This is a genomic window from Leucothrix arctica (genome assembly GCF_003172895.1).
GTDB classification, from domain to species: Bacteria; Pseudomonadota; Gammaproteobacteria; order Thiotrichales; family Thiotrichaceae; genus Leucothrix; species Leucothrix arctica.
In genome coordinates, this window is sequence record NZ_QGKL01000021.1 from 57672 (window position 1) to 115342 (window position 57671).

Consider the following 57671-nt stretch of genomic DNA (forward strand, 5'->3'; position numbering starts at 1 on the left):
AAATTTGATTATCTATTTTATTGTAAACTATACTCTTTATATCATCATACATATGATCATCTATATTACGTTTAAGCGCTATTTTTTCATCAACATCTCTCACCTCAGTAAGAGACAGTTCCAATCTTGACTCTACTAATGCCAATAAGCTAAACATCACTGTTTTTACTTCCAACAGCTTTTTAAAGCGTTCCCCCTGAGTATCTTCCGATAACTCAAGCGATTCTGCTTCCTCAATTATATAATCAAGGCTAGATTTAACCATATAATAAATATACGGTAAATTATTTGCCTCCGAGCCCTCTAATAATATTGAATTATTTTTAAGAATATCCGAAATCTTTTTAAGAAATAGCACTTCTTCTGAAGCGTACCACCAATTTAAAAGTAGCTCTAATCTTTTTATAAAACTTAAATTATCATAACTATAAGTGTTTTTTCTAATTGAGGGAAGGTTAGAAAAAACTGTATCCAAATCATGAGAAAATTCTAAAAAATTTAACGCCAGTTCACCTCTCTTTTCATTACCATAACCCATTACTTGATCTGTATATTTCCATAAATTATTAGCCCAACTCGGACACCATATATCTTTGGTAAGTATAGATAGTAGGTTTAGATCTCTTAAGTTTTCTTTCAGAAAATCTCTAATAGATGGATTTATAAAATCTATTTTTTTATTCTCAATTTTTATAAACCCAGACTCTAGAATCTGTATGGCCTCTTCAAAATCATTTAACCCCAAAGGCTGATTGTAATGGATACTAATTACTCTATGCACTTTATCATATGATTTTTTCAAACTATCAATTGAAGCTCCATATTGGTTACTAAAATATAATGTTATCAATAAATCTTGAGACTTAGGGCTCAAACCTCTATACGGCTTTTTCCACACTACATCAGGTTTTTTTAATATATTATGTATATGTTCTGGGTAGTCAACAGCTTCTATTTCTTCAGGCATATCACTTGAAACATAGGAAATAAGCCGAGGGTTATAGTTTGGATGGTCAATAATAGTTTTTAACCAATCTCCTTCAAGCAGAGCCGCAAAGTGTTTCTGGCTTAAATTCGACACATTTAAATGCTGATAAAAAATTGATGCTTTAATACGCCTAGTATAAATACCAACATCTAAAATATACTTAGCAAGCTGAAAACGACTATGGTCAATATAATCCGAAACCAATCTCGCCTCCTCAAATATATGAGACCTCGTAGTGAGAATAAACCTAGCATTCTTTGATTTTTTAATTCGATTTACAAAAGTAGCAAGCTCGGAGTCTTGTTCTGATAAAGATCTCTTACGTAACTCTATTCTCCCTAAAAAATCATCAAAGTAAAAGACTATAGGCTTATCTTTGCCTATTTTTGAAAATCCTTCTTCCAACGATCTGATCGCAAAAAAACTAAAATCGTTACCCAGGTATTTATATGAGACCATCTTTGCTAAGGTTGTTTTTCCTACTCCTGGTGGTCCCGAGATGATTAAGACTTTTTCACTTTCAAGCTTTGACAAAGCCTCATCAAAGCTCTTGTTTGTAACATACATCTTAACCTGATCTAAAATTTCCTCTTTAGTAGCTTTAGTAAACTCCTCTAAACCCGAGTGTAGTACTTTTTCTAGTATCGCTGTCCCTGACAACCAGAGTTTAAAGTGTGACTTCAATATATCTGGGTGGGTTCTCAAAGCTCCTTCAATATCCTTTTGAGTCCAAAGGTCTTCGTCATACAGCAAATAAGGATCAAGAATTTTTTTCAGTTTATCCCATTGAGTCTTCGACAGAAGCTGGGATGTAAAAAACAAGTACCTCTTGGGTTTTAGTCTCTTTAAGTTTTTAACTTCTTTCTTAACAGCAGATACTAAAGAATCAAAACTTGAGCCAACATAATGCTTACATTGAATAACAGTTAAGTCATCCCCTTTCGAATGACGACCATCTTCACCACCATCCGCACCTGGCCCAAAAGCGGAAAACCTCATACCTGTTTCATATTTCGCAATATCTAAACAAAGGTCTTCGAAATCTTCCCAAGAGAGGTTAGTTAAGTCGCTCATAAAAATCCTTAAGTACAAAAAAAGTTAGTTCTTTTGATCGCAAGTTATTGATAAGCATATTAACAGAGGTTAACTAAGGAGTGTAAAAACTAACCTTAATCCAAACCTTAAACACAAAAAAGCCCGACAATCGCCGGGCTTAAAATGCACTTCTAGGGGTTCGGATTAACGAATTAATCCCATTTCAGCGCGCCGCCCGTTTGGTATTCAGTAACACGCGTCTCAAAGAAGTTTTTCTCCTTCTTCATGTTCGCCTGCTCATCCAACCAAGGACTGCGATTTTGTGCGCCTGGGAACGGCTCTTCAAGACCTAACTGACGCGCACGACGGTTAGCAATGAATCGGAACTGTTCAATATGGTCATCAGCGTTATAACCTAAGATAGGCTCGCGTAATATGTAACGTGCGTAGCTAATTTCAGCTGCTTCCGCTTCATCCCACATTTTACGAATCTCTTTAGGATCAAGCTTCACATCATTCTCAATCAAGATCTGCTTAACAACACGGATACCAAATGATGCGTGCATCACTTCATCACGCATGATGTATTGAAGCTGCTCAGACGTACCCTTCATCAATCCACGACGCTGTAGCGAGAAGATTGGTGTAAAGCCGTTGTAGAACCAGCTGCCTTCAAAGATGCCTGAGAAGAACATGTATGACATAACAAAGCTGCTTAGGTCATCTTGGTTAGTCAGATCCATGTCAGAGCGCATAACGTCATTCAAACGACGGTTAGCTAGCTGAATCTTCTGGTTGATCTCTGGCACAACACGGTAACGGTTATAAATCTCAGCCTGATCGATACCAAGGGTCTCGATGCAATGCTGGTATGTCCATGTGTGTAGCGCTTCTTCGTATACCTGACGTGCCTGATAAATCTGTAGCTCAGGCGCTGTCATCTTCTCCATCACAGCTAGGCCGATGTTACGCATCGCCATGATGTCAGATGTTGTTAGGTAAGCCAGTACGTTTTCATAAACGTGTTTTTCAGCATCGGTCAGGGTGTGGTTGTAGTCATGTACATCCTGAGCCATGTTGATGTCTAGCGGTGTCCAATGGTTCTTGTTGGCGTTAAGGAAATAATCCCAAGCCCAAGGGTATTTGAACGGTGCTAGCTGGTTTATGTCACCTTGACCATTGATTACACGTTTGTCTTCTGAACTCACGGCAGTCATGATCTTGCCTGTAACACCAAGCTGCTCTGCTTCCTGTTCCATGCCTAGTACGGCACTTTCAGTCACAGGCTCACTAGCAGGCGTTACCGCCGGCTTTGGTGCTTCAGGAGCAGCAGCGGCTTTCGCCGCTACTGGTGTAGACGTTACGCTAGACTCCTCGGACAGCACGGAGCTGCTCGAGTAGTTACCAAATGCTGTCGCAAGCTTTTCGGCAGGAGTCGCGCTAGCGCCTGTATTATTCGCCGGTTTTTTTGGCGCTATCGGATTGTCCCAATTTAGCATGGTGCGTCGTTCTCCTTTTTTGACGGCTCGCATTTAAGCGAGCTGCCGTACTTGTTTTAGTTCGGTTGGTACGAGTCAATTTACGAGTTACTGGCATGCATCACACTCCGGGTCTAGGATAGAACAGGCACTTGGGGCCGCGTTTGGCGCCACAATATCCGTAACTCCACGCGTAGATGCAACAGGCTCGTTACCTGACTTTTCCATAGCCGTAGCACCTAACGAACGAAGGTAGTAAGTCGTCTTTAGACCACGGACCCAAGCAAGTTTATACAAGTTGTCCATCTTTACGCCAGAAGGCTCAGCCATATAAAGGTTTAATGACTGACCTTGGTCAATCCACTTTTGACGGCGGCTTCCTGCTTCAACCAACCAACGAGGGTCGATTTCAAACGCGCTCGCATACTTCTCACGTACGTTTGCAGGGATACGATCTATCTGCTGCAAGCTTCCATCGAAGTATTTCAAATCGTTGATCATGACGTCATCCCACAGGCCAAGGCTCTTTAGCTCTTCAACCATGTATGGGTTAACGACGGTAAATTCACCTGACAAGTTCGACTTAACGAACATGTTTTGGTAAGTCGGTTCGATTGACTGACTCACGCCACAGATGTTTGAAATTGTTGCTGTTGGTGCAATCGCCATTACGTTTGAGTTACGCATGCCGTGCTCTTGAACACTTGCACGCAACGTATCCCAATCCAATGTCTGCGACTTATCAACTTGTAGGTAGTCTTCACCACGCGCTTCTTGTAGTAACTCTAGTGAGTCGATTGGCAAGATGCCTTGATCCCACAAAGAACCTTTGAAGCTTGGGTATGCGCCACGCTCTTTAGCAAGGTTGTTAGATGCTGTGATTGCGAAGTATGAAATCGCTTCCATGCTGTTGTCAGCAAACGTGACCGCGTCTTGTGATGCGTATACTAAGTCTTGCTTGTAAAGTGCATCGTGGAAGCCCATCAAGCCCATTCCAACTGGACGATGCTGTAGGTTTGAACGACGCGCTTGTGGCACGCTGTAGTAGTTGTAGTCGATGACGTTGTCTAACATGCGCATTGCCGTGTTAACTGTCTTCTCCAACATCTTCATATCAATACCGTCAGCAGTTGTGTGCTTAGCGATGTTGATAGAACCTAGGTTACATACTGCAATCTCGTCTTCGTTTGTGTGAAGCATGATTTCAGTACATAGGTTTGAGCTGTGAACCACACCTACGTGTTGGTTGCTGTAACGAATGTTGCATGGGTCTTTGAATGTGATCCAAGGATGACCTGTTTCAAACAACATGCCTAACATTTTACGCCAAAGGTCTAGTGCCTTCAGTGTCTTTGTTAGTTTGATCTCACCGTTAGCGGCTTTCTCTTCGTATTCTTTGTACTTCGCTTCAAACGCTAAGCCTGAAAGGTCGTGAAGGTCAGGGCAGTCGTCTGGTGAGAACAGAGTCCAGTTACCTTCTTCTGCTACACGCTTCATGAATAAATCAGGAATCCAGTTTGCGCTGTTCATATCGTGCGTACGGCGACGATCATCACCTGTGTTCTTACGTAGCTCGATAAACTCTTCTACGTCGATGTGCCACGTCTCAAGGTATGCACAAACTGCACCCTTACGCTTACCACCTTGGTTTACGGCTACAGCAGTGTCATTCGCGACTTTAAGGAACGGTACAACACCTTGTGACTTACCGTTAGTACCCTTGATGTGTGAGCCAAGACCACGAACTGACGTCCAGTCATTACCCAAACCACCTGCGTACTTAGATAACAATGCGTTATCTTTAATAGCATCGTAGATGCCCGCTAGGTTGTCAGGCAGTGTCGTTAGGTAGCATGACGACAACTGTGGACGAAGTGTTCCAGAGTTGAATAGTGTCGGCGTACTGCTCATGAAGTTGAAGCTAGACAGTAGGTCGTAGAACTCAATCGCACGAGTTTCGCGATCAACTTCGTTGATTGCCAAGCCCATTGCTACACGCATAAAGAAGATCTGTGGTAGCTCAAAACGAACGTCGTCAACGTGTACGAAGTAACGGTCGTATAGTGTTTGTAAGCCAAGGTATGTGAACTGCTGGTCACGCTCTGGCTTCATTGCCGCACCTAACTTATTTAGGTCATAACGGCTTAGCTCGTCGTCGATTAGCTCTAACTCAACTGACTTACGAATGTATTTACCCAACATTTCAGGGTAAAGCTTCTTCATTTCAGCTTGCGTTGCGTCTGTAGGACGACCGTTTAGCAGCGTTAGCGCTTCAGTACGGATAGAGTCCATCAATAGGCGAGCAGCGACTTGTGAGTAGCTAGGATCTTTTTCGATCATCACACGAGTAGACATAACGAAAGCAGAGATAACGTCTGTCTCTTTGATGCCGTCGAATAGGTTACGCATACTTTCTGCAAGTACCGCGTCACCGTCAACACCACTCAAACCAGCAACGGCTTCTTTAACCACTTTCTTTAGACGCTTTTCGTCTAATGGCTTACGCTCGCCAGTCACTGTTGTTACGTGAATAACCGCTTTCTTTACTGCGCCTTTGCCTTTCTTAGGTGCTGCTTTACTTTCTTTCTCAGCACGTAAGCGTGAACGCTCTTCACGATACAGTACATAACTACGTGCAACCTTTTGCTCACCCGCACGCATAAGTGCTAGTTCAACTTGGTCTTGTACGTCTTCGATATGCACTACTCCACCATCCAACATACGACGGAACAGTGAGTCAAATACTTGAGCAGCAAGGTCTTTTACTTCGATGTGTACGCGAGATGAAGCAGCGACTACGCCACCTTCAACTTCTAGGAACGCTTTAGTAAGTGCCACTTCGATTTTGTTAACATCGAAAGGGGTCACACTTCCATTACGACGGATGACCTTATAGATAGAATCAGCAACTACAACGTTATTAGTAGCAGTGTTTGTGTTTTGTACAGGTGCGCCTGATGTTATCGACAAGTCGTCGCTAGCAGTACTCATGTAGTCTCTCCGATGTTCTCTAAAGCCCAGGAAGCAGTTGCTGCAACCTAAAAAATAATAAAATGTTTTTTTAAGCAGTGATGATTAAAAATCAGACCACTTGTTTATTCAGGCCAAGATTATAACATGGTATTTTATAATTTACATTATGATTAAATAACCATAGGATGTGTTTCTCACCCAACATAACCACTACATGATGTGTATTTCTTACTGAATAATCTGTGAGAAAGCTGTGGATAACTATTTATAACTTTGAATCTAGTGACTCACAATTCAATAACTACAAGCCACTAGATTTGCTTGAGATGCTTATTTAAAGCCTCTACGCAGGTTTGTACCGATGACTTTAAACCACGTCACATGCGGTGGACCTTCCCAACCTCTACGCACGCCAGCAACCAGTAATGCGACACGTTCTGAATCAGAACCTGCTAAATAACCGATGACATCGACATCCAACACGCTGATTGGGTTTTTATACGTTTCCTTATGAACAACCTTGCTACCACGCGTCGCAGACTTAACCGTGACTTGGTACTCAGTGACCATCGCTGTGTTACCGAAGTCTGGTTGTCCTTTTAGTTTCTTCTGTACTTGGTAGGTTAAACGATCATCGCCATAGCCAATCGGGCCACCCATCAAATTAGCTTGCTCGCTCTCGACTATTGAGTACTTCACAAACTGTTGCTTGATGATTTTATTACCTGCAGCCCAATAAGCAGCAAAGCTTTTAGCGTCTGTTGTCGAGCCTGGGTTACTTTTATATTCTTGTTTCCAAAGAATTTTATCGGTCACCAAGTCTTGGATATAGATGTTTAGCATGTAGATTCCAGCGGCTTCATCTGGCGGCTCAACCGCGTATGCAAATTTTCCATCAGCTGACCAACCTAGCGGATAAAAAACCGCTTCGATCATAGGGATACCACTTGGGCCCGACTGGAAACTGGCAAAACGCTGCTGAACAACATCACTTAGTAATAAGGGTAATGGTGCGTCAATCGTTGGAACTACCGTTCCTGCTTCCTCTGCTGGTATGTTGCGCTCTATCGTTTCCACATTATCCGCAGTGGTATTAGGGGCTGGCATCATCTCAGTTTTTACTGCTTCGCCACCCACGCCGGGGATCTGTAAACTCACAGGTGCTAAGCGTTCTGCTTCCTTAATGATAGGTGCGACCACTGTTCTTGGCTCTTTGTCATCACTGCATCCGGCCAGCAACAATAGCGACAAGCTGATTGCTGTGTATTTTATTACGCTCATCTAACACTCCTTGATATGATGTTTTGCAGATTTTAACTGATCTATTGTTTAAGATTGATCATATTCTAAATAATTCACTTATCAAGGTTATTAGTTATGTCGTATGAGGTCACCGTTCAACCTAGCGGACATATATTTGAACTCGCTGAAAACGAGACGGTGCTTGATGGCGCATTACGTCATGGCATATTGCTACCTTACAGTTGTCGCGGTGGTTCTTGTGGCACGTGTTTTGGCTCGGTACTGAGTGGTAAAATTAATTTCCCCGATGGTTTGCCAATGGGTTTGATGGAAAGTGACCGAGATGCAGGCAAGGCCTTGTTTTGTGTCGCTACCGCTGAGTCAGACATCACGATAGATATTCGTGAAGTGCGTCGCATTCAAGAGATTGAAGTTAAGACGCTACCTGCCAAAGTGATTTCCGTTAAAAAACTCGCGCCTGATGTCATGGAGGTGCGCTTAGCGTTACCGCCAACGCAACGCCTACAATTTCGCGCTGGCCAATACATCGACTTTCTTCTCAGAAATAAACGCCGTCGTGCATTTTCGATTGCTAACGCGCCAGTGAATGATGAATTCCTTGAGCTGCACATCCGTCATGTTGAAGGCGGTGAATTCACGAGCATGGTGTTTGAGAGGTTTCACGTGAAAACATTGGTGCGTATTGAAGCGCCACTGGGTAATTTCTATATTCGTGAAGAATCTAACCGCCCTTTGATACTTGTGGCTGGCGGGACGGGCTTTGCTCCGCTGAAAGGGATGATCGAACAATTACGGTCTGAGGAAGATACACGACCGATTCATTTGTATTGGGGTGGTCGAGCAAAGGTTGATTTGTACCATCTTGAACTGGCGGAGAGTTGGGCTAGGGAAGAGCGTTTTGAATTTATTCCGGTGTTGTCCGATAAAGCTGAAGGGGATAATTGGCAAGGTAGGGAAGGCTATGTCCATTCAGCGGTGGCTAGAGACTTTCCAGATTTATCGGGCCATGATGTTTATATGGCAGGGCCACCACCAATGATTGTGGCGGCGACGGCTGCATTTGTTGCGCAAGGGTTACCTAGAGAGCAGTTGTTTGCAGACTCGTTTGAGTTTAGTGATGATTAAACTTACATGGCATTAAAACGTTAGGCATTTAGCTAAGCGTTTCTACGACAGATTTTGATCCCGTACTGAGGAGTCCAACAGCTTGTTGGACTTTTAAGCAACTGACTTATTTAGTGATTAAGCAAAAGCACCGCTTTGAAAATCCTTAAATGCCTGTAAAACCTCTGCTTTAGTATTCATTACGAATGGCCCACCACGCTCAACTGGCTCATTTAAAGGAGCGGCTGAGATAAAGATAAACCGTGTGTCTGCAGCCGTTGATGTTAACTTAACCAACTCACCACGACTCAATACACCGAGTTGCTTCTCTGCTAACGCTGTTTCTTTATCGCCCACTAACAGCCCACCTTCCAATACATAGATAAGCGTATGGTCGTCCGTCGGTAATACTTGACTAAAACTAGCACCTTTCGGCAAGTCGACATCTAAATACATCGGGTAGATAAACTGATTAACCACTGGGCCTGTCGTACCTTTGTCGGTTGTCCCAGCAATCACGCGCACCGCACACCCATTTTCATGTTGCTCGGTAGGTACTTGTGACGAGGTATATTCTTGGTACAAAGGCTCGCACATTTTTTGTGATGCGGGAAGGTTGACCCAAAGCTGAAAGCCCATCATCAAGCCTTCTTCTTGTTCTGGCATTTCGGAGTGAAGGATTCCTCTTCCAGCAGTGATCCATTGAATATCACCCGGGCCGATCACACCGACATTGCCCATGCTGTCTTTGTGACGCATGCGACCTGCGATCATATAAGTGACTGTTTCAAAACCTCGATGTGGATGCTCAGGGAAACCACCAATATAGTCCATCGGCTTGTCAGTACCAAAAGCATCGAGCAATAAGAAAGGATCAATCATGTCCAACTCTTGATTACCGATCAGGCGTGTCATCTTAACGCCATCGCCATCACTCGTTTTCATACCTGCGCTGATATGCACTAAGTCTCTTACTTGTTGCTTACTCTCGGTCATGATTATCTCCTGTCATTGATCTATCAGTCACTCAAGCAAACATTAGCAGCTCGTTTATTAGTGAGCTAATTTACTCTTTCGCAGTAAGTCTTCAAGAATAGGCGTAAATATTGTTTCCATCGCCAGTGACATTTTATTACCCGGCACAACAATGGTATTTCGACGAGACATAAACGAATGCTCAATCATATTAAGCAGGAAAGGGAAGTCGATGCCGTATTTTCCTGGGCGCTTAAAACGAATAACGACCTTACTCTCATCTAATGAAGGAATGTCACGCGCCACAAAAGGATTTGAGGTATCGACCATTGGTACCCGCTGAAAATTAACATCAGTATTAGAAAACTGCGGCGCTATGTAATTGACGTAGTCAGGCATGCGACGCAGAATTGTTTCAACAACTTGTTCTTCGTCATAGCCACGCTCTTCATGATCACGGTGTACTTTTTGAATCCACTCTAAGTTAATCGTTGGCACGACACCGATGCCAAAATCGACATGTGGACGTAAATTTACACACTGCTCTTTGTCCGTGACCATACCGTGCAGACCTTCGTACATTAGTAACTCACTGTCTGGGATAATATCTTCCCAAGGTGTAAAGCCACCCAACTCAAGCTCCATGCCTAAACGGGCAGTCTGCTCTTTTACACGCTCTTTACTATGTAAGTAAAAGCGACTCCGAGCGTTCCCCGTTTCACCGTAATTTCTGAAACACTCTTGTAGTGCTAGAAAATCGTTAGCCTCAGGGCCGAAGTGACTAAAATTATTATTACCTTCTAATGCCGCTTTCTTTACCGCTTTTTGAAATTCATCTCGGGTGACATTGTGGAAGCAATCTCCAGCAATGATCGCTGCTTTCATACCTTCACGACGGAAAATATTCATGAAAGCATTTCTAACATAGGTCGTACCTGCACCAGATGAACCAGTAACAGCAACAATAGGATGCTTCGCAGACATAGGCAGTATTTCCAAGTAAGAGGGTTGCTTTATTTAGTGAGTTTAATGCAACGAGAAGCAGGGTGTAAAACTTAATTAGAAAAACAAGGATAGTGATCGGTCAGTCTGATTGAAAAACAAGCTATGACTTCCACTTATCGAGTCATTAATTAGACGCTTGACGGTCATTATCTAGATTAATGAACCTGAACGAGCTTGACTTATTTTCATTTCCACAGGCCTTCAAAAGCTGTGGATAAGTCTGTTGATAGAGACTGAGCATCCCCTATGAGCCTTATAAAACCTACCGTTTGTCGAGTTGATCGTTTTTAAGCCATTTTTATTTTTTATATATTTATCAATAACTTGAAGTATACAGTAAAGATCGAACAAACAGAATACACCGTTTGTTCATTTTATGTTCACGATGAGCGGTAATGTGAATAACTTACTTAACAATTAATTCAATCCCCTATATTAGCCGAATCGTTAAGCTAACATTCAGCAAAAGTTAAGGAGAATAGCCGCCACTTATCGGGGAGTAGACCGCTTAGTCTGTTACTTACTTAAAGTAGACAACTAATACTAAAGTACAGCCAATGGCTCATCTAACTCGTTGTTTAGCGACATCTTTGATATTGCAACCGTTTTATTCCTCAAAACCTGTGGATAACTTTGTTGACAACTTACAAATAAGCGCTTTAGAGCTAGTAATATCAAGGGGTTTTACTAAAAATATCTTTTTTAGGCGTTTTTATAACATTCCTTTACAATCAAACACTTAGCCTGTTAAACCTGATCTTTATTCTTGTTATTATTCTCTATGTTAACTTTTTGTTACACAGGATTTAATATTGTGAATAAGTCAATATGTGAATTCTTGAGATGTTGACACTACATCTTGTGTTTAAATATTTGTAACTTAGTAAAGAGCGCAATTTTAGGTATGAAAGCGCAGTCCTTATTGGTGTACAATATCCGATTTTCTTAGAGTCGACATTTCAATGAGTCAAGCAACAAACGGTACACCCAAAAACGGTCGCGTAGGCATGATTAGTCTGGGGTGTCCCAAGGCACTCGTCGATTCGGAGCGCATTCTCACACAACTACGCACAGAAGGCTATGAGATTTCACCTGATTATCAAGGTGCAGACGTCGTTGTTGTAAATACTTGCGGATTTATCGACTCAGCGGTTGAAGAATCACTCGATGCCATCGGTGAAGCGATGGAAGAAAACGGTAAAGTTATCGTGACAGGTTGTCTTGGCGCTGACTCTGAGAGAGTCCTTCAGGCACATCCTGGCGTTCTTGCGGTGAGTGGCCCACATGCTTATAAAGAAGTAATGACAGCGGTACATGCGGTCTCTCCTCCTAAGCACGATCCTTTCTTAGACCTTGTTCCACCACAAGGTATCAAACTGACGCCTGCACATTACGCTTACCTTAAAATTTCGGAAGGCTGTAATCACCGTTGTTCGTTCTGCATCATCCCCTCTATGCGTGGTGACTTAGTAACTCGCTCTATTGGCGAAGTTATGCAAGAAGCTGAGAACTTGGCAAAAGCCGGTGTTAAAGAATTATTAGTTGTTTCACAAGACACCAGTGCTTACGGTGTTGATGTGAAGTATCAAACGGGTTTCTGGAATGGACGCCCTATTAAGTCTCACATTCAGCAGTTGGCTGAAGCGTTAGGCGAGTTGGGTATTTGGGTACGCTTACATTATGTATACCCTTACCCGCACGTGGATAAGCTGATTCCATTAATGGCTGAAGGTAAGATCCTTCCATACTTAGATATTCCATTCCAGCATGCGAGTCACCGTATCTTGAAAGATATGCGTCGTCCGGCTCATGCTGAGAAAGTTTTGGATCGTTTAAAAGTATGGCGCGACATCTGCCCAGACATAACTGTACGTAGTACCTTTATTACAGGTTTTCCTGGTGAGACGGAAGAAGACTTCGAAACACTGTTAGGCTTTATTAAAGAAGCACGCTTAAACCGCGTGGGTTGTTTTACTTATTCTCCTGTAGAGGGAGCAACAGCCAATGCGCTACCGAATCATGTACCTGAAGACGTCAAGCAAGATCGCTTGGAACGCTTCATGGCCGTTCAGGCGGGCATTAGTGCTGAGATTCTTTCAACGAATGTTGGCAAGCGTATGACCGTGTTGACGGATAGTTATGAAGATAACTTAACCATTGCTCGTAGTAAAATGGATGCACCGGAGATTGATGGTGTGGTACATATTGAAGGCGAAATGTTAGAACCCGGTCAGTTTGTTGACGTTGAGATTACTCGCGCTGATGATCATGACTTGTGGGGCACAATCGTCGAATAACACCTGTATTAAATGAATTAAACTAAAATTTATAGGAACAGAACATGAAAAAGACACTTGTAGCAGCTTGTTTAGCAACATTACTGAGCACTGGCAGCGTAATGGCTGCTGACTCAGCAGAAAAGCTGACATCAGAAGATGACCGTTTAAGCTATAGCCTTGGCATGTTGATTGGTGAGCGTATTCTTAAGCAGTACTCTGAAGACATTAACTACTATGTGATGTTGGAAGGTATTCGTGCTGCGCATACTGGTAAAGAGACATTGCTGACAATGGATGAAGCTCAATCAGTGATGCAGGCAAGTGAAGACAATGCAGCACAAGCAGGTATTGCAGAAGCTAAGGCGTCTGGCGTAGCTTATATGGCTGAAAATGCTAAAAAAGAAGGCATTAAGACTACCGACAGTGGTATTCAGTATGAAGTGATCGCTGAAGGTACAGGTCCAAGTCCTAAAGCAACGGATAAAGTGAGTGTTCATTATGTTGGTCAGCTGACTGATGGAACAACATTTGACAGCTCTGTTGATCGTGGCGAGCCTGCTGAGTTCGGTTTGAATCAGGTTATTCCGGGTTGGACTGAAGGTGTTCAGTTGATGAATAAGGGTAGTAAGTTCCGTTTCGTGATTCCTTCTGAGCTAGCGTATGGCGATCAAGGTGCGGGTGCTAGTATTGGACCTGGCGAGACGCTAGTATTTGAAGTTGAGTTACTAGACATTCTGACACCTGCGACAGAAGAGAAATAGTAAGGAAGTAACAGCGATGCAACGTATTACCGCACAATCACCTAGCGCACAGAGCGCTATGGCATTAGTAACCAAGCTTCAACAGCAATTGGTTAGCCGTATGGAAGCGATCAGCCATGAGGTAGGTAACAAACAAGCGTTTGAGCCTATCGAGTGGTTTCGTAACGATGGGAAGTTTGGTGGTGGTATACGTTGCGTGGCTACGGATGAGTCGGTATTTAACCGAGGCTCGGTTAATGTTTCTCAGGTTCAGTATGAAGCGGATGACACTAAGTCATTAGCCTCTGCAACGGCCCTGTCGAGCATCATTCATCCTAAAAATCCTTTGGCACCGTCGGTTCACTTGCATGTGAGCTGGACGGAGCTTAAGAGTGGTCATGCTTATTGGCGTGTCATGGCGGATTTAAACCCTGCGATTGAAAATCCAGAAGCGACTGCAAAATTTCGTGAAACCTTGATGGCCGCTGCGCCTGAGCAATGTGATTCTGCATTTGAACAAGGTGATCGTTATTTCTTTATCCCTGCACTCGATCGACATCGTGGTGTGTGTCATTTTTATCTGGAAAATTACCAGACGGATGACAAAGCTGCTGATAGCGACATGGCAGTGCAGGTGATCAGTAACATCATTGATTGCTACGCAGAAATTTTAGCGGACGCTCTGACTAAAACTCCAGAAACGACCGAGTCTCACCTAGCACAACAACGTGCTTACCATACGCTGTATCTATTCCAAGTGTTGACGCTTGACCGTGGAACAACCTCAGGTCTGTTAGTTCATGACCAAAATGATGTTGGGATACTGGGTTCTCTACCATCACATATTGATGGTGATTTACTTGATTCTTGGCAGCATAAAGTACCCGAGCCACAACATGAGTTAGTGATGGGTTTGGTTGCGTGTACTGAGATGGTGTCTGGTACTTGTTACATTGATGACGAGACTAAGCAAGCATTGGCTATTACGGTGCGTGAACATTATAAAAAGCACCCTAAGGCACTCGACTTCCAAGCAAGTGGCAACACAATACCGACTACAGTGTCTAACCACCGCTAAAAGTCCGTAACTGCTCAGTTATCTAAGAAAAAATTACCGAGATAATGTGTCTGCTAGTTAGCGAAGCGTTTCTAGTTGTTTGAACAACTTATAAGTAATTCAAAACACGCGCCCTGCTCACTGGGTTTGTAGCTAATTGAGCCTTTCCACGTTTGTAATAACGCTTGAACAATTCCCAAGCCCAAACCTGTTCCACCATTATCGCGCTTAGTGGTGAAGAAGGGCGTGAAGATGTTTTCTTGATTGGCTTTAGAGATACCCCTGCCGTTATCTTGGACGTTTATAACCGTGTCAGTTTCAAGCTGTGATATAGATAACGTCACACGATTAGCGCCGTGTTGTAGGCTATTTTCAAACAAGTTACTAAGAACTGTTTCTAAGGCAACGGGGGCAATGTTTAGCCAGAGTGTGTCCGCCTTGTCTTCCTCATTAAACGTGTAGTGTACTAATAAGCCTCTCTCCTCGTAACGGCTTTTCAGCATACGCAAAATGGGGTACAGATCGGTTCGTTCGTTGGCTGGTTGCAAGGCATCGGCTCGGGCTTGCTCTAGTAGTCGATTAACCAAACGGCGTAGGCGCTGAGTATCCTCGTAGAGGTTCGTTAAGAACCGTTGACGCTGTTCGGCTGGCATATCGTCAGCATGTTCCTGAAGAAGCTCTAGCGCGCCTTGCATGGCCGTTAATGGGGTCTTAAACTCGTGTGAAACGTGGGAAGCAAAGCGATCGATATACGTCGAACGTTCATGCAGTGCTTCGGACATTTCTGCAAAGCTTCGTGACAGTTGCGCTAGCTCATAGGTACCAGGTTGGTGAAGTGGCTCCACCATTTGCTGCTCGCCTTTAGTGACTTTCTGAGTCTGTTTAATAAGGTCACGAATCGGTCGTGATAAACGTGCAGAAATAAACAGGACCAACGACCCTGCGACTAACACCAAAATCAAACCAAGAAAGATCAACCGTCCTCGTATTTGATACATGTGCTTGAGGATGTTTTGCGGTGTGCGAGATAGGTAAACGACACCGTAAACCTTCTTTTCATCAATAATGGGATAGGCAATAAACACGCGGATACTGGTACCACGACTAATCGACGCTAATGGCGGCAGTGGTTCGTCCGACACTCGCTCACGAATAACCGCTTTGTAGTGACCTTTTAGGGCTGTACTAACTTCTTGAACGTGTTTAAGCGACTGACCAACTTCTCCTCGACCTGCAATCACAACACCGTTTTCATCTAACAAACGCATACCTGCCAAGGTCACACGTTGCGCTTCGACCAAGATATTTTGCATTCTCTGGCCCGCTTGGCGTGCCTTTGGACTCGATGCTATCTGTGCTGCGCGGGCATCCTCTCGTCTTGGCAGTACATCAACATTGGCAAGATCCAACGTTGGGTCGATAGGTGTGTAATAGGGTGTGGAAACTGTTCTGCCATAGGACGTGGTTGTACGCGGCATGGGCGTTACGCTGCTTTGTCCAATCAGTGCTCGATACGTTGACGCCATAACCGCCGCTTGCGATATCAACTGTTCTTCTGTGCGATGGACCAACTCATTTTCGTAAAACCTAAACAAAAACACACTGGCAATCGGTAGCACTAATACCGATAACATTACGACTAATAAGATTGTGCGCAGTCGATAAAGACGTCGGTTACGAGGTATCGCGTTTATTGGCATGACGAGAGCTTGTAACCCACACTGTGTAACGTTTCGATCACTGTCTCACAGCCAACCGCGGCTAATTTACTGCGGATATGTCGAATGTGACTATCAATAGTGCGGTCGCTGACATGAATGTTAAATTCATACGCGCCACTCATAATGCTGTCGCGGCTAAACACGCGTGTTGGTTGGCGTAAAAACTGACTGAGAATAGCAAATTCAGTGGCAGTCAGATGCACACTTGTTTCATCCCACCAGATGGCATGTTGCTCTGTGTCCATTTTTAATAGGCCATGTTGTAATCGAGTATTGTCTTCTGACTCTGTCGTCACTTGGCCTTGTGTACGCTTCAAGATGGCATTGATACGAGCGACTAATTCGCGCGGACTAAACGGTTTTGTGACGTAGTCGTCACCGCCAATTTCTAATCCTAAAATACGGTCGATCTCATCGTCACGTGATGACAGAAAAAGAATAGGGACTTCGGTGACTTTACGTAGCTCACGACAGCAGGTCAGTCCGTCCATTTCTGGCATATTAATATCAAGCACGATTAGATCGGTTGGGTTTTGCTCAAATAATTCGAGCGCTTGCTGGCCATTTTCTGCAAGTTGAACATTCATATCCGCTTTTTCGAGGGCGAAGTTAATCACTTCACGAATATGCGGGTCATCATCCACAACCATTATGTATTTTTTACTCATTGCGGCGCTCCTCGCAAAAATTTCCCGGGGTCTAAATAAAACGTGCGTTGCCAAGCGGCATAGGTCCCATGGCGATAAGCCCATATACGAGGAAACACGCTTTTGATCGTATAATGCAGGTGAGGGGATTTACCTTGGGCATTTCCCGTTGTGCCCACTGTGCCTATTTGCTCTCCCGCTGACACGACACGATACCATGGAACCGACACATTATTTAGATGCGCAAAGTAATGAAAACGCCAGTTAGCACCTAGCATGTAAACCACCTTCCCGCCTCGTCCGTAGCTGCCGCTATACAACACAATACCGCCCGTTGCAGCGCGTACAGGTGTGCCTTTTTTTGCAAATATATCGATGCCTTTATGGACGCCTGATAGCCCCCATGGGTAGTACCAAAACGACTGTTGGTTCCAATCTTTTGTTGAAGCGCCATCAACCGGCATAACGTTATTTTCTTCCGGCAAGAAGCCCAATAAGAAAATTAAAAAAGCAAGTAACAGTAATGATTTCATAGTCCCAATTGTCCTTGATTACCTCAAGAATACAATTGCCAGGCTCTGTTTATTCAACGCATTTATTTTGCAGTTTTTGTGCAGATACGGTTATTAATAGTCTTATCTAACTAAAAGGCATAACACGTTAAAGCTTGAGAATGTTCAAGCCGTTCGTGTAAAGTCTAATCATTATCAAACTTTGGAAGGGTGCAATGGCAAACGATACGCCGATTTATAAAAAATCAGAAGCTGGCTACCGAGATAAAGCGCTTAAGATGTACCCATGGGTATGTGGCCGTTGCGCGCGTGAGTTTACGTATTCTGTATTGCGTGAATTAACGGTTCATCATGTAGATCATGATCATGACAACAACCCTGAAGATGGCAGTAATTGGGAGCTTTTATGCTTGTATTGCCATGACCATGAACACCAAAAGTATGGTGAGTTTGTTCAGTATGGGACAATGGCAGAAAAAGAAGTGAAAGTGGCCACTCACAATCCATTTGCAGACTTAAAAAATCTGATGAAAGACTAGTCGCTTGAGTAGTTAGCAATGCCTAGCTCTCGAGTGTGCTGCGTCCATCAAAAATATTGACGAGCTTCAACTTCAAAGGCGAGACTCTTTCTTGCCTTTTGACGCAATTACGACCTGCTTCTTTAGCCTTATAAAGCGCCTTATCAGCTCGCTCTATTAAAGAGCATTCGGTGCCATCATCAACACTGCAGCTGACACCTAAGCTAGCCGTCACCTTGCCTACCGTATCAAAGCACATAAACTCAATCAGGAGACGTAATTTTTCTGCTTGAACGACGGCATTTTCCAAGCTTGTATTGGGCAATATTATTAAAAATTCTTCACCTCCCCAGCGCCCAAGGACGTCGGTACTTTGTATGTTTTTTAATAAAGCCTGAGTCAAAGCCACCAACACCGAATCACCCACCTGGTGTCCATAAGTATCGTTAACATGTTTAAATTTATCAATATCTAATAGTATGATTGATAAAGGCTTTTTGTCACGCACGGAGCGTTCTAACTCCTTCGACAAGACCTCATCAAGCTTAAGTCGGTTATAAGCTTGAGTTAATGGATCCGTCACTGATAAACGCTTTAGCTCATCATTTTTATGACTCATTTCAACGTTAAGTTCTACGTATTTTTGCTTAGCTTCTTGAAGCTCTACATTTAAATCAATCAGGGTATCTAACTCTCTAATTTTCACATAAGAGGGTGGTGATTCCTCAGCCCTCTGCTGATTAATTTGGGAGATGAACTTGGTCATTGTCTCTATTGGCTGAGTAATGCGACGGGCAAATCTTTTCGATGCGACCATTAGATAAATAAAGAACGCGACGTAGAAGTTTATGATGAGCAATATGACGAGATAGCCCAAGTTTTTAGACTCCGTTTTCTGCTCATAAATTGGCGCATAGATACTTTTCATATCCGTCAAGATAACTAGCCGCCAGCCAGACTCATCAATAATGCTTTGAGTAATAAAGTACTGTTCGTTAAGAGACTGAAACTCTTTCGAGCGCAGTTGACCTGCTATGAAGTCTTGGATTACAAGATCCAGCGGCTCGGTGCCCCGTAAATAGTCATGCTTTGTATAAGGCTGTCTAACATCAATGTAGTCACTACCAATAACATTTTTATCAACTAATCCATCCAGCGCATTTGAAGAGACTAGTACTTCACCTGCTGAGTCAAGTATCAGCGCACCACTGCCCCACGGTAGATCAACAGGTAATGTCTCTTGAGCAAAAGTGTCATAAGTAAAACCCGTTTTCGCTTGATGTAATTTCTGAAATGTATTCATGCTGCGCGTGATATGTTTCAGCTTATTGTTTATATAACGTGTTTCATTTACTGACAGGTTGACCAAACTTTGATTGGCTGTTTGAGACATGACATCCATTGTTTTGTCTGTCATGTAGTTGACGCTAATAAAATAAAAGGCAATCAAAGCAACTTCTACGAAAAGAATGGGGATCATTGCTTTTCGTAGAAATTCTCGATAAATGACGGACTTTAATGATTTTTGACTACTATTATTCTGATTTTCAAATGATGTAATCATATGAGCTACTCAGTATTAAAAATAGTAACCAAACGCAGCTCTCCCGCACTTAAAGCACTATTTATTATTAAATTTTGATAAAATAATACACAAAAATTACGCCTTAGAAGTATTCAAAAGAACATATTTTAAAAATAATATCAATAAATACAAGAGCTTAAAAAATATTAGATACATTTGGTGTTACTTTATACACTATTATCAACCACTAAAGAGTGGTTTTATATTCCCCAAACTTATCATCGCCTTACGTGAAAAGTCTCAAGTGCATCGTCAACATTACCTCCGTAGTGAACAAAACACAATGGTGTATGACTTAATAATATCGTTATATTAGTCTTTTTTCTAAGAATCACCTGTGTTATTACGATTTTAACGCAGGTAATTTCTTAAGATAACCGTTGGCGAAAATCAGAGTAATTAAATTGCTTAATTATTTTTAGGTCATCACTCTGAGAGTTCCAAACAGCCAAAGCGGGTAGCTTTGTTCCGTTAAAAGTACTCGTTTTAACCATTGTATAGTGAGCCATATCTTCGAAGATAAGACGTTCGCCCACTGACAGAGGCTGTGCGAAACTATAGTCAGAAATAACATCACCTGCTAAACAGGTCAGTCCACCAAGACGATAACTATGGGCTAACGCCCCTGCTTCTGCTGCTCCCAAAATATCGGGACGGTATGGCATCTCTAATGTGTCGGGCATATGACAGGTCGCAGAAGTATCTAAAATAGCTTGGTTTACTTGATTCCACGTAATGTCCAACACCTCACTGACTAATACACCGGTGCCAATCGCAACCGCTTCTCCAGGCTCTAAATACACTTGAACCTGATACTTCTCTGAAAAGGCTTTAATTCGCTCAACCAAACCCGCTCGATCATAGTCATCTGCGGTAATGTAGTGTCGCCGCCAAAATTTACCCACTCCATTTGTACTAGAAGGTGACCAAACTTAGCTTCGACAGCATCTAGTGTCCGTGATAACGGCTCAAAGCCCTGCTCACATAAGGTATGAAAGTGAAGCCCGCTGATCTCTTCAAGCAACGACTCGTCCAACTGAGAGAGAGGTATACCTAAACGTGAACCAGGCGCACACGGGTCATAAATAGGGACGGCACCTTCTGAGTGTTCAGGGTTAATCCTTAGACCAAACGCTATGTGACGCTCTTTTAAAGCGGCTTTTATCAATGGTTGAAAACGCAGCCATTGCGACTGAGAGTTAAACACGATGTGATCCGCAAAGGTCAGCAGCTCTTTGAAGTCATCTTCACTATAAGCCGCTGAGAATACATGCACTTCTCCACCGTATTCTTCATAACCTAACCGCGCCTCGTGCAGGCCACTTGCGCAAGTACCACTTAAGTAACGACTGGTCAGCGGCGCTAAATGCCACATTGAAAATGCTTTCAATGCAGCAATGACTTTCGCACCTGACGCATCAGCAATCTCTTTCAAGATTGCGAGATTACGCTCTACGGCAACTTCATCGACCACAAAGCAAGGCGAGGGCAAGCGGGATAAATCCAGCTTGCTAAAGTCCGTAAATTGCATGATTAAACAGCCTTACCGTCAGCAGTTTGTGTCTTGCTGCTGTCATCTAAGTCAAAGTCTGTCAGCTCTAGTACCTTCCAAGGTAGGCCGTACTTGTTCATGTCTTCCATAAACGGGTCTGGATCAAACTGTTCGATATTCCATACGCCGTCGGCTTTCCACTTTTTCTCAAGCAACATCTTGGCACCGATCATGGCAGGAACACCGGTGGTGTATGAAATCGCCTGTGACTGCACTTCTTTGTAACAGTCTTGGTGATCACAAGTGTTATAGAGGTAAATAATGCGTTCCTTACCGTCTTTGATACCTTTCACTACGCAACCGATACAGGTTCGACCTTTTGTACGTGGGCCTAAGCTTGATGGGTCTGGCAACATTTGAGCAAGCAGTTGAATCGGTACAATTTCTTGGCCGTTATACATAATCGGCTCAATGCTAGTCATACCAACATTACCAAGTACTTCTAGATGCTTTAAGTAGCTATCACCAAAGCTCATCCAAAACTGAGCGCGCTTAAGTGTTGGATAGTGCTTAGTTAGCGACTCCAACTCTTCGTGGTACATACGGTAAATATTGTAAGTACCCACGTCTTCTGGGCAAGTGAAGCTAGCCTTTTTCGACATGGCAGGTGTTTCAATGAACTCACCATTTTCCCAATGACGGCACTCTGCAGTGACTTCACGAATATTGATTTCAGGGTTAAAGTTAGTCGCAAACGGATAACCATGGTCGCCACCATTAACATCAATAATGTCCAGCTCGTGAATCTCATCGAAATAATGTTTAGCGATGTAGGCTGTAAACATATTGGTCGCGCCAGGGTCAAAACCACTCCCTAGTAATGCCGTCAAACCTGCTTCTTTAAAGCGCTCGTGGTATGCCCACTGCCAGCTATATTCAAACTTTGCCGTATCTAATGGCTCGTAATTTGCCGTGTCCATATAGTCCACGCCAGCGGCTAAGCACGCGTCCATAATGGTCAAATCTTGGTAAGGCAAAGCAACATTGATCACTAGTGACGGCTGCTCTTTTTCTAACAGCTTAGTCAAGTCGGGTACATTATCCGCATCAATTTGAGCGGTGCGAATAGGGCGACTGAGTTGTTCGGCTATTGCCTTACATTTTGACTCAGTTCGACTCGCTAAAATAATCTCACTGAATATTTCAGGTAACTGCGCACATTTGTGCGTTACTACACCACCGACACCGCCGGCACCAATTATCATGACCTTAGACATAGCTATACCCCCACACACAGCATTCTGAATTAGCTGGTGCTTGTTGTTTCAGTAAAATTTAATAAATTTGTGTGATCGAGAAATTCGCGAATTTACTCTATTTCAAACTCATCTAAAAAGTTCTTCAATTGATCAAAAATTGGGTGATCCCAATCCCATAAGTTCTTCTTAAATGTATCGTGAAAATTAGCATTTTCAAACAATGCTGAATAAGCATAGCTTTTACTTTTATCTGAGCTTTTGTACTTAGCTAGCTGTGCCTCTGGAATGTGATTATGTGCTCCGGAAACAAAGCCACTAGCAGCAGACTGCATATCATCGCTTAAAGACTTTAGCAACAAAGCCTCTAACGCTCCTATGCTAGAACAATCAGGCATAATATAAACACCTACAGAGATTGCAGGGTTTTGTTTATTAACAACGCCAGCTTCAACTGGAACAGCATCACGAGGAACCAACTCATCTCTTTTTAGCTGATCGCAAATACTTTGTAGTGCCGAATCACAACTTTCATCTGCATCTCTAAAAACAACCAAGCCTTTAACATCTTCAAACTCTGCCTGATTGCTAATATTTTTCCAGACAGCTTTAAAGTTATCTTTCCCACCATAAGGGACTATCTGAAATGCTTCTTTATTTTTTCCAAGATGAGAAAGCAAGGATGACAACATGATGTGATCATCTTTTCCTTCCACAAGCAGCAAAAAAGGAGACTTAACGATTTGCATATTACTCTCCAGTTACCGTAATGGCAGGTTAAGATCAAACGCTGTCTTTATATCTTCTTCATCATGATTGATAGCAACAACCTCACCTTTTCTATTTTGCAGACGGATAACATTTAATTCATAGTTATCTTGAGCTTCCATCGCTTCATGAGCAGCAGCAATACATTCACGACTGTGTGTTGTTGCAAACACCTGAACATCATTTTTTACTGCATAGTCGATAATTGCTTTCCAAACAGAACCTAACGCTGAGTAATGAATACCATTCTCAATTTCATCAGCAATCATAATGTCTGAACCCGATAAAATTAAATTAGAGAGCATTTCCATTGACCGTGTAAAACCATGGCCGAATTGAGTGGTCGGGATTTTGTAATCTAATCCAACATCAGCATATACCATTGGTTGTGTTGACGGAGGTGCTTCAAGGTACCTTAGGCCATTTAATCGCGGCTCGATTACACTTAACGAATCAATCAGTTGTGACTCGCCATTCTTCATTAATGATACCTTGTTGAATAAACTTTTTTGCTTTTCGTAGTCTCCAATACCTATAGGTAAGATGTTTATCTTTAGAAAGTCCCGGTGAAAGTATTCTTCATATACCTTGGCGGGGACCACATTAAACCTTCCAGAGCCTGCATTAGTTATTTTTTCTGGAGTCACATATTCTTTGTACCTAGTAAAATCATCCCTAAATCTCACCCTATGTACTTCATGGTCTTGAGATCCAATATAGTGTGACGCTAACTCAACACTGAGGCTTTTATTTTTTTCTGGGTAGAGCCAACTCCAAAAGTTCTCTTTTGTCGTTATGTCATTCCCATAATTCATTCTAAATGTATTAGGCAAAGCTTTAAACTGTTGTTCATCACCCCAAAGCGTCACCAACCCCTCTAACAACCCCGTCTTACCAACATTACTATCACCCACAATCAAGTTTACCCGCTTGAGATCTTTCATCTCAAAGTCAGTAAAGTTTCGATAGTTTTTAAATTGGACGGAATCAACTAAAGGCATGATATTCACACTAAAATTAGGGCTAGGGTTAAAGTATAACTCACATTATCCAACAACCCTAAAATTGCACAAGACTAGATCAACTAGCGCTCAAAGTAGGTGTAACCCTGTAAACTGTCTCTAAATGCTTTTAACATCTGTTTTCTCATGGCAACGGATATCTTACCTTCACGCACTGCCACTTCAGCTTTCTTACGGAACTGCTCCAGCATTGTGCTAGGGCTGTATTCCACGTAACTGAGTACGTCCGAGATGCTGTCGCCCTCAAACTCACGCTGAAAATCAAAATCGCCGCCTGCATTTATTTTCACACTGACCACATTGGTATCACCAAATAGGTTATGTAAGTCTCCTAACGTTTCTTGGTACGCCCCAACTAAGAAGACCCCTAAATAATATTCTTCATCTGGCTTCAAGGGGTGCAAAGGTAGTGTATTTACATACCCTGCTGGTGATGAAAATTTATCAATTTTGCCGTCACAATCGCAGGTAATATCTGCAATGATAGCGTCGCGTGTCGGTTTTTCATCCAAACGATGAATCGGCATAATTGGGAAAATTTGGTCAATTGCCCAGACATCAGGTAATGACTGAAACAAACTAAAGTTGCCATAATAAATATCGGATAACAGCTCTGGTAGGTTTTCTAGCTCAGCAGGTACACGCGCTATACTTGGCAAAATCGCGGCAATTTTATCGAGGATTGCGAGGTTAATATTTTCTGCTAGGGCGCGTTCACGCAATGTCGCTTGGCCTCGGTGAAATAAGTCTCTCACTTCATCGCGGTAATACAACGAGTCGTTGTAGCACTCTTGGAAGTTCTTGGGTGTCACCGTGTTTAACACCGAGAACAGGTTCTTCAATACCTCAATAGTATCTTCTGGCAGGCTATCTGGCAGCTGTCCTGGCTTATGGTCACGTACGTCCAGCACATTGAACAGCAACATCGACGAATAAGCGACTGTCGCACGACCTGACTCAGACACTAACACCGGGTGATCAATCGCCATTGCATCTAACGTTTCTTTTACTGTTTCAACGATATTGACGCAGTACTCATCCAGCTGGTAATTCATGCTGTGAGTGCTATTACTACTGCTTCCTTCATAGTCCACAGCAAGTCCACCACCTAAGTCTAGATAACCCAGTGGCGCGCCTTCTGAGACTAACCCTGCATAGAAACGACAAGCTTCTGCAACGCCAGTACGGACATTTCGGATATTTGGAATCTGCGAGCCAAGGTGAGTGTGCAACATCTGCAAGCAATGCAGTTTGTCATTCGCTTTAAGCTGGTCAACCACATCTAATAAAGCAGAAGTCGATAAACCAAAAATAGAGCGATCGCCGCTATCTTCTTGCCAGTGTCCATCAACCGTAGTTGATAAGCGTAAGCGCACACCAATCAACGGCTCTATGCCTAACGCTGCGCTGCGCTCAAGAATGACTGGTAGCTCTGCTGGCGTTTCAAGTACAAAGAAGCACTGTACGCCCATTTGACGCGCATAAAGCCCTAGCTCTATAAACTCAGCATCTTTATAACCGTTGCAAATGATGAGGCTATTATTATCTTTGAGCTGAGATAACGCGATGATCAGCTCGGCTTTACTGCCCGCCTCTAAACCATGGTTATATCGCTGGCCAAACGTCGCGATCTCTTCAACCACGTGACACTGCTGGTTAACCTTGATAGGGAAGACGCCACGGTAATGGTTTTGATAATCCGCATCTTTAATTGCATTGGCAAATGCTTCGTTAAGCTGCTGAATTCTATAATCCAACAGGTTTTCGATACGTAAGATGCAAGGCATCTCCATACCACGCTCTTGCATACCTTTAACAATATCAATAATGGCGACAGAGACTTTTTCACCCTTGATATTGACCGTAACGGTCGCATCACCATTATCGGAGAGGTCAAAGTATCCCGCTCCCCACTGTTTGACGCTGTATAAATCTGCACTTTGTTCGACTGACCAGTCTGCTGCGCTATGTGGTTGATTTTGACTCATTCACAACGACTTCCATTCAAAAAATACTATAAACAACAACGCCATGGCGTTGACTCACCTTGCACATTTTATGCAGCCGAAAATTGTACCACCAAACTATTTTTTGGCGCTAGTAAATATGCCCTCTTAGGGTTAAAGCATCTAAATTATTGTTAATACCGTATTTATTTCCTAAGGTTAATTGTATAAATTTAAATCTGTCTCCTATAATTACCGCACCCAACCTCGGAGTAGTCGTTGTGAAAACTACTGCAATACTTGTCGTAAGTCTTTCTTTTTTTACCCTCTTCAGTGCCTCTCTTGTACTAGCAGAAGATTCGATTGAATTCGCTGTTAAGCCTAATCGTGAGCTTACAAAAATCCAACATAACCAGTTGGATACTTTATTTCTGTCTCTACGAAATGCTAAAAGTGCGGTAGAAGCTTATGGCCATGAAAAAGAAATATGGCGTATTTGGATGACACCAAAAGACGAGAAGCTCGCAGCGCTGATGTACACCGCGATGGGGCATATTGATGATGAACAATACAAAGAAGCTATTACCACACTAAACATGGTTGTATCGCGCTTTCCAAAATATGCGGAAGGATGGAATCAGCGTGCATTTGCACACTTTCATTTAGACCAGTACGAAGAGTCACTTAACGATATTGCTAAGACATTAAAACTTGAGCCAAGACACTTCGGTGCTATGTCAGGCAGAGGAATTATTTACATTAATAGGGGGGAGTCATTGCTGGCGAAAGAAACTTTCATCCATGCAATGAACTACCACCCTTACTTGCGTAGCCGTAATTTATTATTAACAATTCCCGCAGAAGTGAAGGAATTATTTATCTAAATACTGGCCTAGCGAATAGCTGAAGTTGTCGCTTAAGACACTTCAGCGAGTGCCATTTCGATATATAACTCACGCAACTGCTGAGTAATTTTACCTGGCTTGCCGTCGCCTAACTTTGCGCCGTCAATCTTCACCACGCCTTGCACAAACATTGTTGCAGAGGTGACGAACGCTTCTGCAGCGTCATAACATTCTTCAACGGTAAATAGGCGTTCTTCGACCTTATAGTTATGCTTTTCAGCGAGTGCTAATACAGCACGACGCGTAATTCCGTTCAGAATGGCATTACCAACCTGACGCGTCACTATCGTTCCTTCTTTAGTCACAATATAAGCGTTGTTTGAGCTACCTTCTGTAACATAGCCATCTTCAACCATCCACGCATCACTGAAGCCGGCCGCTTTCGCTTCCATCTTCGCCATACAAGGTGCGAGTAGACCTACTGTTTTGATGTCGCGACGTGCCCAACGGATATCAGCAACCGTTTTAACAGTAATACCTGTTTCTGCGATCGGGTTATCAATCACATTTTTAGCCTGAGTAAATAAAACCAGCGTTGGTTTTACATTTTCACCAGGATAAATAAAGTCGCGATCAGCTGCACCACGCGTTACTTGTAGATACACCAAACCTTCATCAAGCTTGTTTAGCGTAATCAATCTGTTTTGTATCGCTTCGATCTCATCATCAGTTCCAGGAGACTGCATTGATAACTCAGACAGAGAACGACGTAAACGAGTCATATGCCCTTCGTTTTCGATCAATTTACCACGCAACACAGACGACACTTCATAAACGCCATCCGCAAACATAAAACCACGATCAAACACGGATACACGTGCTTCTTCTTCAGGGACAAACTTGCCATTGACGTAAACTATTCTGCTCATCATTTTCATCTCAATATTCTCAACAAAGCTTTCATCTAAATATACTTAAACTAACAGGTTGAAACAACTGATATATATCTATAGATAGGTTGATTTAACCATAAATTCATACAGTTCATGATGAATGGACAGATTAAGCAAGGATGCAGACTTCTTTTTCTACACTAGTGGCAATAATAAAAATAATGACACTAAGCATATGAGCATTAAATACCGCCCAGAAATTGACGGCTTACGCGCATTAGCGGTATTGCCCGTTCTGCTTTACCACATCGGTTTTGCCGGCTTTAGTGGGGGATTTATCGGAGTTGATATTTTCTTTGTCATCAGCGGTTACTTGATTACTGCCATCATTCTCAGAGAGAAAGTAGAGGATGATTTTTCGATTGGTCGTTTTTATGAGCGTCGTGCGAGACGTATCTTACCTGCCTTGCTAGCCATGATTTTTGCTTGTCTCTGTGTATCTTATTTTTGGATGGCACCTTCGCAGTTGAAAGAGTTTGGTGGCTCTAGCATATCCGCGATATTTTTTGTCTCAAACCTGTTTTTCATGAAGCATTCGACCTACTTCGATGCGGCTTCTGAAGAAATGCCGCTGCTACACACTTGGAGCTTGGCGGTCGAAGAACAGTACTACATTATCTTTCCCATTTTTATCTTGCTGACTTGGCGCTTTGGTTTTAAAGCCGTCTTTTCTCTAGTCATAATGAGCTTTTTACTGAGTCTAGGCCTCAGTGAATACGGTTGGCGTAACCACAATACTGCTAACTTTTTCTTGATACCGTTTAGGGCATGGGAAATTTTAGCCGGCTCTATTTGTGCCTTCATGATGTTCAAGCGATCTGAGGTAAAGCATCAGCAAGTATTACCTTTACTGGGTTTAGCCATGATTCTAGCTAGTGTGTTTTTATATGATAAGCACACGCCTTTTCCATCCTCGTACACCTTACTTCCAGTTGTTGGAACAACATTAATTATTTTGTTCTGCTCAGCAAGTAGTTTAGTTGGAAAGCTTCTAACAATTAAGCCGATGGTTTTCATTGGTTTAATCAGCTATAGCGCCTACTTATGGCACCAACCGCTATTAGCTTTTTATAGAATTCGTTTTGATGGCGACTTTTCGCTACTGCTTAAAGTGATCATTTTACTGATCAGCTTTGGGGTCGCTTATTTATCATGGCGTTATATAGAAACACCATTTCGTACCAAAGCCCCTGTTGCAACTCCTAAGCAACGATCTCGTGTGTTCTGGACATCCTCTGCTGCCATGTCTGTACTAGCAGCCGCTGGTTTAGCCTTATTTTTAAACAATGGCTTTACAGAGCGTCAGTCGGTTAACAACCAAAAAATGGCGACACTGGAGCATCAAGTAAGAAACAACTACGGCTTAAGTCCAGACTGTCAGTCATTTAACCTGTCTGATAATTGTAAAACGAACAATAACCCTGAGATATTGTTATGGGGGGACAGCTTTGCCATGCATCTTGGCGGCGCCTTAGTGAGCGCTGATAAGAACATAAAACTCATTCAGTTGACGCAGAATAGTTGTCCACCACTCATCGACTTTTCGATTATGAGGCCCAATAAAAAGGGTGCGGAAAACTGTATTACCTTCAACCATGACGTGATGGAGTTTATCGCTAGCACGCCGAGCATCAAGAAGGTCATTATCTCATCGCAGATTGCTTACCTTGTGGATCAAAAGGCAATTGGTAATAACGGTGAGCTTGTTTCGGCTAGTAAGGACGAAATCAGTCAAAAGTTCTTAAATACGGCTTCTAAAGTTAACGAGCTAGGGCGTGAAGTGCTTTTTGTCTCTCCAACGCCGGCAGATGGGCGTGATTTAGGGAAGTGTGTGTTTCGTAAAAACATGTTTGGTGGTGACTTAGAAGACTGTTCGTTTTTACGTAGTAACTATTCAGATGATGCTCGCCAAGCTTTTCAGGTGACTGATAACATCAAAAAACACGTGAATACTTTGCTGCTTAGCGAATTAATTTGTGATGATAATGACTGTGCGACATCACTCAACCGTATTCCGATCTATCGTGATAAAGGCCATTTGTCGTATGATGGCGCTAAAATAATAGGCGCTAAAAGCAAGCAATTAAAAGCATTTATAAACTAAAGATATAGTTTAAAAGACTATATAAGGATTTATAGCAAGTCAGTTAAGTACCTTAAAACTGACTTGCTTACTTTTATGGCCGTTAGCTTATATAAGGCTTATTTATTGTTAGCGTTATGTTCCAAGAACAATGTCCGTACATCTACTCTCGCTTTTAAACGAGCAGCTAGCAGATACAAACCACCCAATTTACGGTGTAAAAATAGCGCATCAGCCGGTGGTGTATGCCAGTAATCTTGCTCCATACTGAGCTTTAAACCGACTTCTTTTATTCTTTCAGCAAGTCGTGACTCACCAAAGTCGTATATCCCATCATGGCCCAACGGCTCACATCCCTGAACAAAGAGGTCTATCACTGCTTCCTGTTGTTCTGGGTTTATATCTTCCGCAAAAAAACCTATTTGCTTCATCGCTTCTTGCATAGTCTCGCGGTCATGCTCTGTACCTGCAGTCATTAGCTTCAAGTAGGCATCCGCTATGTGAGCTGGGTATTCTCGTGTTGCACCAAAGTCCAAAAGTATCAGCTGCTTGGTGTCACTATCATATTGATAATTAGCAAAGTTTGGATCTGTTTGAATAAGACGGAAATCAAATATTTCTCTAAATAACAAGCCTAGTAGTAAGGAAATCGCGTTATCACGGTCAGCTTGTGGCGCGTTTTCTAAAGATTCAATCGGCACACCACTCACAAATGACATCGCTAATACATTGGTGGTGGTTAAGTCATCAAATACTTCGGGCAGTATAAAGTCGGTATCGTCCGCAAGTAGCTCATGATATTGCTTTAACCATCGGGCTTCCTGCTCATAATCGGCTTCTAAGTGAAGCTGTTGTTTGGCTTCTTCCATTAGCGGCTTATAGTCTAAAGTCTTAGGTAAAAACCCTGATACTCTTAACAGTGTGGCAACGTTGTCTACGTCACTATCAATACTTTCACGCACACCCGGATATTGAACTTTCAATGCTAAATGGCGGCCGTCTTTTGTATGAGCTGAGTGAACTTGGCCGATGGATGCTGCTGCAATCGGCTCAAATGAAAATTGTTTAAATTTCAGGTTCCAGCCTTTACCCCAACTTTCCTCAAGTACTTTGTTTAACTGACTCAGAGGCATCGATTTTGCATCGGAGCGTAGTCTAGCCAATATATCAGTCATTTCTGGGGGTAATAGGTCACCCGTATCCATCGACATGATCTGACCCACTTTCATCGCAGCGCCACGCAACTGTGCGAGCTGGTCAGTAATACGTTTGGCATTACCGGGAGTGAGCAACATGTCACGCGCCTTGGGCCGATTACCTTTAGCAATTTGGCGGGCGCCTTCCGCTAACATTCCACCTGCAACACCTGTTGCTAGTGAACCTAGCTTTGCAAAACGAGATAAGCGGCCACTAGGGACTGCAGAAGTATTTTTATTATCAAACTCTTTATCTGTCATCGAAAGTTGCTCGTGTTGTTAGAGAGTATCTTTGTATAAAAGCTAAGCTTACCGTTAAATAAACAGATTACTAGTCATTCATATCTAACTAGGACAATGTGCGCAATAAATTGGGCTAGCTCTAAAAGAGCACCTAATCATCAGGATAAGATGATCAGCACTATAATGATAAACGGGGTATACATGAAGTTTCATTCTAATGATGTTATTGATACAACAAAAGAGAGCAGGTTATTTGCAAGCTTACCTTTATTGCTACATACCTTATCCGATCATATCGATAATGAAAGTAGTGGAAACTTTTTTATAGTCACTGATGATAATGCATCTTGTCGATTTGCATTGAGTAACGGGAAAATCACTCATTGTGCATTTAAACGTCATAAGGGGCATGCTGCGTTAGAAGCAATATTGACGTCTGATATTCGTGGCATTGCACGGTTTATGGAGAGTCAATCACCACTTCGTCACGCAAGAGAGGTGATTGATCATGACTATGCCATGAATGTATTGAAGATTAAAAAATTGGACCAGAATGATACTGAACGACTAACCACTGAGGATAAGCAATACATGATGTATCGTGGCCAAAGAACAGAGCGGACAACTGAACTACCTCCAGTAGAAGCAACCGTCACTAAACCATCCACTCGTATGTACCGTGGTCAACCTATCTAAGGTCAGCCAACCTAAAAATGGCTAAGGAATAGAGACTGATAAGGTTTCCTTAACCGCTTCCATTACTACGATACTTGTAGACTCTTGCACTGCTGGTACCGACAGTAACGCTTCTTCTAAGAACTTTCTATAGGCCGTCATATCAGCCAGGCGCACCTTAATCAGGTAGTCGAAGCTGCCGGATACTAGATAACACTCTTGCACTTCAGGCACTTCTAATACCGCTTCTTTAAACTGAGCGAAAGTGTGTTTTGACGTTCTATCTAAACGAATTTGGACAAAGACAATCAATCCAGCATCTAACTGCTCTGGGTTGATAACCGTCGTATATTGTTTAATAAACCCATCTCGTTCCAAACGGCGAACGCGTTCGATACAAGGTGTCGTTGTAAGTCCAACCTGTCTTGCTAGCTCTGCGTAAGTGATACGGCCGTCGTCTTGCAATATTCTTAGGATATCTTTATCAATCTGACTTAGTTGGTTAACGGTGCTTTTCATAATTATCCAGTTTATTACTCTGATAATTGGATTATAAATAGAATTTGCCACTATTGTTACCTATGAATGAGAGGTGGACTATTAAACCCGCTGAACTCACACTTTTTTCTAGCGACATGCCTATCACAATGTTTATTTTAAGAGCATTTCTTACTAATTACTAAACATAGCGCTTTTAGTAAGAGTTATTTACTCTAATTCTTAGGGGGACATTTTATAAAATCCCTTCCAAATTTCAGAATAAACATTAGTAAAAAATCCTTCAGTCCACATTTCACTTAGCCATATATACTGAGGCTATGACTAAATTTATTCTTATCGTATGGCTAATATTCATTCATGCCATAGCCATACTAGCAGTGCTAGAAACTGACTTAGCTTATAGGATTGACCGTAAGCTAGGGCTTGGCTTAATTACATCAAAAGAACTCACTTCGTTTTACACAAACATGGTGGGTAGCCAAGAGCAGCTTGATGGTAGTGTCAAAACCGGCTCTGTAATTTTTCTGGGCGATAGCATTACACAGGGGTTAAATGTTGCTGCCATCACTCACCCAGCTATTAACTACGGCATCGGAATGGATACCACTTATGGGTTAATTAATCGTCTTCCCAAATACCAATCACTTAGCCGAGCATCCCATATTATTGTTGCAATAGGCATCAATGACTTGATCCGTACTCACCGAAATAATGATGAGATCTTGGACAACTTTAGTCATATTTTTAAGCTACTGCCAGTTGGTATTCCTGTGACTGTGCAGGCAATTTTACCTGTTGATGAACGTGTTACGACTCAAGGCTTTAATCTTCGTGTAGACCAAATCAATCAAGCGTTGGCCTTACTTGCTAAATCACATGGCGCACGCTTTCTAGATATGAGTCACTTACTAATAAATGATCAGGGAAATCTTAAAACTGAATATCATGTTGGTGATGGTTTACACCTCTCTACAAGCGCTTATCAGGTGTGGATTGATACCCTTAAGCCGTATTTTAAAGTAGATGTATCACTTAGATAAATGTCCTATTATCTATCACCTTGAACTATCTATAAAATTTGTTTACTAACTGTATAAATAACGATAATAAAAAAGTAATTGGGGAAAAAATAACGATGGCTAAACTAATAAATCATGGGCTTTTACTTTTTGCCATGTTGTTTCTAACAGCATGTGGAGGCGGAGGCGGAGGCAGCGGGAGTAGTAGCAATAGTTCTACACCTGTCGATAGCGGACTAGCACTTGAAAGCAGCGTATTAACAGTGAATGGAAAGCCGGTATCAGGTGCGACCTTCACGAGTTATGGCGGGGCAACGGATACGACTGGTGTCACTACTAGTAATGGTGAAGTTGAGTACTACGAGGATAGCACCACGGTTGCCGTTTATATTGGTGATGTATTAATCGGGACGGTTGCTTCAGATGCGGTCACTGACCCGCTAACAATAGAATCACTGTTAGCCTCAAATAGTGCTGCTGCAAATAATTCAACGTTGCAAAACTTACCGACCATCTTATTAGAAGATCAAGGTAGTACGGTGAGTAGCTATGCTTTGCCTGCTAATTTGGCAGCACTAGACCCTGTTGCCTCAACTATCTTAACCTTAAATGGTAAACCTGTTTCTGGCGTGGATTATGTTTCTGGCGATACTTCTGGTACCACTTCTCAAAATGGTGTGTTTGAACAAGAGTCTGATCACAGCATCAGTTTTCAAGTGGCTGGTTTAGAACTTGGACCTGTCGATACTGACCAACTGCCTACCAGTATTGAAGCATTGAGCGCTGCAAGTGAGAGCAGTAATCCACTGATTACCAACTTACCAGCACTATTAACTGACTTAAACGCTGCTGATGCTTCTAACCCTATCGCTGGTTTTCGCTTATATAACTTAGAGCAAGCGCTGTTAAAGCCGAGTAGTTTGCCAGCCAATCGTGTTTTAGGTGTGAATTTAGAAACGCCTCAAGCTGAAGCTGATCATATCAACCAGCCCTTAATTACAGCAGACATATTCAGAGTCGCTCGTCCTTTTGTGGAAGGCTCATGTAATGACATTATTTACGATGCAAACGGTTGGCCAACTAGTATTCCTGATGCTTGTGCTAATGCAGATACTGCCAATGGTGAAAGCAAATATGCTTTCACGCGTATCCTTCAATTTGCGCTAGGCTTATCTTTTCCTGAAGGGGCTTACACTGTCTTTTACGATGGTAAGGGTCAAATCAACTTTAGCGGCATGGGTTGTAACGGTACTCGACTTGAAGAAGGGCATTATACTGTAGATGTTAAAGCTGCTAATGCTTGCCCTGATGATTCAGGAAAAGTACAAAATATTAATAACATTCGTGGACTCGAAATAAGTATCACAGCAATTGATGCGACTGACCCAATTCGTAATATTCGAATTGTTATGTCGGGTGGTATCTGTAAAGGAAACCCATTTGAGCGAGTCACTACTGAAGATAGCTGTAGTAGTGAGACATCATTTATTGAGTTTGCTGAACTGTATAAAAACAATGATAACGTGATTGTGTTTAACCCTGAGTTCTTAAACTTCTACAAAGACTTTCGTGTGCTGCGTTTCATGAACTCTATGGAAGCATCACCACGTCGTCCTGAATCTCAAACATTAAACCCATGCCTTGGTTTATCAGGCACTGACTATGAAGCCTGCTTATTGCAAAGTTTTGAGTGGCAAGACCGTCCAACTTTAGATACCGCACAATGGGGTGGTTCGTATAAAACGAGTGTTCTAAAACGTCTAGGTATGCCTATCGAAGTTGGTATTGCTTTAGCAAATCAGCTTGATGCTCACCCTTGGTTTAACATCCGTCATAACGCTACTGATGATTTTGTTACACGGTATGCAGAGCTTCTTAATGATGAACTTAATGACAACCTAATTGCTCATGTTGAATACAGTAATGAGGTATGGAATGCAGGTTTCTGGGGGCATCATTATGTGATGCAAAAAGGGTATAACGATACTGAAATTAGTGCGATGGATAACTTCCCATTCCGTAATAGTGATTTCTCTGTAAGGACTCGTTATTACGCTAAACGCTCTATTCAGATCTTCAAGATATTCGAAGGTGTCTTTGCGAATAATAGCCGCCTGAAACGTATCATGGGTGGTCAGCATAAATTTGCGGCGCTTGCTGATAACTTATTAGGGTTTGAAGATGCTAAAGATCATACCGATGCTATCGCCATTGCACCTTACTTTCATGGTTGTTGGAATCGCCAAGCCGTTAATGGCTCTGGTGAAACCTATGATCATCCTAGTTGTTCTAATACTGAGACGGTCGCTAAAACCATGTCAGAGGTAACATCACTCGAACAGGTATTTGATGTGATGAATGGTGTTTACGATGATTCAATTAGTGACGCTTCATTAAGGGGTGACCCAGATAGTGTCGAGGCGACAATCAAACTAATCGCACCACAGGTTGCTGTGACCGATAGTTACAGTACCGATGAGCATCCGATTGACTTGTACGCTTATGAAGGTGGGCAACATCTAACGGTTAACTGGGGAGATACCTTGGTATCTACTGCGCGTAAGAATAGCTTACTAGACTTTTTCCAAGCTGCGAATCGTGATGATAGAATGGGCGAATACTACACTCGCTTAATGGAAGGCTGGAAAGAAGCTGGCGCAAAGCAGTTTGTGTTATTTACATCGCCACAGTCATTCAATCGCTATGGTAGTTTTGGTCTAAAGGAACACTTAGGTATGACTCGCACGGAGTCACCAAAGTACGATGCGGTACTGACATTCCAAGAAGCACTATTAGGTTGCTGGCCTGAGTTTTCTGAAGCAGGCTGTTAATATCTAGCACAACGCAAAAGGCCAGTTAAGTTAACTGGCCTTTTGCTATCTGTCTTTTGTATTCTTTATTCTTTATTCTTTTAAGTATTTCAACTTATCCTTCACTCCATCCCATTCAGCAGCATCTTCAGGGTGTGGAATCATTTCACTGATCACTGGCCAATTGACTGAGAGGTCAGCATTGATCTTGATGAATTTAACCTGATCTGCAGGCAAGTCATCTTCCGCAAAAATGGCTTCTGCTGGACACTCAGGAACACATAACGAGCAGTCGATACACTCATCAGGATCTATCACCAAAAAGTTTTCACCCTCATGAAAACAATCCACTGGGCAAACTTCTACACAGTCTGTGTATTTACACTTGATGCAGTTATCGGTAACGACAAAAGTCATGTTAATTTCCTAATCTAAAAATATTACGCTTAACAACGCCCATTATCCAATTAGTCCGAGCATGGTTGCAAGTGCCACTTGTATTGATTTGCAACGTCATTGCATTTCTGAAATGATATTTTGAATTATAACGCAATCCAACCTGTTGAGATTTTTCTATGTCCACACTTCCTACACCGCTTATTTCTGTTCAAGAACTGTCAAAACAACTGGTTCATGAGCAGCTTGTTTTATTAGACGGTAGTTGGTACATGCCAGCGATGAAACGTGATGGTCAAGCGGAATGGAATCAGCAACGCATAGCTAATGCTCAACACTTTGACTTTCATGAAACAGTTTGTGATCTAGGGAGCGAGTACCCTCACACCATGCCTTCTCCTGAGGTATTTACCGAGTGTGTCCAGGCATTAGGCATCAACCAAGATAGTCATATTGTTGTCTATGATGGTATGGGCCTATTTGCTAGCCCTCGTGTTTGGTGGATGTTTAGAGCAATGGGTCATGTGAAAGTGAGTGTATTGAATGGTGGACTACCTGCATGGATAAAATCAGGTTTGCCTTTAAACAAATCAACGCCTCTCCCAGTCAAAAGGGGCGACTTTATTGCACAGCCAATAGAAAGTAGATTCTTGAGTGCTGACTCCATTCTGACTAAACTGCACGATGACGATATGGTTGTCTTAGATGCTAGAGGTCAAAGTAGATTTGTAGGTAGTGATCCAGAACCAAGAGAAGGTCTGCGTAGCGGTCATATCCCTAACTCCAAAAACCTGCCTTTTACTGACTTAATTGCTGATGGTTTTTTGCGATCGTCTGAAGAACTTCACAAGTCCTTAAGCGCAGTTGCATCGAAGGATCAAGCATTAGTTTTTAGTTGCGGTTCTGGTGTAACAGCATGTCACTTAGCACTGGCTGCCGATATTTGTGGATACACAAAGTTATCTGTATTTGATGGCTCTTGGAGCGAATGGGGTGCAAGGCATGAGTTACCTATCGTGACCGGTCAAACTTAATTATTTTAGGTAATAGCTATTCAGTAGTTGGTGTTTCACATGAAACATTTGATTGATTATTAATCACTTCCCGATACAGAAAGAACTAAATATTTCACCTAATAAGTCATCGGGCGTAAAGCGCCCTGTGATCTGACCTAGGGCATCTTGAGCGACTCTAAGCTCCTCAGCCATCAGTTCACCTGCATTAAAGACTTGTAGCTGCTCTGAAGCATTATCAACGGCAACTTGCGTCTCTTCTAAAGCATGTAAATGACGTCTACGTGCAATAAATAAGTCTTCACTATCCCCTTGATAACCCATACGTTGTTTAAGTGTGCCGCGTAAAGTATCTATACCGATATGTTGCTTTGCAGATATGTATAGGTGTTCGTTATGTAGACCTTCGGTATGGCCACTTTTATCGATTTTATTATGTACAGTGATCCGTGGTAGCTTTTCAGGCATCTGATCAAGCAATGCATGGTGTGACATATCAGAAGCTTCGGTATCGTCAACTAAGAACAGAATCAAGTCTGCTTTTTCAACGGCTTGCCATGCTCTTTGGATACCAATTTTCTCGACTGGGTCATCACTCTCACGTAGCCCTGCAGTATCGATAATGTGTAACGGCATGCCATCTAGGTTTATAGACTCACGCAGTACATCACGAGTAGTACCTGCATACTCTGTAACAATCGCGGTTTCTTGGCCTGCTAGTGCATTGAGTAAACTCGATTTTCCAGCATTAGGTTTACCAACAATGACTAGCTGCATACCTTCACGTAATAAGCTACCTTGTTTCGCTTTATTAAAAATATCACCCAGTTGCGATTGAATACGGTGAACGCGATCTAAAACGCGTTGATCAGCAAGAAAGTCTATTTCTTCTTCAGGGAAGTCGAGAGCGGCCTCAACATAAATGCGTAACTCAGTAATTTGAGTCAATAACGAATTGATAGCCGCAGAGAAGTCGCCTTGTAAAGAGCGTATAGCCGAGCGTGCAGCCTGCTCACTACTACTATCAATTAGGTCAGCAATGGCTTCTGCTTGAGCGAGGTCAAGCTTGTCATTCAGAAAAGCACGCTCAGAAAACTCACCAGGTCTGGCTAATCGAGCACCATTTTGAAGACATACTTGTAACAACATATCCATGACAATTTTACCGCCATGACCTTGTAGCTCTAAAACGTCTTCGCCTGTAAAGGAATGAGGGCCAGGGAAGTAGATAGCAACACCATCATCAAGTACCGTTCCGTCTTTTCCTAAAAACTGACGGTGGGCTGCTCGATGAGGTTTTGTGAGTTGACCCAGCATGGATTCAGCAATGAGTGAAACCTTAGGACCAGATAGTCGAATTATACCAACACCACCGCGACCTGCCGGGGTGGCAATGGCCGCAATAGTGTCATTTACATGCATAAGTTCTGTATAACTTTAGTTAAGGACAGGGGCAGTATCACCCATGATTTTCTTAGTTATAACGTACTGCTGAATGATAGATAGAACGTTGTTCACTACCCAGTAAAGTACAAGACCAGCAGGGAAGAACAAGAACATTACCGTGAATACCACTGGCAAGAACTGGAAAATCTTTTGCTGCATTGGATCAGATACTGCAGGCGGGTTAAGTCGCTGCTGGATATACATACTAAGACCCATCAATAGAGGCAGTACGTAGTAAGGATCCATTACTGACAAGTCGTGGAACCACATAATCCAAGGCGCCTGGCGTAACTCAACACTTTCTAGTAGTACCCAGTATAGACCCATGAAGACTGGCATCTGAATCAAAATAGGTAAACAACCACCTAAAGGATTAATCTTTTCCTTTTTGTAGAACTCCATCGTTGCTTTTTGCTTAGCTTGTGGATTGTCCTTATGCTTTTCAGCTAATTCTTTAAGCTTAGGTGAAAGCTTTTTCATTTTAGCCATTGAACGATAACTAATCGCTGATGGGTAAAAGAATAGAATTTTAAGCGTTAATGTCATCAGAATGATCGTCCAACCCCAGTTGCTGACAACTGATTGGATCTTATTCATTACCCAGAATATAGGCTTGGATACAAAACTAAACAGTCCGTAATCAACTGTTAAATCGAGACCTGGCGACATCTTTATAAGATTTTTTTGTGTTTTAGGACCGACATAAAATTGGCTATTGAACTGACCAGCTTCACCATTAGGTACCGATAAAGTAGGAGAGGTCAAACCAATGATGCGGCTATTACGATCGCCTATAAACTTAGTGTAATAGTTGTTTTTAGCATCAGGACCAGGAATCCAAGCACTCAAGAAATAATGCTCAAGCATTGCTGCCCAACCACCCTTAATTTGTTCGCTTACATCCGTATCTTCAAATTCGCTCAGTTTAACTTTTGTGTACTTACCATTGTAATAAGCACCACCAACAAAAGAAACAGACGTTAAACCAAATCCACCGCCGGTATCATTGTCACCATGTGTTAATTGTTGATACTGATTACCACTCCAAACAGTCCCCGACTGGTTGTTTAGTGTTTGCTGTACATCAATTAAGAATTTACCGCGTGTGAAAGTGTAAGTCTTTACTACGTTGAGGCCTTTCTCATTCATCCACGTTAGTGGAACTACGAGAGTATCTCCTTCCATTACGAATTCTTCTTTTTCAGCAGTGAACAATGCGTAGTGATTAGGTGCATCATCAGCACTCTTAGTCACATTAATCAAACCTGACTGAGCAGCATATTGCTTATTTTTATCGAGAATACGGACTGGATTATCTAGCTCTTCTAAACTAACAGGATATGTCAGTAAGTCAGCTTCGAGTATTGATCCACCCGTTAAACTAATCTCAAGATCTAAAACATCTGTCTTTACACGAATGCTTTGAGCATCAACACCCGTAGTATTAGGTACGCCACTTGCAGCTACAGCAGGTAAACCACCAGCCTGAGGAACATCAAGTTGCTGGTTACTACCATTGCCTTGTGTTGTCTGTTGCTGAGGGATTGGCTGAGGTGCGTTGCGCTGACTCCATGTTGACCAAATCATAAAAGCCATAAAGGCTAACATTAAGTACAGAAGAGGGCGTTGTTGTTCCATGGATCATCCTTGGATTTTTCTACGAATATACCGCCACTGGGTATCCAGTTGCGCGCTTATTTCATGGCTGGGCAATTCTACCGCGCCTCGACGACACATGGCAATGATATCTATGGGGGGAAGTTCAGCTATTTCATGTCGAAAGTTTTCGCGTATTAACCGTTTGATACGGTTACGATCTACAGCGAGTTTTACACTTTTCTTAGCGATAGCTAGGCCAAGACGTGCATGGCCTAAGTCATTTTTCCTGACTAACAGGGTGAAATTATGATTACCGAAGCGTTGCGCATTTGCGAACACGTACTGATAATCCTCAGCCTTAGTTAGTCTGAACTCTCGGCTGAAGTCTAATCCTGTCATATTTTATACTCGGTTAGAACGTTAACGCTCTACTCCGAATTAAGGGCAAAGAAGTGCGCGACCTTTTGCTCTGCGTGCTTTTATGACCTTACGACCACCAACAGTGCTCATGCGTGAACGGAAGCCGTGAGTACGAGCGCGTTTCAGGTTGCTTGGTTGGAATGTTCTTTTCATCGTAGTAAACCTAAGTTCATCGTTATTTTGCTATGCCCACCGGCAAATAGCAGCCAAGGTGGCGGAAGGATGAGGAAAATAAATGACTCAGCGATAAATGTCAAATTTTTTTATTATTTAGTTTTAAATTTGAATGATGACGGTCAGTTGCAGAGCTGGTTGATTGTAGTTGTTTTATATATTTAAAAGATAACAACAATAATAAGGGAAGTAGTTTTTTGTGGATAGTTTCCATTTCTAGAACTATTACAGGTACTTAAGTATGACAAGCTACCTGTATGAGAACTGTTTATGTCATTAGTAATATGTGGAAGGAATGTGGATAAGTCTGTCTGCCTCATTTATCCACTTGTTATCCACAGAATGGTGCAGGTGTTTGCCCACCGAGTTATCCACAGGCAATTATAATCATAAAAAGATCCTGTGGACACTTTTTAATGTTTATTATTATTTGGGGAATCTGTTGATCTGTATGGCTCTACAAGCTGTCAAGATATTTAGGCGTTGCTTCCTGTGAATATATATTGATTAATATTTGACCATATAAGCTCTTTATTTGTTAGTAATATTAAATATAATTCTTGTATTACAGGAGGTTACAAGTATTTCGCTATTTATAATAAATAAATAAATATTTTTTAGTTGTGGATAAAACTAGGTTTCTTGTAAACTAGCTTACCCTGATTGTTTACGTTAAACCTTATTTCTGGATACTGCTGCCCTATGCTCTGGTCTGATTGCCTTAAGTTGCTTGAAAATGACCTGCCTGACCAAGAGCTAAACACTTGGCTTAGAACGTTACATGGACAAGAACACGACGACACCTTGCTTCTCCTAGCACCCAACGACTATGTACTAAAACACGTTTCTAGTTATTATTTAGATCGTATAGTTATATTGGTCAGAAGAATTAAGAAGAACGATAGCTTCCAAGTGAGAATACAGATCGGTAGTGCTGATTATGTTGCACCTATGGCAATCGGTACTGAACAACCCCATATAGTAGACCCAGCTATGGCTGCTGCTGCACCTTTTCCTAATTCTCTTCAACAGCCTTCTGAGTTTGTGAACCCTAATATGCATACAGGTGCGAGTCTGAGTAACAACTTAGGCCAATCACAACCTTTTAATCAAGGTTACCAAACGACTGGTAGGCATGTTAACCCTGGTCTTACGACTGCAGAAAATCAGGTCATATTTGCGAACAACCTAAATCCTTCACTGACGTTTGATAATTTTGTTGAGGGTAAGTCGAATCAATTGGCTCGTGCTTCAGCAATCCAGGTAGGTGAAAACCCGGGTACCTCTTATAATCCGTTGTTTATCTTTGGTGGAGTTGGTCTGGGTAAGACTCACTTGATGCATGCCATTGGTAATCATATCAAGGCTCATAACCCTGAGGCTAATGTTGTATACCTACATTCTGAGAGATTTGTGAATGGAATGGTTGCCGCACTTCGCCATAATAAAATTGAAGAATTTAAGAATTATTACCGTTCTGTCGATGCGCTGCTGATTGATGATATCCAGTTTTTCGCGAATAAAACGCGAAGCATGGAAGAGTTTTTCCATACCTTTAATGTTTTGTTGGAATGTCAAAAACAAATAATTATGACAGGTGATCGTCTTCCTCGTGAAGTAGAGAACCTTGATGATCGTTTACAGTCCCGACTTGTCTGGGGATTAACCGTAGAGGTTGAACCGCCTGATGTAGAAACACGTGTTGCTATACTTCGTAAGAAGGTGGAGCACATGGGGTTAGATATTCCCAATGAAGTTGCTTTCTTTATTGCGCGACGTTTCCGATCGAATATTCGTGACTTGGAAGGAGCTTTATTACGAGTTCTAGCTATTCTGCGTTTACGCAATACGACAACGATTACTTTGGACTTTGTTCAAGATGCACTGCGTGACCAGTTAGCCGTCATGGATAAAATGGTCACCATTGAAAGTATTAAGAAACTCGTTGCTGAACATTTTAATATTCGTGTTGCTGATCTCGACTCAAAAAGCCGTGCACGCTCAATCACTCGCCCACGACAAATGGCGATGGCTTTGTCTAAAGAATTAACTAATCACAGTCTACCTGAGATTGGTGAAAAGTTTGGTGGTCGAGATCACACAACCGTACTTCACGCATGCCGTAAAGTACGAGAGCTGATACAATCGGATAGCCGTCTTGAAGAGGCACACCGCATTTTGTCAAGAACCCTACGCAGCTAATGTTGTTGCTTAACTGATGATAGAAAAGTTATGAAATTTACTGTTGCTAGAGACACCCTTGTAGAATTACTTGCTAACGTTGTGGGTGCTGTAGAAAAAAAACATACCTCTAAAATTTTAGAGAATGTGCTTTTAAGTGTTTACAAAGATCAACTGCGTTTAGTTGGTACTGATCTTGAAATCGAATTATCCGCTAGCGTCAATATTCAAGTCGATAGGGAAGGTGCAATTACTGCGCCTGCTCGTAAACTTCTTGATATTACAAAAGCGCTTCCATCTGATTCTTTTATTCAAGTTGAACAAGACGAAGAAAACTCGCGCCTATTAATCAAAGGTGGGCGTAGTCGTTTTGAGTTAGCTACTTTGCCTGCTGAAGATTTTCCTGAGCTAGACGAAATTCCGCTAGAACACGAACTCGTATTAGTCGAAAGCCAGTTTAAGCGTTTGCTGGATAAAACGTCTTTCTGCATGGCTAACCAAGATGTTCGTTATTATCTAAATGGATTATTATTGGATATTACATCTGGAACGATTAATACCGTTTCTACGGACGGCCATCGTTTAGCGCTTTGTGAATTTAAAGACGATGCTATTTCTGTTGATGAGCGTTCAAGTATTATTGTGCCTCGCAAAGGTGCCTTAGAATTATCTCGAATTCTAGAAGCGAGTGCCGATGTTAATGTGCGTGTTCAAATGAGTAACAACCATATTCGTGTTGAAAAAGATAACGTGCGTTTTACTTCGAAGTTGATCGATGGAAAATACCCTGACTATCAGGCAGCGGTTCCATCTAACAGTAGTTTCAGTATCCAACTAGATCGAATGGTTTTCCGCGATACCTTATCGCGTGTTGCCATTCTTTCTAATGAAAAATTCCGTGGTATTCGTTTGCGCTTGAGTGATGGTTTGATGATGTTAATGTCAAATAATCCTGAGCAGGAAAGTGCAGAAGAAGAAATTGACATTAACTATAGTGGCGACGTTTTCGAAATTGGTTTTAACGTGAGCTATGTACTTGAAGCAGTCAATCATCTCGAAGGAGAAATGATCGACTTCAGTTTTACAAGTTCAGCAGCAAGTGCATTATTATCATCTCCAGAAGATGAAGGTGTACGTTATGTAGTTATGCCGGTAAGGCTTTAAACGTAATTTATTATGTTGCTTGAGCAGCTTTCGATTAGTCACTGTAGAGTTATTGAAAAAGCTGAACTTAAATTATCGCCACGAGTTAATCTAATTTGTGGCGATAATGGATCTGGTAAATCCAGCATCCTTGAAGCGGTTGCCATTTTATCCCGCGGCCGCTCATTTCGAACTTCCCGCATCACCGATGTCATTCGACAGAATGAAGAAGCTATTCTTATTCGTGCAGACAGTCATGACGGTGAAAACCATTTCCGTATCGGCATTGAAAAAAGTAAAACCACCACACGTATTCGAGTCAATCAACAAGATATAAATACTCAAGCTGCGCTTAGTCGATACCTTCCAATTACGATTATTGATCCAAATTCGATTGAACTTTTGACTGGCTCTCCATCGATTCGTCGTTCCTATGTCGATTGGATTGCGTTCTATTTATTTCCCGAATTTCATTCTATCTGGCAGAACTACCAACGAATATTAAAGCAAAGAAATTTGTGTTTACGTGTTCCAAAGTTTATTTCTGCTTTGCCCGTTTGGACTGATGAATTGATAAAAGCACAATTACAAATCATCAGTTACAGAGAGCGCTCGTTAGAATTGTTGAATCCGCAGTTGGCGATTTTTGCTGACCAACTGCTGGAAGGGCACTCCATTAAATTGAAACTTACTTCTGGTTTTGCGCAGGCCATGGATTTGTCTGTTGAGTCCCAAAGAGCATTTTATCTAGAGCGACAAGAGACAGATATCAAATCTGCTAGAACATTATCGGGTGCTCACAGAGCAGATCTTCAGGTTTTATTTAACGATCAAATTGCACAGCATAGTGCTTCACGCGGTCAGTTAAAACTAATTGCGATTGCTATGTTGCTTGCCCAAAGTCGAAGCATTGATCCTGATGATAAGCGCAAAGGGATTATAGCAATTGATGATCTTGCTGCAGAATTGGATGGTGATAATAAGGTTCGTTTGCTCTCAACATTACGTGGATTAAACCAACAACTATTACTGACAACCACCCAGTCAGAACTGATTCCACTGCACGATGAAGACTGTATGTTTCACGTGAAACACGGCAAAGTAGTTCTCAATGATTCAAGCGTTTAGCTGTTCTTGAGTAGCCAAAGTGGTATAATCTGACGAGTATAAAACAAGGTGAAACACATGTCTGAAGAGCAAACCTACGATTCCTCCAATATTCAGGTTCTGAAAGGATTAGAGGCGGTACGTAAACGTCCAGGGATGTACATCGGTGATACTGATGACGGTACCGGATTACATCATATGGTGTTTGAGGTCGTTGATAACTCTATCGACGAAGCTTTGGCAGGCCACTGCTCCGAAATCAAAGTAACTATCCATACAGACGGTTCTGTATCAGTCTCTGATGATGGCCGTGGTATTCCTGTTGATATGCATGAAGGTGAAGGTCTGTCTGCTGCTGAAGTTATCATGACGGTACTCCATGCCGGTGGAAAGTTTGATGACAACTCTTATAAAGTATCAGGTGGACTTCATGGTGTTGGTGTTTCAGTTGTAAATGCCTTGTCAGAAAAGTTAAACCTAACAATCCATCGAGATGGGTTTGTTCATCGTCAAGAGTATCATTTAGGGGATCCTCAAAGTCGTTTGATTTCAGGTGAAGCGACGGACAAAACAGGAACAGAAATTCGCTTCCTGCCTAGCAAAGAAATCTTTGCTATTACAGAATTCAAATTTGATATTTTATCAAAACGCTTACGTGAATTATCCTTCCTAAACTCAGGGGTTCGTATCAACCTAGTTGACGAACGTGGTGAGGGTGAGCAAATTGTTTTTGAATATGAAGGTGGAATCAGTTCTTTCGTAGAGCATCTTAACCGAAATAAAACAGCGATCCATCCTGAGACTGTTTACATAAGTACAGAAAAAGATGACGTTGGTGTAGAGGTTGCGCTTCAGTGGAATGATACTTACCAAGAGAACATTTTCTGCTTCACTAATAACATTCCTCAGCGTGATGGTGGAACTCACCTTGCAGGTTTCCGTGCAGCATTGACTCGAACTTTGAATCAGTACCTTGAGCGCGAAGGCTACATGAAAAAGGAAAAAGTTACACCAACAGGTGATGATGCACGAGAAGGTTTGACAGCAGTGTTATCAGTTAAAGTTCCAGATCCAAAATTCTCCTCTCAGACAAAAGACAAGTTAGTATCATCTGAGGTTCGAGGTATTGTTGAATCGGCAATGGGTGAACGTCTTGCAGACTTCCTATTAGAGAATCCTGTAGAAGCAAAGATCATTGCTTCAAAGATGATCGATGCAGCACGAGCACGAGAAGCAGCAAGAAAAGCGCGTGAGATGACTCGTCGAAAAGGAGCACTGGATATTGCAGGTCTTCCCGGTAAGTTAGCTGATTGCCAAGAGAAGGATCCTGCACTGTCAGAAATATACTTAGTGGAGGGTGACTCGGCGGGTGGTTCTGCGAAGCAGGGTCGTGATCGTCGTACACAAGCAATCCTACCTTTGAAAGGTAAGATTCTAAATGTAGAGAAAGCTCGCTTCGACAAGATGATTCAGTCCCAAGAGGTCGGAACGCTAATTACTGCATTGGGTTGTGGTATTGGAAAAGAAGAGTTTAATCCAGAAAAATTACGTTATCACCGCATCATTATCATGACCGATGCCGATGTTGATGGATCTCATATCCGTACATTACTGTTAACGTTCTTCTACAGACAAATGCATGAACTAGTTCTGCGTGGTCACATCTATATTGCTCAACCTCCTTTATACAAATTGAAAAAAGGTAAACGAGAGCAGTATGTAAAAGATGATGCAGAGTTAAATCATCACCTATTACAGATCGCTTTAGATGGCGCAGTGTTGTATCCAAATGATCAAACACCAGGTATTAAAGGCGATGGTCTTGCATTACTAGCTGATGCATTTACACAGGTAAATAATGACATCGCCCGTTTACGTCAGCGCTTCGATAGTGAAGTTTTAGAAGCAATGATCTTTAGCGATTCAGCTTCTGATAAGTTGGATCAGTCTATGGTTAGCACATGGATGAATAATGTTTGCGAATCACTGAATCATAAATTTAATGGAACGCGTCGCTATGACGCAGAGTTAAAGACGACTGAAGAAGGTGGTTGGAGTATTCATGTTATTCGTCGTATGCATGGTGTTGATACAACCTTAGTATTCAGTGAAAGCTTATTTGGTAGTGAAGAAATTAAGCGCCTGAATAAACTAAACCAGCAATTATCTGGGTTGTTGGATGAGCACTCATGGATTGAACGTGGGGAAAAGAAAGAGCCTGTTACTCGCTTTGACGAAGTAATGGCTTGGCTGATGAAAGAAGGTTCTAGGGGACTAAACATACAGCGTTATAAAGGTCTGGGTGAAATGAATCCAGAGCAGCTATGGGAGACAACGATGGATCCTAACACTCGCCGTATGCTACAAGTAACTATCGAAGATGCTTACCAAGCAGATGAAGTGTTCACAACACTTATGGGAGACTTGGTAGAGCCTAGACGTGAATTCATTGAAACTAATGCACTATCGGTATCCAACTTAGATGTTTGATTGTTTAGGATGACTTCCAGCATCTAAGTGCAGCGATAGTGAGAACGACAAATTAAATCGCTATGGAAATCAAAATGAAAAAAATAAGGCATATGGGGAGTTATGCTGTTTGTGCGGCAGTGACCGTACTGACAGCATGTGCAGCTAACCCTGTTGGGGATATTAAACCAGCCTCAACAGTAAAAAGCAGTGAGAAAATTATTGCAGCTAAAGTAGAAGCACCTATCATTAAAAAGACTAAGGCTGTGATTAGCGCGAAACAAGCTCAAGATAAAAAGAAGCAAATAATTGCGATGGGTACAGCAAAGGCTAAAGCAAGAGCTGCAGCTGCGCCAAAGAAAAAAGTGACGACTGTAGCTAAAATAAAAACAGTGTGGAAAAAGCCAGTTGTGCGAAAGGTTGCTATGGTCATACCTAATAGGATAGTGAGAAAAAAAGCACCTGTTGTACTTGCAAAGAGAACGGCACGATCAGTTGTTAAAAGAGTGGTTTCTAAGCCTGTTGTTAAGCAACAACGAGTTTACAAAAAAGTAGTTCCTGTTGTAGCTAAACCTAAATTGCAGTACGCCGTGAATAGGCAGAAAACAACACAATATCGTAAAGCAGTCATTCGTAAACCTGCGACGGTGCAGCGTCGTGTTTCTAGAATTGATCCAGATAAGTCTTTTGGCCACGCGCTTTCAAACGCTGCTATTGATAGAACCAAGCATAGAGTTCGTTATGACGGAGCTTATATAAAGATTGGTTATCCTTGGGGAGATGTTCCTAAGTCGATAGGAGTTTGTACTGATGTTGTTATTCGTGCTTACCGCAAAATGGGCATTGATCTACAAAAAGAAGTACATCAAGATATCAGTAAAGACTTTTATGCTTACCCAAATCTAACGAAGTGGGGGTTAACAAAACCTGATCCAAATATCGATCACCGTCGAGTTTATAACCTACAGGCATTCTTTAAGCGTCATAAAGCAGAGCTACCTCGCTCACGTAACCCGAGAGATTATAAGCCGGGTGATTTGGTAACTTGGATGGTAGGGCCGACATTCCCACACATTGGTGTTGTCGTGAATAAGCCATCAAAAGCTGATCCTAACCGTTTGATGATTTCTCATAATATTGGTAATGGTCCTCAGATTGAAGACATTTTGTTCCGATTCCCGATGACGGGACACTACCGTTACACACCTAGAAACAAGCAAATTAATCCTGCACATCATTATGCTAAAACAGCTGCACCAGCATCTGTCCAAAGGAAAAATTCGATGGATTATAATGACCTGTTAAAAGCGAGTCGCTATCTACTTGGTGATGGTAACAAAGTGAATACAGCGAAAAATAAGAAAGTGCTACAGGTTAAGCAGACACAGCCTAACCGTATTAATCTGGCACAGTTAGATCCTGCAGCACTAAACGCTTTATTAAAATATTGATCAAAGCACCTCCCTATAAATAATCGATAGGTAAGTGTGATTACAACGAGATGCATCCATGATAAGTGGCATATTCCACTTATCATGGATTTGTTGTAGGTCTTTATTTTTTAGCGTTATAGTATAAAAATACTACCAATAAATAATAAGGTTGCAAAATGAAAAGCCCAACGCTATCAACTATGGCTCTAATCGCCGTGACAACAATACTATTAACAGGTTGTGGTGCTGATGAGGAAATGCAGTCTGATGCTGTGGGTTCTTCTGCTGAAAAACAATCATCCAAAACAGTAGCTAAAGCAGCTGATGAGCTAGGAACTTTTCTTAGCTTACATAAGCAATATTGTGAAGGCAGTCATAAATCACGTGATTCATTAGTCACTGCATTACAGTCTGATCAGCGATTCACGCCTGCACCTGGATTCAATGGTGTGTTTGAAACTAAGATAGCTGGCGTTAGCTATGCAGTTTCACCAGAAGTCGATGGCTGTACCACTGATGTGCTTGTGCAAGATGCATCAACAGGGCAGTTATTATTTAGTTATGCACAGATTAATGCAGCACTTGTGAAAAGCGGCTACGCAATTGTTGGCGAAGAGACGACAAGAAAAGATTTAGGGAAAGATAATCAAGAAGTGACTATTCTAGAAAAGACATTCGTCTCTCCTTCAAACGAAGTGACTAATCTTGACTACCCTGCTAACAGAAAAGATCAGTACTACATGACTCTGTTTGCGAAGAAATTTGAGCCTATTGTGATGACTGAAGAGATCAGTTTAAATAACTAACAGTAAATAACAACATACCCTGCCTGTTAGATTCTATATTTAACAGGCAATAAAAAAGGCACCCAATGGGTGCCTTTTTTTAAGCTTACGCAATAATAAATTATCGGGCGTAACGCTTCTTAAACTTATCTACCTGACCAGCAGAAGTATTCAAGTTTTGCTTACCTGTGTAAAACGGGTGAGACTCACTAGATACATCTAACTTGATTAGAGGGTATTCATTACCATCTTCCCAAGTAATTGTTTCTTTTGCTGGAGCTGTAGAACGCGTTAGGAATGAAAAATCACTAGTAACGTCTTGAAATACAACTGCTCTATAATCTGGGTGGATACCGGCCTTCATAGTGAAGATCCTCAAAATTTGTTTAATAAATCTAATGACCGCGAATCATAGCAGATAGTCTTTGAGAAAAACAATAGCTATCTGTCGCTAAATATAGAGAAAATAAGGAAGTTTTATTACTTTTTCTTCTTTCTCGCTCGCGGATGAGCCTTATCATACACCGATGCTAAGTGTTGATAATCCAAGTGAGTATACACTTGCGTGGAACTAATATCGCTGTGACCTAAAAATTCTTGTACAGCACGTAGATCACCAGAAGACTGAAGCAAGTGAGATGCAAAACTGTGTCGTAGTTTATGAGGATGTACCGATTGCGGAATACCCTGCTTCATTTGCCAATGGCTAATTCGCAATTGAATGTTACGGTGAGAGATAGCTTTGCCCTGCTTACTAAGAAACAAAGTATCTAGACTAAGTCGGTTAACTAAACTTCTGTGCTGGAGGTATTCTTGTATAGCCACCATCGCTTTGCTGCCCACAGGAATTACTCGAGTTTTATTACCCTTACCCGTGACTCTAAGTAGCGCTTCATCCGCATTAATATCAGAGACCGCTATACCGGCCAGTTCAGCAAGTCGTAACCCAGAGCTATAGAACAACTCTAGAATAGCGCGATCACGAGCCGTAATAAAATCATCACCCTTAATATCTAAAAGTTGGCTAACCATTTCGATGTCTAAGGTTTGCGGCAAGGGTTTGTGTTCTTTGGGTGCGCGAATATCGATGGCAGGGTTTGAACTGAGACGCTTATGTTTTATCTGATAACGATAGAAGCTACGTAGTGAGGAAAGTTTGCGTTGAAGGCTTCGAGATTTCAAACCTTGTCTATGCAGCTTTGTAATCCACTGACGAACGACAAACTCAGTCACTTGGTTTAGATCAAGGCTATCTTTGTGCTCAGTAAGCCAGAGCTGGAATTGATCAAGATCGCGCTGATAGTTTTCACAGGTAAGGGGTGAGTAGCGACGCTCATAGCGCAGGTAGTCTAGGAACGCCGCTAAGTCAATTTTGTTAGTGTTCAAGGTGTTGGGAAATAGCCGTTGCAATAAGCTCACCTAGGTGGTTTAAAAAGACAGTGCCCATACCCTTATTGAATCGCTCAGCTTCTGTACTACCAAGTGCCAGTAAACCAATACTATGGTTACCCTGTAACGGAACCAAAGCAACGGACTCAATGCGAGAGCTATTCTCATCAAACAAGAAACTGAGTTGCTCTTCAGGACAAGTACCACAGACCGGCTTTAAGTTATCTAACAAACCGTGAAAAGCTTGCATGACTTCATGGTCACCCTTAACAAAGTGCAAACCAGGTAAATCATCTTCGTCTTTATCATGAAACAAACGGAATGAAACAAAGTCAGCGTTGAAATCGCTACGTAACACATCCTGAGATGTACTCAATAACATATCCAAACTATCAGCTCGAAGCAGTTCTAGCGTCAAGTGGTGTAGCTTTGTCATGATTTGTTCATTGGATCGAGCAGCGGTAATCAATGCATCCAGTTGTCCTTCAAGCTGCTTATTCTTAGAACGAAGTACTGACGTTTGGCGCTCTAGTAAAGACGTCGCACCTGTAATGCCCTGACTGACTTCTAAACTTTCTAACACGCTAGGATTGCGAATTAGAAAGTCTGGTGTATTCTTTAAAAATTCAATGACTTGATTATCTTCAATTGTATCTGGCTGTTCAGATTGAACGGTCTTGCTCATATTTTTATAGTTCCGTTAAATACGGTGGTTACAGGGCCAGTCATCATCACAGGAGATCCGATGCCAGCCCAGCTAATAGTTAGGTTACCTGCAGGGAGTATAACAGTTACAGATTCATCTAATAAGCCTTGAAGAATGCCCGCAACAATCGCAGCACAAGCACCCGTACCACAGGCCATTGTTTCACCTGCACCGCGCTCATATACTCGAAGACGAACGTTTGAACGGTCTATTATCTGCATAAATCCAGCATTCACCTGCTCAGGAAAAATAGGTGTGTTCTGAAAAGCCTTACCAATGACTTTTACAGAAGCATCATCGACACTTTTAACAAGCATCACGGCATGAGGGTTACCCATCGAAACCGCAGAAAATGTGATTTCCTGATCCGCTAGCGTATGGCGATATGTGGTTTGTTGTGAGTCAGCGATAAACGGGATGTCGGCAGGCTCAAGAACAGGCTGTCCCATATCAACAGTGACTTGGTCATTACCTTCAAGTGTAAGTACGATACGCCCACCAGCAGTCAGCACTGGTATTTCTGTCTTATCTGTTAAACCTTCATCAACCACGAAGCGAGCAAAGCAGCGAGCACCATTTCCACATTGCTGTACTTCACCACCATCTGAATTAAAAATACGATAGCGAAAGTCACAGTCATCAACTGGTGACGGTTCGACTACAAGTAATTGGTCGCAACCAATTCCCATATTACGGTCAGCAAGGCACTTCACTGTTTCAGTATCTAGCGTGACTGATTGGCTAATAGCATTGATCATTACAAAGTCATTGCCGAGACCATGCATTTTAGTAAATTTAATGTTCATAACAGACTGTCTTCATTGTTCTAAAGGTACTTTTAAAAGGGAGTTTAACATTAAAGGGACTGACTTGAGATATTCACAGAAAGCTTTGTTGTTGTCCTAAGTATTAAATAGCGGATATGTTAAAATCTACTTTGTTTGTTTAACTAAAAGAGAATTTATTGTGAGCGAATTTAATCAAGAAGTTGATGCGACAGGTCTAAACTGCCCACTGCCTATCTTACGTTGTAAGAAAGCGATGAATGGATTGGAGTCAGGCAACGTGTTGAAAATCACGGCAACTGACGGCGGCTCACCAAAAGATTTCGAAGCGTATTGCAAACAAACAGGTGATGAGCTTTTAAGTAGCATAGAAGAGAACAACAAGTTTATATTTATGATCAAGAAAAAATAAGCGGTTATGAGTCTAAACATAGCTCGTTTTTTATCTGCATAACTTAGTCATAAAACATGAAAAGAACCCCATTAGTTATTGCTGAGTATTTGCAGCAGCAACAAGCAAAGCACCTGTATCGTAAACCTAGAATAACAACGTCTGCTCAACAGCCGGAGATGGTAGTTGATGGTGTGCCGTTACTAACGTTTTGTAGTAATGACTATTTGGGTTTAGCCAACCACCCTGAACTGATTAAAGCCTTTCAATATGCGGCTAACCAATACGGTGTAGGAAGTGGTTCAGCGCATCTTGTCAGCGGCCATAATATTGAGCATCAGAAATTAGAAGAGAGTCTTGCTGAGTTTACAGGGCGAGAACGGGCATTGATGTTTTCAACAGGCTACATGGCAAACGTTGGTGCTATCGCAGCGTTTGCAGGTAAAGGTGAAACCATTTACCAAGATCGTTTAAACCATGCGTCATTGATTGATGGCGGCCGATTGAGCGATGCAAAAATGTGGCGCTATCATCATAATGATATGCAGGACTTGGCAAGACGCATGAATAAAGGAGGCGATGATTGCAGTATGATCATTACTGACGGTGTTTTTAGCATGGATGGTGACTGTGCAGATGCAGCAGCGCTAGCCAGATTAGCCAAACAACATAAAAGCTGGTTGATGGTCGACGATGCACATGGCTTTGGTTGCTTAGGTAAACAGGGTGGTGGTTTAGTTGAGGCCTTGGGCTTAAGCAGCGATGATGTTCCTTTATTGATGGCGACATTAGGAAAAGCCGTCGGAAGTAGTGGCGCATTTGTAGCAGGTGACCACGATGTCATTGAATACCTGATACAATCCGCTCGCAGTTATATATTTACAACAGCGATACCGCCTGCGGTGGCTGCTGCTAGTAGAAAAGGTCTTGAGCTTATTCAAACAGAGTCTTGGCGCAGAGAGAAGTTAGCAAAGAATATTCAGCAGTTTAAACAAGGTGCTGCTGGGCTGGGTTTACCGATGATGTCATCTGACACTGCGATTCAACCGATAATGGTTGGAAGTAGTGATGTAGCGATGCGGTATAGCCAACAGCTATTAACACACGGGATTCTGGTTACTGCCATTCGTCCACCCACCGTTCCCAACGGTGAGGCAAGGTTACGAGTGACATTATCAGCAGCCCACACTGCATCACAAATAGAACAGTTACTTGTAGCCCTGGAGTCTCTCAATATGACTCAAAAGCCAGAGTACGCAATCAAGGAGAGATAGGAATGGGAACTGAAGAAATTAAATTGGCAGGGCTAAAAGTCACGCTACCGCGTACGCGCATTCTACAAATATTAGAAACGAATAAAACACGTCACATGAGTGCGGAAGATGTCTACCGTGTACTGCTTGATGATGACGCGAGTAGTATCGCATTAGCTACGGTTTATCGCGTACTGACACAGTTTGAAACAGCAGGTTTAGTGATTCGTCACAACTTTGAAGGTGGCCAAGCTGTTTTTGAATTAGACAATGGCGAGCACCATGACCACATGGTTTGTCTGAAATCTGGCAAGATAGTAGAGTTTCATGATGAAATTATCGAACAGCGTCAACGCGAAATTGCTAAAGAGCATGGTTTCGAGTTAGCTGATCATAGTTTGATTCTTTACGGCGAGTTCAAAGGTAAATAATGAAGTACAAAGATCTGAGAGATTTTATTGAGCAATTAGAAGCTCAAGGCGAACTAAAGCGCATTACTGCTGAAGTTGATCCTTATCTGGAAATGACCGAAATCTCAGATCGTGTGCTACGAGCAGGTGGTCCAGCCCTACTGTTCGAAAACCCTAAAGGCCATCAAACACCGGTGCTAACCAACTTGTTTGGAACGACTAAGCGTGTTGCGATGGGCATGGGTGAAGATAGTGTTGAAGCTTTACGTGGTGTGGGCGAGTTACTCGCAATGCTCAAAGAGCCTGAGCCGCCGAAAGGTTTTCGTGATGCTCTCAGTCTCATTCCAAAGTACCGTAAGGTGCTAGATATGGCACCGAAAAAAATCAGCAATCCAGCCTGTCAGGCAGTGGTTGTTGAAGGCGATGCGGTTAATCTAAATAAAATCCCAATTCAACACTGTTGGCCAGGTGATGCCGCACCGCTCATTACGTGGGGTTTGGTAATCACTAAAGGCCCTCACAAGAAGCGTCAAAATTTAGGGATCTACCGCCAACAAGTACTGAGCAAAAACCGTGTGATCATGCGATGGTTGTCACACCGCGGTGGCGCACTAGACTTCCGCGAGTGGCAGCAAGAACATCCGGGCGAGCCATTCCCAATCTCAGTAGCACTAGGGGCTGACCCAGCCACTATATTAGGGGCTGTTACACCAGTACCTGACACGTTGTCGGAATATGCATTTGCAGGACTGTTACGGGGTTCACGTACCGAGTTAGCCAAGTGTATTGGAAATGATTTACAAGTACCTGCATCAGCTGAGTTTGTATTAGAAGGTTATATTTATCCCGATGATATGGCACCAGAAGGTCCATTTGGTGACCATACGGGTTATTACAACGAAGTTGATAGCTTTCCTGTATTTACCGTTGAGCGGATAACTCACCGAAAAGACCCAATTTACCACAGCACGTATACCGGCCGTCCGCCGGATGAGCCAGCGATTCTTGGTGTTGCGCTAAATGAAGTGTTTGTACCTATTTTGCAGAAGCAATTTCCAGAGATTGTCGACTTCTACTTACCGCCAGAAGGTTGTTCTTACCGCATGGCCATTGTTAGTATGAAGAAACAATACCCTGGTCATGCGAAGCGAGTGATGATGGGCGTTTGGTCATTTTTAAGACAGTTTATGTACACTAAATTCGTCATAGTGGTCGACGATGATATAAATACGCGTGATTGGCAGGATGTGATTTGGGCAATGACTACCCGAATGGATCCAGCCCGTGATACACTCTTGATAGAAAACACTCCAATCGATTATCTGGACTTTGCATCACCAGTATCTGGTTTGGGGTCAAAGATGGGGTTAGATGCTACAAACAAGTGGGAAGGTGAAACTACCCGCGAATGGGGCGAGCCTATTACCATGAAGGCCGATATTAAAACCCGTATTGACGAGATATGGGCAGATCTAGGTCTTGATGAATAAGGCAGTGGTTAGAAACACAATAAAAATAATAAAACCCGAAAAAGGGAATACACAATGAAATTTAGTAAGACGTTAAAGACATTAGTCTGCGCAGCACTAGTTATAATACCATTGGGGAGTGCGGCAGCAGCAGCGCCAATCTATCCAAACTTACCACCTGAAATACAGCAATCATTGCGTGACAAAGGTATGTCTGCGTGGGGAATGAGTGCACATGTTCAGGCGATTGGCTCACCTAGACCGCTGATATCACACAACGCTAAAATCGCAAGAAATCCAGCATCGGTGATGAAACTACTCACCTCTTATGTAGCACTTGGTGTGTTAGGACCAAACTACCGTTGGCCAATTGAAATTTCCACAACAGGCACACTTCAAGCCGGTGTACTTTC

General features: G+C 42.2%; 50 protein-coding genes (2 of these 50 cut by a window edge). 22 read left to right on the forward strand and 28 right to left on the reverse strand.

Translation table 11 applies throughout. The features are described from left to right. The 4 genes from DKT75_RS07125 to DKT75_RS07140 form a co-directional block, all read right to left on the reverse strand. Nucleotides 1-2062: the 5' portion of an nSTAND3 domain-containing NTPase gene (locus DKT75_RS07125; protein ID WP_109822733.1), read on the reverse strand. It extends 275 nt beyond the left edge of the window; 2062 of the gene's 2337 nt are visible here — the first part of the coding sequence; its start codon is at nt 2060-2062; the stop codon falls past the left edge of the window. A gap of 173 nt (nt 2063-2235) precedes the next feature. Beyond that, nucleotides 2236-3522, reverse strand: a complete 1287-nt coding sequence (locus DKT75_RS07130; protein WP_109822734.1) for a ribonucleotide-diphosphate reductase subunit beta — start codon at nt 3520-3522, stop codon at nt 2236-2238. An 87-nt stretch (nt 3523-3609) separates the two neighbouring features. Further along, nucleotides 3610-6492: a ribonucleoside-diphosphate reductase subunit alpha gene (locus DKT75_RS07135; protein WP_109822735.1), complete on the reverse strand. Its 2883-nt coding sequence runs from the start codon at nt 6490-6492 to the stop codon at nt 3610-3612. A 312-nt stretch (nt 6493-6804) separates the two neighbouring features. Continuing rightward, nucleotides 6805-7755 carry a hypothetical protein gene (locus DKT75_RS07140; protein WP_109822736.1) on the reverse strand — a complete coding sequence of 317 codons (951 nt, stop codon included), beginning with the start codon at nt 7753-7755 and terminating at the stop codon, nt 6805-6807. A gap of 96 nt (nt 7756-7851) precedes the next feature. Between DKT75_RS07140 and DKT75_RS07145 the strand changes: the two genes are divergently transcribed. Beyond that, a complete protein-coding gene (locus DKT75_RS07145; protein ID WP_109822737.1) occupies nt 7852-8862 on the forward strand; it encodes a CDP-6-deoxy-delta-3,4-glucoseen reductase in 1011 nt (336 codons plus the stop codon). A 117-nt stretch (nt 8863-8979) separates the two neighbouring features. Here the strand turns inward: DKT75_RS07145 and DKT75_RS07150 are convergent, their stop codons facing one another. Both DKT75_RS07150 and DKT75_RS07155 read right to left on the reverse strand, forming a co-directional pair. Next, nucleotides 8980-9837 carry a pirin family protein gene (locus DKT75_RS07150; RefSeq protein ID WP_109822738.1) on the reverse strand — a complete coding sequence of 286 codons (858 nt, stop codon included), beginning with the start codon at nt 9835-9837 and terminating at the stop codon, nt 8980-8982. Between the two features lie 57 nt (nt 9838-9894). Then, entirely contained in the window at nt 9895-10800 is a 906-nt protein-coding gene (locus DKT75_RS07155) for a phosphoribulokinase (RefSeq protein ID WP_109822739.1), read from the reverse strand. Nucleotides 10801-11783: 983 nt separating this feature from the next. Here DKT75_RS07155 and rimO point away from each other — a divergent pair. Genes rimO through DKT75_RS07170 form a run of 3 tightly spaced genes read left to right on the forward strand, consistent with a single transcriptional unit; the run spans nt 11784 to nt 14918 of the window. Beyond that, a complete protein-coding gene (gene rimO / locus DKT75_RS07160; RefSeq protein WP_109822740.1) occupies nt 11784-13118 on the forward strand; it encodes a 30S ribosomal protein S12 methylthiotransferase RimO in 1335 nt (444 codons plus the stop codon). Between the two features lie 44 nt (nt 13119-13162). Beyond that, complete coding sequence (locus tag DKT75_RS22360) at nt 13163-13861, forward strand: FKBP-type peptidyl-prolyl cis-trans isomerase (protein ID WP_109822741.1); 699 nt, start codon at nt 13163-13165, stop codon at nt 13859-13861. Nucleotides 13862-13877: 16 nt separating this feature from the next. Beyond that, on the forward strand, nt 13878-14918 hold the full coding sequence (locus DKT75_RS07170) for a coproporphyrinogen III oxidase (RefSeq protein WP_109822742.1): 1041 nt from the start codon (nt 13878-13880) through the stop codon (nt 14916-14918). 71 nt (nt 14919-14989) lie between these two features. Here DKT75_RS07170 and DKT75_RS07175 read toward each other — a convergent pair whose 3' ends face one another. The 3 genes from DKT75_RS07175 to DKT75_RS07185 are packed head-to-tail and all read right to left on the reverse strand — an operon-like array spanning nt 14990 to nt 17798. Next, entirely contained in the window at nt 14990-16597 is a 1608-nt protein-coding gene (locus tag DKT75_RS07175) for a sensor histidine kinase (RefSeq protein WP_109822743.1), read from the reverse strand. Beyond that, nucleotides 16588-17286 carry a response regulator transcription factor gene (locus tag DKT75_RS07180; protein ID WP_109822744.1) on the reverse strand — a complete coding sequence of 233 codons (699 nt, stop codon included), beginning with the start codon at nt 17284-17286 and terminating at the stop codon, nt 16588-16590. Before DKT75_RS07180 ends, DKT75_RS07175 begins: the two co-directional genes overlap by 10 nt. Then, nucleotides 17283-17798: a M23 family metallopeptidase gene (locus DKT75_RS07185; protein ID WP_109822745.1), complete on the reverse strand. Its 516-nt coding sequence runs from the start codon at nt 17796-17798 to the stop codon at nt 17283-17285. Before DKT75_RS07185 ends, DKT75_RS07180 begins: the two co-directional genes overlap by 4 nt. Before the next feature lie 194 nt (nt 17799-17992). Here DKT75_RS07185 and DKT75_RS07190 point away from each other — a divergent pair, with 194 nt between their 5' ends. Further along, entirely contained in the window at nt 17993-18316 is a 324-nt protein-coding gene (locus DKT75_RS07190; protein WP_109822746.1) for a YajD family HNH nuclease, read from the forward strand. A 22-nt stretch (nt 18317-18338) separates the two neighbouring features. Here the strand turns inward: DKT75_RS07190 and DKT75_RS07195 are convergent, their stop codons facing one another. From DKT75_RS07195 to speA, 7 genes are all read right to left on the reverse strand, one after another. Beyond that, on the reverse strand, nt 18339-19775 hold the full coding sequence (locus DKT75_RS07195) for a GGDEF domain-containing protein (RefSeq protein WP_211665247.1): 1437 nt from the start codon (nt 19773-19775) through the stop codon (nt 18339-18341). 473 nt (nt 19776-20248) lie between these two features. Next, nucleotides 20249-20683, reverse strand: a complete 435-nt coding sequence (locus DKT75_RS22235; protein WP_245923120.1) for a type III PLP-dependent enzyme domain-containing protein — start codon at nt 20681-20683, stop codon at nt 20249-20251. After that, on the reverse strand, nt 20674-21411 hold the full coding sequence (locus DKT75_RS22240) for a type III PLP-dependent enzyme domain-containing protein (protein WP_245923122.1): 738 nt from the start codon (nt 21409-21411) through the stop codon (nt 20674-20676). The genes DKT75_RS22235 and DKT75_RS22240 overlap by 10 nt, the downstream gene beginning before the upstream one ends. Nucleotides 21412-21413: 2 nt before the next feature. Further along, the gene (locus DKT75_RS07205) at nt 21414-22649 is read right to left on the reverse strand and encodes a saccharopine dehydrogenase family protein (RefSeq protein ID WP_109822748.1); all 1236 of its coding nucleotides are present in this window, start codon (nt 22647-22649) and stop codon (nt 21414-21416) included. 92 nt (nt 22650-22741) lie between these two features. Beyond that, nucleotides 22742-23377, reverse strand: coding sequence for a DUF3226 domain-containing protein (locus DKT75_RS07210; protein WP_109822749.1), 636 nt, complete (start codon nt 23375-23377; stop codon nt 22742-22744). Between the two features lie 12 nt (nt 23378-23389). Then, nucleotides 23390-24397, reverse strand: coding sequence for an AAA family ATPase (locus DKT75_RS07215; protein WP_109822750.1), 1008 nt, complete (start codon nt 24395-24397; stop codon nt 23390-23392). 83 nt (nt 24398-24480) lie between these two features. After that, entirely contained in the window at nt 24481-26406 is a 1926-nt protein-coding gene (gene speA / locus DKT75_RS07220; protein ID WP_109822751.1) for a biosynthetic arginine decarboxylase, read from the reverse strand. A 239-nt stretch (nt 26407-26645) separates the two neighbouring features. Here speA and DKT75_RS07225 point away from each other — a divergent pair, with 239 nt between their 5' ends. Then, a complete protein-coding gene (locus DKT75_RS07225; protein WP_109822752.1) occupies nt 26646-27248 on the forward strand; it encodes a tetratricopeptide repeat protein in 603 nt (200 codons plus the stop codon). A 32-nt stretch (nt 27249-27280) separates the two neighbouring features. Here the strand turns inward: DKT75_RS07225 and DKT75_RS07230 are convergent, their stop codons facing one another. Continuing rightward, nucleotides 27281-28141, reverse strand: a complete 861-nt coding sequence (locus tag DKT75_RS07230) for a D-amino-acid transaminase (protein ID WP_211665250.1) — start codon at nt 28139-28141, stop codon at nt 27281-27283. Between the two features lie 121 nt (nt 28142-28262). Here DKT75_RS07230 and DKT75_RS07235 point away from each other — a divergent pair, with 121 nt between their 5' ends. Then, a complete protein-coding gene (locus tag DKT75_RS07235) occupies nt 28263-30266 on the forward strand; it encodes an acyltransferase family protein (protein WP_109822753.1) in 2004 nt (667 codons plus the stop codon). A gap of 98 nt (nt 30267-30364) precedes the next feature. Here the strand turns inward: DKT75_RS07235 and DKT75_RS07240 are convergent, their stop codons facing one another. Continuing rightward, nucleotides 30365-31702, reverse strand: a complete 1338-nt coding sequence (locus DKT75_RS07240; protein WP_109822754.1) for an ABC1 kinase family protein — start codon at nt 31700-31702, stop codon at nt 30365-30367. Between the two features lie 183 nt (nt 31703-31885). On the opposite strand from DKT75_RS07240, the gene DKT75_RS07245 reads away from it, so the two are divergent. Then, the gene (locus DKT75_RS07245; RefSeq protein ID WP_109822755.1) at nt 31886-32380 is read left to right on the forward strand and encodes a hypothetical protein; all 495 of its coding nucleotides are present in this window, start codon (nt 31886-31888) and stop codon (nt 32378-32380) included. Nucleotides 32381-32401: 21 nt separating this feature from the next. On the opposite strand, the gene DKT75_RS07250 is transcribed toward DKT75_RS07245, so the two are convergent. Next, complete coding sequence (locus DKT75_RS07250; protein ID WP_109822756.1) at nt 32402-32878, reverse strand: Lrp/AsnC ligand binding domain-containing protein; 477 nt, start codon at nt 32876-32878, stop codon at nt 32402-32404. A gap of 299 nt (nt 32879-33177) precedes the next feature. On the opposite strand from DKT75_RS07250, the gene DKT75_RS07255 reads away from it, so the two are divergent. Further along, nucleotides 33178-33900 (forward strand): GDSL-type esterase/lipase family protein, encoded by a 723-nt coding sequence (locus DKT75_RS07255; RefSeq protein ID WP_109822757.1) that lies wholly within the window; start codon nt 33178-33180, stop codon nt 33898-33900. Between the two features lie 95 nt (nt 33901-33995). Continuing rightward, nucleotides 33996-36710: a hypothetical protein gene (locus DKT75_RS07260; RefSeq protein WP_109822758.1), complete on the forward strand. Its 2715-nt coding sequence runs from the start codon at nt 33996-33998 to the stop codon at nt 36708-36710. Nucleotides 36711-36782: 72 nt separating this feature from the next. On the opposite strand, the gene fdxA is transcribed toward DKT75_RS07260, so the two are convergent. After that, nucleotides 36783-37106 carry a ferredoxin FdxA gene (gene fdxA / locus DKT75_RS07265; RefSeq protein ID WP_109822759.1) on the reverse strand — a complete coding sequence of 108 codons (324 nt, stop codon included), beginning with the start codon at nt 37104-37106 and terminating at the stop codon, nt 36783-36785. A gap of 158 nt (nt 37107-37264) precedes the next feature. Between fdxA and DKT75_RS07270 the strand changes: the two genes are divergently transcribed. Next, nucleotides 37265-38119 (forward strand): sulfurtransferase, encoded by an 855-nt coding sequence (locus DKT75_RS07270; RefSeq protein ID WP_109822760.1) that lies wholly within the window; start codon nt 37265-37267, stop codon nt 38117-38119. A 63-nt stretch (nt 38120-38182) separates the two neighbouring features. Here DKT75_RS07270 and mnmE read toward each other — a convergent pair whose 3' ends face one another. From mnmE to rpmH, 4 genes are read right to left on the reverse strand one after another with little or no spacing between them, the layout of a single operon-like run. Next, nucleotides 38183-39520 carry a tRNA uridine-5-carboxymethylaminomethyl(34) synthesis GTPase MnmE gene (gene mnmE / locus DKT75_RS07275; RefSeq protein WP_109822761.1) on the reverse strand — a complete coding sequence of 446 codons (1338 nt, stop codon included), beginning with the start codon at nt 39518-39520 and terminating at the stop codon, nt 38183-38185. Between the two features lie 15 nt (nt 39521-39535). Further along, nucleotides 39536-41182: a membrane protein insertase YidC gene (gene yidC, locus DKT75_RS07280; RefSeq protein WP_109822762.1), complete on the reverse strand. Its 1647-nt coding sequence runs from the start codon at nt 41180-41182 to the stop codon at nt 39536-39538. 3 nt (nt 41183-41185) lie between these two features. Next, nucleotides 41186-41542 carry a ribonuclease P protein component gene (gene rnpA, locus DKT75_RS07285; RefSeq protein ID WP_109822763.1) on the reverse strand — a complete coding sequence of 119 codons (357 nt, stop codon included), beginning with the start codon at nt 41540-41542 and terminating at the stop codon, nt 41186-41188. Between the two features lie 39 nt (nt 41543-41581). Then, a complete protein-coding gene (gene rpmH, locus DKT75_RS07290; RefSeq protein WP_109822764.1) occupies nt 41582-41716 on the reverse strand; it encodes a 50S ribosomal protein L34 in 135 nt (44 codons plus the stop codon). A 723-nt stretch (nt 41717-42439) separates the two neighbouring features. Here rpmH and dnaA point away from each other — a divergent pair. The 6 genes from dnaA (at nt 42440) to DKT75_RS07320 (ending at nt 50876) form a co-directional block, all read left to right on the forward strand. Continuing rightward, entirely contained in the window at nt 42440-43939 is a 1500-nt protein-coding gene (gene dnaA / locus DKT75_RS07295) for a chromosomal replication initiator protein DnaA (RefSeq protein ID WP_109822765.1), read from the forward strand. A 30-nt stretch (nt 43940-43969) separates the two neighbouring features. After that, on the forward strand, nt 43970-45082 hold the full coding sequence (dnaN, locus tag DKT75_RS07300; protein ID WP_109822766.1) for a DNA polymerase III subunit beta: 1113 nt from the start codon (nt 43970-43972) through the stop codon (nt 45080-45082). Between the two features lie 12 nt (nt 45083-45094). Continuing rightward, nucleotides 45095-46189 (forward strand): DNA replication/repair protein RecF, encoded by a 1095-nt coding sequence (gene recF, locus DKT75_RS07305; RefSeq protein WP_109822767.1) that lies wholly within the window; start codon nt 45095-45097, stop codon nt 46187-46189. A gap of 57 nt (nt 46190-46246) precedes the next feature. Further along, nucleotides 46247-48658, forward strand: a complete 2412-nt coding sequence (gene gyrB / locus DKT75_RS07310) for a DNA topoisomerase (ATP-hydrolyzing) subunit B (protein WP_109822768.1) — start codon at nt 46247-46249, stop codon at nt 48656-48658. Between the two features lie 74 nt (nt 48659-48732). Beyond that, nucleotides 48733-50088, forward strand: coding sequence for a DUF1287 domain-containing protein (locus DKT75_RS07315; protein ID WP_211665251.1), 1356 nt, complete (start codon nt 48733-48735; stop codon nt 50086-50088). A gap of 158 nt (nt 50089-50246) precedes the next feature. Beyond that, entirely contained in the window at nt 50247-50876 is a 630-nt protein-coding gene (locus DKT75_RS07320; RefSeq protein ID WP_109822769.1) for a hypothetical protein, read from the forward strand. Between the two features lie 100 nt (nt 50877-50976). On the opposite strand, the gene DKT75_RS07325 is transcribed toward DKT75_RS07320, so the two are convergent. The 4 genes from DKT75_RS07325 to dapF all read right to left on the reverse strand — a co-directional run bounded on the left by DKT75_RS07325 (nt 50977) and on the right by dapF (nt 53756). Next, nucleotides 50977-51219, reverse strand: a complete 243-nt coding sequence (locus DKT75_RS07325) for a type B 50S ribosomal protein L31 (protein WP_109822770.1) — start codon at nt 51217-51219, stop codon at nt 50977-50979. A gap of 116 nt (nt 51220-51335) precedes the next feature. Further along, a complete protein-coding gene (gene xerC / locus DKT75_RS07330) occupies nt 51336-52265 on the reverse strand; it encodes a tyrosine recombinase XerC (protein ID WP_245923126.1) in 930 nt (309 codons plus the stop codon). Continuing rightward, entirely contained in the window at nt 52231-52929 is a 699-nt protein-coding gene (locus tag DKT75_RS07335; RefSeq protein WP_109822772.1) for a DUF484 family protein, read from the reverse strand. Before DKT75_RS07335 ends, xerC begins: the two co-directional genes overlap by 35 nt. Beyond that, nucleotides 52926-53756, reverse strand: a complete 831-nt coding sequence (gene dapF / locus DKT75_RS07340; protein WP_109822773.1) for a diaminopimelate epimerase — start codon at nt 53754-53756, stop codon at nt 52926-52928. The genes DKT75_RS07335 and dapF overlap by 4 nt, the downstream gene beginning before the upstream one ends. Nucleotides 53757-53916: 160 nt before the next feature. Between dapF and DKT75_RS07345 the strand changes: the two genes are divergently transcribed. The 5 genes in view from DKT75_RS07345 to dacB are tightly spaced (at most 56 nt apart) and all read left to right on the forward strand, a layout consistent with a single transcriptional unit that may run on beyond the window. After that, complete coding sequence (locus DKT75_RS07345; protein WP_109822774.1) at nt 53917-54147, forward strand: sulfurtransferase TusA family protein; 231 nt, start codon at nt 53917-53919, stop codon at nt 54145-54147. Between the two features lie 56 nt (nt 54148-54203). Further along, entirely contained in the window at nt 54204-55400 is a 1197-nt protein-coding gene (gene bioF, locus DKT75_RS07350) for an 8-amino-7-oxononanoate synthase (protein WP_109822775.1), read from the forward strand. Between the two features lie 2 nt (nt 55401-55402). Then, complete coding sequence (gene fur, locus DKT75_RS07355) at nt 55403-55810, forward strand: ferric iron uptake transcriptional regulator (protein ID WP_109822776.1); 408 nt, start codon at nt 55403-55405, stop codon at nt 55808-55810. After that, nucleotides 55810-57279, forward strand: a complete 1470-nt coding sequence (gene ubiD, locus DKT75_RS07360) for a 4-hydroxy-3-polyprenylbenzoate decarboxylase (RefSeq protein WP_109822777.1) — start codon at nt 55810-55812, stop codon at nt 57277-57279. The genes fur and ubiD overlap by 1 nt, the downstream gene beginning before the upstream one ends. 54 nt (nt 57280-57333) lie before the next feature. Next, on the forward strand, nt 57334-57671 hold the beginning of the coding sequence (gene dacB / locus DKT75_RS07365) for a D-alanyl-D-alanine carboxypeptidase/D-alanyl-D-alanine endopeptidase (protein WP_109822778.1). It continues 1114 nt past the right edge of the window; only the first 338 of its 1452 coding nucleotides appear in the window; it begins with the start codon at nt 57334-57336; its stop codon lies off the right edge, out of view.

Bases quoted from the DNA above. Each gene is read 5' to 3' on its own strand.
- DKT75_RS07130 (WP_109822734.1), bottom strand. From the start codon at position 3,522: ATGCTAAATTGGGACAATCCGATAGCGCCAAAAAAACCGGCGAATAAT.
- DKT75_RS07135 (WP_109822735.1), bottom strand. From the start codon at position 6,492: ATGAGTACTGCTAGCGACGACTTGTCGATAACATCAGGCGCACCTGTA.
- DKT75_RS07140 (WP_109822736.1), bottom strand. From the start codon at position 7,755: ATGAGCGTAATAAAATACACAGCAATCAGCTTGTCGCTATTGTTGCTG.
- DKT75_RS07145 (WP_109822737.1), top strand. From the start codon at position 7,852: ATGTCGTATGAGGTCACCGTTCAACCTAGCGGACATATATTTGAACTC.
- DKT75_RS07150 (WP_109822738.1), bottom strand. From the start codon at position 9,837: ATGACCGAGAGTAAGCAACAAGTAAGAGACTTAGTGCATATCAGCGCA.
- DKT75_RS07155 (WP_109822739.1), bottom strand. From the start codon at position 10,800: ATGTCTGCGAAGCATCCTATTGTTGCTGTTACTGGTTCATCTGGTGCA.
- rimO (WP_109822740.1), top strand. From the start codon at position 11,784: ATGAGTCAAGCAACAAACGGTACACCCAAAAACGGTCGCGTAGGCATG.
- DKT75_RS22360 (WP_109822741.1), top strand. From the start codon at position 13,163: ATGAAAAAGACACTTGTAGCAGCTTGTTTAGCAACATTACTGAGCACT.
- DKT75_RS07170 (WP_109822742.1), top strand. From the start codon at position 13,878: ATGCAACGTATTACCGCACAATCACCTAGCGCACAGAGCGCTATGGCA.
- DKT75_RS07175 (WP_109822743.1), bottom strand. From the start codon at position 16,597: ATGCCAATAAACGCGATACCTCGTAACCGACGTCTTTATCGACTGCGC.
- DKT75_RS07180 (WP_109822744.1), bottom strand. From the start codon at position 17,286: ATGAGTAAAAAATACATAATGGTTGTGGATGATGACCCGCATATTCGT.
- DKT75_RS07185 (WP_109822745.1), bottom strand. From the start codon at position 17,798: ATGAAATCATTACTGTTACTTGCTTTTTTAATTTTCTTATTGGGCTTC.
- DKT75_RS07190 (WP_109822746.1), top strand. From the start codon at position 17,993: ATGGCAAACGATACGCCGATTTATAAAAAATCAGAAGCTGGCTACCGA.
- DKT75_RS07195 (WP_211665247.1), bottom strand. From the start codon at position 19,775: ATGATCCCCATTCTTTTCGTAGAAGTTGCTTTGATTGCCTTTTATTTT.
- DKT75_RS22240 (WP_245923122.1), bottom strand. From the start codon at position 21,411: ATGCAATTTACGGACTTTAGCAAGCTGGATTTATCCCGCTTGCCCTCG.
- DKT75_RS07205 (WP_109822748.1), bottom strand. From the start codon at position 22,649: ATGTCTAAGGTCATGATAATTGGTGCCGGCGGTGTCGGTGGTGTAGTA.
- DKT75_RS07210 (WP_109822749.1), bottom strand. From the start codon at position 23,377: ATGCAAATCGTTAAGTCTCCTTTTTTGCTGCTTGTGGAAGGAAAAGAT.
- DKT75_RS07215 (WP_109822750.1), bottom strand. From the start codon at position 24,397: ATGCCTTTAGTTGATTCCGTCCAATTTAAAAACTATCGAAACTTTACT.
- speA (WP_109822751.1), bottom strand. From the start codon at position 26,406: ATGAGTCAAAATCAACCACATAGCGCAGCAGACTGGTCAGTCGAACAA.
- DKT75_RS07230 (WP_211665250.1), bottom strand. From the start codon at position 28,141: ATGATGAGCAGAATAGTTTACGTCAATGGCAAGTTTGTCCCTGAAGAA.
- DKT75_RS07235 (WP_109822753.1), top strand. From the start codon at position 28,263: ATGGACAGATTAAGCAAGGATGCAGACTTCTTTTTCTACACTAGTGGC.
- DKT75_RS07240 (WP_109822754.1), bottom strand. From the start codon at position 31,702: ATGACAGATAAAGAGTTTGATAATAAAAATACTTCTGCAGTCCCTAGT.
- DKT75_RS07245 (WP_109822755.1), top strand. From the start codon at position 31,886: ATGAAGTTTCATTCTAATGATGTTATTGATACAACAAAAGAGAGCAGG.
- DKT75_RS07250 (WP_109822756.1), bottom strand. From the start codon at position 32,878: ATGAAAAGCACCGTTAACCAACTAAGTCAGATTGATAAAGATATCCTA.
- DKT75_RS07255 (WP_109822757.1), top strand. From the start codon at position 33,178: ATGACTAAATTTATTCTTATCGTATGGCTAATATTCATTCATGCCATA.
- DKT75_RS07260 (WP_109822758.1), top strand. From the start codon at position 33,996: ATGGCTAAACTAATAAATCATGGGCTTTTACTTTTTGCCATGTTGTTT.
- fdxA (WP_109822759.1), bottom strand. From the start codon at position 37,106: ATGACTTTTGTCGTTACCGATAACTGCATCAAGTGTAAATACACAGAC.
- DKT75_RS07270 (WP_109822760.1), top strand. From the start codon at position 37,265: ATGTCCACACTTCCTACACCGCTTATTTCTGTTCAAGAACTGTCAAAA.
- mnmE (WP_109822761.1), bottom strand. From the start codon at position 39,520: ATGCATGTAAATGACACTATTGCGGCCATTGCCACCCCGGCAGGTCGC.
- yidC (WP_109822762.1), bottom strand. From the start codon at position 41,182: ATGGAACAACAACGCCCTCTTCTGTACTTAATGTTAGCCTTTATGGCT.
- rnpA (WP_109822763.1), bottom strand. From the start codon at position 41,542: ATGACAGGATTAGACTTCAGCCGAGAGTTCAGACTAACTAAGGCTGAG.
- rpmH (WP_109822764.1), bottom strand. From the start codon at position 41,716: ATGAAAAGAACATTCCAACCAAGCAACCTGAAACGCGCTCGTACTCAC.
- dnaA (WP_109822765.1), top strand. From the start codon at position 42,440: ATGCTCTGGTCTGATTGCCTTAAGTTGCTTGAAAATGACCTGCCTGAC.
- dnaN (WP_109822766.1), top strand. From the start codon at position 43,970: ATGAAATTTACTGTTGCTAGAGACACCCTTGTAGAATTACTTGCTAAC.
- recF (WP_109822767.1), top strand. From the start codon at position 45,095: ATGTTGCTTGAGCAGCTTTCGATTAGTCACTGTAGAGTTATTGAAAAA.
- gyrB (WP_109822768.1), top strand. From the start codon at position 46,247: ATGTCTGAAGAGCAAACCTACGATTCCTCCAATATTCAGGTTCTGAAA.
- DKT75_RS07315 (WP_211665251.1), top strand. From the start codon at position 48,733: ATGAAAAAAATAAGGCATATGGGGAGTTATGCTGTTTGTGCGGCAGTG.
- DKT75_RS07320 (WP_109822769.1), top strand. From the start codon at position 50,247: ATGAAAAGCCCAACGCTATCAACTATGGCTCTAATCGCCGTGACAACA.
- DKT75_RS07325 (WP_109822770.1), bottom strand. From the start codon at position 51,219: ATGAAGGCCGGTATCCACCCAGATTATAGAGCAGTTGTATTTCAAGAC.
- DKT75_RS07335 (WP_109822772.1), bottom strand. From the start codon at position 52,929: ATGAGCAAGACCGTTCAATCTGAACAGCCAGATACAATTGAAGATAAT.
- dapF (WP_109822773.1), bottom strand. From the start codon at position 53,756: ATGAACATTAAATTTACTAAAATGCATGGTCTCGGCAATGACTTTGTA.
- bioF (WP_109822775.1), top strand. From the start codon at position 54,204: ATGAAAAGAACCCCATTAGTTATTGCTGAGTATTTGCAGCAGCAACAA.
- fur (WP_109822776.1), top strand. From the start codon at position 55,403: ATGGGAACTGAAGAAATTAAATTGGCAGGGCTAAAAGTCACGCTACCG.
- ubiD (WP_109822777.1), top strand. From the start codon at position 55,810: ATGAAGTACAAAGATCTGAGAGATTTTATTGAGCAATTAGAAGCTCAA.